47 protein-coding genes (2 of these 47 only partly in view) are annotated in these 57,671 nt (G+C 40.7%); 19 read left to right on the top strand and 28 right to left on the bottom strand.

Going from position 1 to position 57,671, the window contains the following annotated elements:
• Nucleotides 1-712: the 5' portion of an IS4 family transposase gene (locus tag AC3KVK_RS11475; RefSeq protein ID WP_518526909.1), read on the bottom strand. 617 nt of this gene lie to the left of the window's left edge; the window shows 712 of its 1,329 coding nt (coding positions 1-712); it begins with the start codon at nt 710-712; the stop codon falls past the left edge of the window.
• A gap of 142 nt (nt 713-854) precedes the next feature.
• Nucleotides 855-2,033: a succinyl-diaminopimelate desuccinylase gene (gene dapE / locus AC3KVK_RS11480; protein WP_490312892.1), complete on the bottom strand. Its 1,179-nt coding sequence runs from the start codon at nt 2,031-2,033 to the stop codon at nt 855-857.
• A 279-nt stretch (nt 2,034-2,312) separates the two neighbouring features.
• Here dapE and AC3KVK_RS11485 point away from each other — a divergent pair, with 279 nt between their 5' ends.
• Nucleotides 2,313-2,966, top strand: coding sequence for an OmpW/AlkL family protein (locus AC3KVK_RS11485; RefSeq protein ID WP_490312893.1), 654 nt, complete (start codon nt 2,313-2,315; stop codon nt 2,964-2,966).
• A 39-nt stretch (nt 2,967-3,005) separates the two neighbouring features.
• On the opposite strand, the gene AC3KVK_RS11490 is transcribed toward AC3KVK_RS11485, so the two are convergent.
• Nucleotides 3,006-3,542 carry a thioesterase family protein gene (locus AC3KVK_RS11490; protein WP_490312894.1) on the bottom strand — a complete coding sequence of 179 codons (537 nt, stop codon included), beginning with the start codon at nt 3,540-3,542 and terminating at the stop codon, nt 3,006-3,008.
• A 135-nt stretch (nt 3,543-3,677) separates the two neighbouring features.
• Between AC3KVK_RS11490 and AC3KVK_RS11495 the strand changes: the two genes are divergently transcribed.
• A complete protein-coding gene (locus tag AC3KVK_RS11495) occupies nt 3,678-4,163 on the top strand; it encodes a hypothetical protein (RefSeq protein ID WP_490312895.1) in 486 nt (161 codons plus the stop codon).
• Nucleotides 4,164-4,202: 39 nt separating this feature from the next.
• Here the strand turns inward: AC3KVK_RS11495 and tyrR are convergent, their stop codons facing one another.
• Nucleotides 4,203-5,759, bottom strand: a complete 1,557-nt coding sequence (tyrR, locus tag AC3KVK_RS11500; RefSeq protein ID WP_490312896.1) for a transcriptional regulator TyrR — start codon at nt 5,757-5,759, stop codon at nt 4,203-4,205.
• A gap of 282 nt (nt 5,760-6,041) precedes the next feature.
• Between tyrR and AC3KVK_RS11505 the strand changes: the two genes are divergently transcribed.
• From AC3KVK_RS11505 to AC3KVK_RS11515, 3 genes are read left to right on the top strand one after another with little or no spacing between them, the layout of a single operon-like run.
• Entirely contained in the window at nt 6,042-6,998 is a 957-nt protein-coding gene (locus AC3KVK_RS11505) for a UDP-glucuronic acid decarboxylase family protein (RefSeq protein WP_490312897.1), read from the top strand.
• 18 nt (nt 6,999-7,016) lie between these two features.
• Nucleotides 7,017-8,174, top strand: coding sequence for a glycosyltransferase family 2 protein (locus AC3KVK_RS11510; RefSeq protein ID WP_490312898.1), 1,158 nt, complete (start codon nt 7,017-7,019; stop codon nt 8,172-8,174).
• A 12-nt stretch (nt 8,175-8,186) separates the two neighbouring features.
• Complete coding sequence (locus AC3KVK_RS11515; RefSeq protein WP_490312899.1) at nt 8,187-8,972, top strand: family 16 glycosylhydrolase; 786 nt, start codon at nt 8,187-8,189, stop codon at nt 8,970-8,972.
• On the opposite strand, the gene AC3KVK_RS11520 is transcribed toward AC3KVK_RS11515, so the two are convergent.
• The 7 genes from AC3KVK_RS11520 to AC3KVK_RS11550 are packed head-to-tail and all read right to left on the bottom strand — an operon-like array spanning nt 8,956 to nt 16,949.
• On the bottom strand, nt 8,956-10,167 hold the full coding sequence (locus AC3KVK_RS11520; protein WP_490312900.1) for a glycosyltransferase family 4 protein: 1,212 nt from the start codon (nt 10,165-10,167) through the stop codon (nt 8,956-8,958). The two genes, AC3KVK_RS11515 and AC3KVK_RS11520, sit on opposite strands and share 17 nt — an antisense overlap.
• Nucleotides 10,168-10,192: 25 nt before the next feature.
• Entirely contained in the window at nt 10,193-10,684 is a 492-nt protein-coding gene (locus AC3KVK_RS11525; protein WP_490312901.1) for a hypothetical protein, read from the bottom strand.
• On the bottom strand, nt 10,681-12,219 hold the full coding sequence (locus tag AC3KVK_RS11530; RefSeq protein WP_490312902.1) for a lipopolysaccharide biosynthesis protein: 1,539 nt from the start codon (nt 12,217-12,219) through the stop codon (nt 10,681-10,683). Before AC3KVK_RS11530 ends, AC3KVK_RS11525 begins: the two co-directional genes overlap by 4 nt.
• Nucleotides 12,216-13,697, bottom strand: a complete 1,482-nt coding sequence (locus AC3KVK_RS11535; protein ID WP_490312903.1) for an O-antigen ligase family protein — start codon at nt 13,695-13,697, stop codon at nt 12,216-12,218. The genes AC3KVK_RS11530 and AC3KVK_RS11535 overlap by 4 nt, the downstream gene beginning before the upstream one ends.
• Nucleotides 13,698-13,713: 16 nt before the next feature.
• Nucleotides 13,714-14,523 (bottom strand): P-loop NTPase family protein, encoded by an 810-nt coding sequence (locus AC3KVK_RS11540; RefSeq protein ID WP_490312904.1) that lies wholly within the window; start codon nt 14,521-14,523, stop codon nt 13,714-13,716.
• Between the two features lie 27 nt (nt 14,524-14,550).
• Nucleotides 14,551-15,966, bottom strand: a complete 1,416-nt coding sequence (locus AC3KVK_RS11545) for a GumC family protein (RefSeq protein WP_490312905.1) — start codon at nt 15,964-15,966, stop codon at nt 14,551-14,553.
• A 2-nt stretch (nt 15,967-15,968) separates the two neighbouring features.
• Entirely contained in the window at nt 15,969-16,949 is a 981-nt protein-coding gene (locus AC3KVK_RS11550) for a polysaccharide biosynthesis/export family protein (RefSeq protein WP_490312906.1), read from the bottom strand.
• Nucleotides 16,950-17,336: 387 nt separating this feature from the next.
• On the opposite strand from AC3KVK_RS11550, the gene AC3KVK_RS11555 reads away from it, so the two are divergent.
• Nucleotides 17,337-18,272 (top strand): OmpA family protein, encoded by a 936-nt coding sequence (locus AC3KVK_RS11555; RefSeq protein WP_490312907.1) that lies wholly within the window; start codon nt 17,337-17,339, stop codon nt 18,270-18,272.
• 195 nt (nt 18,273-18,467) lie between these two features.
• Complete coding sequence (locus AC3KVK_RS11560; protein ID WP_490312908.1) at nt 18,468-20,096, top strand: hypothetical protein; 1,629 nt, start codon at nt 18,468-18,470, stop codon at nt 20,094-20,096.
• Nucleotide 20,097: 1 nt separating this feature from the next.
• Here AC3KVK_RS11560 and AC3KVK_RS11565 read toward each other — a convergent pair whose 3' ends face one another.
• The 5 genes from AC3KVK_RS11565 to AC3KVK_RS11585 all read right to left on the bottom strand — a co-directional run bounded on the left by AC3KVK_RS11565 (nt 20,098) and on the right by AC3KVK_RS11585 (nt 28,450).
• Nucleotides 20,098-20,862: a WecB/TagA/CpsF family glycosyltransferase gene (locus AC3KVK_RS11565; RefSeq protein WP_490312909.1), complete on the bottom strand. Its 765-nt coding sequence runs from the start codon at nt 20,860-20,862 to the stop codon at nt 20,098-20,100.
• Between the two features lie 11 nt (nt 20,863-20,873).
• Nucleotides 20,874-22,091 carry a glycosyltransferase family 4 protein gene (locus AC3KVK_RS11570; protein ID WP_490312910.1) on the bottom strand — a complete coding sequence of 406 codons (1,218 nt, stop codon included), beginning with the start codon at nt 22,089-22,091 and terminating at the stop codon, nt 20,874-20,876.
• Between the two features lies 1 nt (nt 22,092).
• Nucleotides 22,093-23,550, bottom strand: a complete 1,458-nt coding sequence (locus AC3KVK_RS11575; protein WP_490312911.1) for a sugar transferase — start codon at nt 23,548-23,550, stop codon at nt 22,093-22,095.
• Nucleotides 23,551-23,588: 38 nt separating this feature from the next.
• Entirely contained in the window at nt 23,589-25,397 is a 1,809-nt protein-coding gene (locus tag AC3KVK_RS11580) for an AAA family ATPase (protein WP_490312912.1), read from the bottom strand.
• A 119-nt stretch (nt 25,398-25,516) separates the two neighbouring features.
• Complete coding sequence (locus AC3KVK_RS11585) at nt 25,517-28,450, bottom strand: Ig-like domain-containing protein (protein ID WP_490312913.1); 2,934 nt, start codon at nt 28,448-28,450, stop codon at nt 25,517-25,519.
• A gap of 166 nt (nt 28,451-28,616) precedes the next feature.
• Here AC3KVK_RS11585 and AC3KVK_RS11590 point away from each other — a divergent pair, with 166 nt between their 5' ends.
• The gene (locus AC3KVK_RS11590; RefSeq protein WP_490312914.1) at nt 28,617-29,615 is read left to right on the top strand and encodes an acyltransferase family protein; all 999 of its coding nucleotides are present in this window, start codon (nt 28,617-28,619) and stop codon (nt 29,613-29,615) included.
• A gap of 3 nt (nt 29,616-29,618) precedes the next feature.
• Here AC3KVK_RS11590 and AC3KVK_RS11595 read toward each other — a convergent pair whose 3' ends face one another.
• Entirely contained in the window at nt 29,619-31,403 is a 1,785-nt protein-coding gene (locus AC3KVK_RS11595; protein ID WP_490312915.1) for an ABCB family ABC transporter ATP-binding protein/permease, read from the bottom strand.
• 145 nt (nt 31,404-31,548) lie between these two features.
• Between AC3KVK_RS11595 and AC3KVK_RS11600 the strand changes: the two genes are divergently transcribed.
• The 10 genes from AC3KVK_RS11600 (at nt 31,549) to AC3KVK_RS11645 (ending at nt 42,119) form a co-directional block, all read left to right on the top strand.
• Nucleotides 31,549-32,346: an ATP adenylyltransferase family protein gene (locus tag AC3KVK_RS11600; RefSeq protein WP_490312916.1), complete on the top strand. Its 798-nt coding sequence runs from the start codon at nt 31,549-31,551 to the stop codon at nt 32,344-32,346.
• Between the two features lie 273 nt (nt 32,347-32,619).
• Nucleotides 32,620-34,047: a peptide MFS transporter gene (locus AC3KVK_RS11605; protein ID WP_490312917.1), complete on the top strand. Its 1,428-nt coding sequence runs from the start codon at nt 32,620-32,622 to the stop codon at nt 34,045-34,047.
• Nucleotides 34,048-34,590: 543 nt separating this feature from the next.
• Nucleotides 34,591-35,637 carry a 4-hydroxyphenylpyruvate dioxygenase gene (hppD, locus tag AC3KVK_RS11610; protein WP_490312918.1) on the top strand — a complete coding sequence of 349 codons (1,047 nt, stop codon included), beginning with the start codon at nt 34,591-34,593 and terminating at the stop codon, nt 35,635-35,637.
• 138 nt (nt 35,638-35,775) lie between these two features.
• Entirely contained in the window at nt 35,776-37,089 is a 1,314-nt protein-coding gene (gene fahA / locus AC3KVK_RS11615) for a fumarylacetoacetase (RefSeq protein WP_490312919.1), read from the top strand.
• A gap of 128 nt (nt 37,090-37,217) precedes the next feature.
• Nucleotides 37,218-38,435: a M23 family metallopeptidase gene (locus AC3KVK_RS11620; RefSeq protein WP_490312920.1), complete on the top strand. Its 1,218-nt coding sequence runs from the start codon at nt 37,218-37,220 to the stop codon at nt 38,433-38,435.
• The gene (locus AC3KVK_RS11625) at nt 38,425-38,820 is read left to right on the top strand and encodes a bactofilin family protein (protein ID WP_490312921.1); all 396 of its coding nucleotides are present in this window, start codon (nt 38,425-38,427) and stop codon (nt 38,818-38,820) included. The genes AC3KVK_RS11620 and AC3KVK_RS11625 overlap by 11 nt, the downstream gene beginning before the upstream one ends.
• A gap of 42 nt (nt 38,821-38,862) precedes the next feature.
• Nucleotides 38,863-39,516, top strand: coding sequence for a peptidylprolyl isomerase (locus AC3KVK_RS11630; RefSeq protein WP_490312922.1), 654 nt, complete (start codon nt 38,863-38,865; stop codon nt 39,514-39,516).
• Between the two features lie 55 nt (nt 39,517-39,571).
• On the top strand, nt 39,572-40,756 hold the full coding sequence (locus tag AC3KVK_RS11635) for a multidrug effflux MFS transporter (RefSeq protein ID WP_490312923.1): 1,185 nt from the start codon (nt 39,572-39,574) through the stop codon (nt 40,754-40,756).
• 211 nt (nt 40,757-40,967) lie between these two features.
• The gene (locus AC3KVK_RS11640) at nt 40,968-41,597 is read left to right on the top strand and encodes a LysE family translocator (protein ID WP_490312924.1); all 630 of its coding nucleotides are present in this window, start codon (nt 40,968-40,970) and stop codon (nt 41,595-41,597) included.
• A 57-nt stretch (nt 41,598-41,654) separates the two neighbouring features.
• Entirely contained in the window at nt 41,655-42,119 is a 465-nt protein-coding gene (locus AC3KVK_RS11645) for a methylglyoxal synthase (protein WP_490312925.1), read from the top strand.
• A 28-nt stretch (nt 42,120-42,147) separates the two neighbouring features.
• Here the strand turns inward: AC3KVK_RS11645 and yegD are convergent, their stop codons facing one another.
• The 4 genes from yegD to AC3KVK_RS11665 form a co-directional block, all read right to left on the bottom strand.
• Complete coding sequence (yegD, locus tag AC3KVK_RS11650) at nt 42,148-43,512, bottom strand: molecular chaperone (RefSeq protein WP_490312926.1); 1,365 nt, start codon at nt 43,510-43,512, stop codon at nt 42,148-42,150.
• 89 nt (nt 43,513-43,601) lie between these two features.
• Entirely contained in the window at nt 43,602-44,450 is an 849-nt protein-coding gene (locus AC3KVK_RS11655; protein ID WP_490312927.1) for a DNA ligase, read from the bottom strand.
• 47 nt (nt 44,451-44,497) lie between these two features.
• On the bottom strand, nt 44,498-45,160 hold the full coding sequence (locus tag AC3KVK_RS11660) for an HAD family hydrolase (RefSeq protein WP_490312928.1): 663 nt from the start codon (nt 45,158-45,160) through the stop codon (nt 44,498-44,500).
• 52 nt (nt 45,161-45,212) lie between these two features.
• The gene (locus tag AC3KVK_RS11665; protein ID WP_490312929.1) at nt 45,213-45,515 is read right to left on the bottom strand and encodes a hypothetical protein; all 303 of its coding nucleotides are present in this window, start codon (nt 45,513-45,515) and stop codon (nt 45,213-45,215) included.
• Nucleotides 45,516-45,665: 150 nt separating this feature from the next.
• Between AC3KVK_RS11665 and AC3KVK_RS11670 the strand changes: the two genes are divergently transcribed.
• Nucleotides 45,666-46,571 (top strand): hypothetical protein, encoded by a 906-nt coding sequence (locus AC3KVK_RS11670; RefSeq protein WP_490312930.1) that lies wholly within the window; start codon nt 45,666-45,668, stop codon nt 46,569-46,571.
• Nucleotides 46,572-46,634: 63 nt separating this feature from the next.
• Here the strand turns inward: AC3KVK_RS11670 and AC3KVK_RS11675 are convergent, their stop codons facing one another.
• The 7 genes from AC3KVK_RS11675 to AC3KVK_RS11705 all read right to left on the bottom strand — a co-directional run.
• Entirely contained in the window at nt 46,635-48,932 is a 2,298-nt protein-coding gene (locus AC3KVK_RS11675) for a TonB-dependent receptor (protein WP_490312931.1), read from the bottom strand.
• A 526-nt stretch (nt 48,933-49,458) separates the two neighbouring features.
• Nucleotides 49,459-50,325, bottom strand: a complete 867-nt coding sequence (locus tag AC3KVK_RS11680; RefSeq protein ID WP_490312932.1) for a type 2 periplasmic-binding domain-containing protein — start codon at nt 50,323-50,325, stop codon at nt 49,459-49,461.
• 17 nt (nt 50,326-50,342) lie between these two features.
• A complete protein-coding gene (locus AC3KVK_RS11685) occupies nt 50,343-52,211 on the bottom strand; it encodes a methyl-accepting chemotaxis protein (protein WP_490312933.1) in 1,869 nt (622 codons plus the stop codon).
• A 116-nt stretch (nt 52,212-52,327) separates the two neighbouring features.
• Entirely contained in the window at nt 52,328-52,615 is a 288-nt protein-coding gene (locus AC3KVK_RS11690) for a hypothetical protein (RefSeq protein WP_490312934.1), read from the bottom strand.
• A gap of 107 nt (nt 52,616-52,722) precedes the next feature.
• On the bottom strand, nt 52,723-54,204 hold the full coding sequence (locus AC3KVK_RS11695) for a carboxypeptidase M32 (RefSeq protein ID WP_490312935.1): 1,482 nt from the start codon (nt 54,202-54,204) through the stop codon (nt 52,723-52,725).
• Between the two features lie 24 nt (nt 54,205-54,228).
• Nucleotides 54,229-55,548, bottom strand: a complete 1,320-nt coding sequence (locus tag AC3KVK_RS11700; protein ID WP_490312936.1) for a M20/M25/M40 family metallo-hydrolase — start codon at nt 55,546-55,548, stop codon at nt 54,229-54,231.
• 145 nt (nt 55,549-55,693) lie between these two features.
• Nucleotides 55,694-57,671: the 3' portion of a M3 family metallopeptidase gene (locus AC3KVK_RS11705; RefSeq protein ID WP_490312937.1), read on the bottom strand. 191 nt of this gene lie beyond the right edge of the window; only the last 1,978 of its 2,169 coding nucleotides appear in the window; its start codon lies off the right edge, out of view — the gene reads right to left on this strand; it ends in the stop codon at nt 55,694-55,696.

A 57,671-nucleotide genomic window follows, 5' to 3' on the forward strand; every position in this document is an offset into this window, starting at 1 on the left:
AATCTGACCGTGCGGGAATCAACCAGTGTCTTTCTTCACCAGCCTGGTGCCATCGGTTTAACAGGCCAAGCGAATAATACCCCTTATCGAACATCGTTACTGAGTGGTTTGGCGTTCTATCGATTAGGCGCTCTGCAAGCTTCATTTCATTGGTTTTATAATTATCAAATTCACTCGTAATAAGCTGATGGCTGGTAAGTTCCATATGACAAACCATTCGAATTTGTGGAAAGCCCGTGTCACCATATTGATTGTTGGCTGATGAAAAAGCCTCTCGGTTTTCTGGTGAGTCATGTGTTCGCCAAACAACGCCATCAACAGCCAATAAATTCAAGCCACACCACGTTTCAAACTCTTCCTCATGGTACATAGCTTTGGCAGCTTTATTAAATACTTGTTTAACCGATTCTTCACCTAACCGCTGACGCGCCTGAACCATCGCGCTAGGTGCAACTAACTGATTTTTTCCTGGTAGCATAATGTCTAATTTAGTTGCTATATTCCAGACAGATTCTTTACGAAACAATGCCATACCAATGACTGACCACAGCACAGCTTCTAATGGCAACCGACGCTTTCTAAGTGTAGCTATGCCTGCTTGTTGGAAGCCTTGCTCGATTATTTCTGGCGATAGTATTTCATTTAGTTTTTCAAATGTATGGTAGCGAGTGCTTTCTTCAAAAGTTGTATGCAGAGCTTGTTCTATATTCACAAAAAAATCCGTAATCAGTTACCTGATTACGGATTTTGCATGATCATTTTGATCGGTCAACCGATCTGTTACTTAACTGATCGGCATTAATCTATCGATGCCTTTTTTATTGTCTAATGTAAGCGCGAAGATTGATAGCTAGTTAAGCTTTACCAATAAACACTCGATGCAAAAACTGTTGATAGATATCGGTTAATTTCACCAGTTCATGAACTGCTACGCGTTCATTAACCTGATGGATAGAAAAGTTTCGTAACCCAAATTCAAAAACCTGTGTATCAGGATCAGTAAAAAATCGCCCATCAGATGTTCCTCCAGACGTGCTTAATGCCGGAAACAGCCCTGTTGACTGATTTACACATCCTTCAAGTACCGTTAAATAGTCAATCATGACATCATCTGAACGACCCGTGTAATAAGGTTCACATGGTCTTTGCCAAGTCAGTTGATAGTTTAAATTAAACGCTCCGATTGCTTGGTTAATCAACCAGTGGATCTCTTCACTTTGATAAGCATGGCTATAGCGTACATTAAAACTCAACTCAGCTACCGCAGGGACTAAATTATCCAGCGCATTTGGCACTGATAAGTCCGTGATCTGTAGTGACGTTTTCGATCCTTCAATATCTTTGCACCAAGTCAAATCGAGTAACCTCGTAATCAAGGGGCTCATCAAATGAATTGCATTACGTGTATTTTCTGGGTAAGCGACATGCCCAGCCTGTCCAAGTACAGTTAACTTACCCGATAATGCCCCTCGTCGCCCATTCTTAATGGTGTCACCAATCTGGTTAATACATGTTGGCTCACCCACTAAACAGGCATTGAGTTTAATTTTGCGCTTTTTGAGTTCTTCTACCAGCAACTTCGTGCCAAATTCCGCCTCCCCCTCTTCGTCAGAGGTCAATAACCAATAAAAGGTGCCACAGCACTGTTCAGGGCTGGCCAACAATAACTCCGTCGCATTCAGCATGGCGGCTATCGCACCTTTCATATCAGCCGCGCCACGACCATATATATGATTATCTATAATTTCACCAGAAAACGGATCGCACTGCCAGCCATTATTTTTAGCTGGCACCACGTCAATATGGCCACAAAAAGCGATATTCGGACCTGGCGAAAAACAATAACTCGCTAACAAATTTGTGACACCCTGGCTTTTGAATATTTCAACCTTAAACCCGACACGATTTAATTGCCTTGCCATCCATTGCAACGCCCCTGCTTCATCTGGGGTCACTGACTTAAATTGGATCAAACTCTGCAGATAAGCGGCAACCTCAATGGCTGTGTGTGTTTTTTGTTTCGCAAAGGCCATGCTCTTTCCAATAATTACTCGAACTAAACCCCATTTAAACCAACAAAGATGTCAAATACATGTCAGTTGAATAACGTTTTACTTAAATTTAACACCTCAAATTGTAAAAAAATGAAAGCCTAAAAGCTTAAAAACTTAATCTAAATCAAGCTTTTTTCACAAGTCCATTTAGACACTTTCAGAACTTGATCTAGGACAGGTTTTTAAAATTTTATCTCGCCATAATAACCCCATAGCAACAGCAAACAGACAAAAAGACTTAAAATCGGGAGATTGAAAATGAGCAATTTATTAAAAAGTGCATTATTAACAGCAGGTTTGATTACAGCACCTTTTGCAAACGCAAATTTAAGCGTTAACATTGGCGCAATTCACGTCAATCCAGATAGCAGCTCTTCAGCTATCAATGAAGCGCCTGCGCTTGGCTTAGGTGTAGACTCAAATACGCAGTTGGGTATCACTTTTGACTACGCACTGAATGACAATTGGGTCGTAGAATTAGTGGCTGCGACGCCATTTAGTCATGACATTACTGGGGAAGATGGCTTAGCTGGCGCCGGAATTGGTAAAACTAAACATTTACCGCCAACGCTTTTAGCGCAATACCATTTTGGCGATGCAAACGCAGCATTTCGTCCATTCATCGGCGCAGGCTTAAATTACACCATTTTCTTCGATGAGCAAGCCGGCGCAGACTTAAAAGCAACCCTTGGCACGAACGATGTAGAAATTAAATTAGATGATTCATTTGGTTTAGCAGCGCAAGCAGGCTTTAACTACAGCTTAAATGAATCATGGGGTGTGCATACAATGGTGTCATTAATTGATATCGATACTGATGCAACTGTGTATGCTGATGGTAAAAAAGCACTCACTTCAACGGTAAATATTGATCCTGTTGTATTCATGTTAGGCTTAAAATATAAATTCTAATCACTGACGAGTGATTAGAATAAACATAACAAACCCCATTTATTGGGGTTTGTTATTTTGCTTTTTCTGCTCCAGCATTTCTTTCCAATGAATGATTTCAGCCGGTAGAATCGGCGCAACACCGTCAAATTCGGCTACTTCAAGCATTTCTTCAATACTGACTAAACCGCTGCGTTTTTTAAACACCCCCCGTACATATGCAATGGCATGCAAACCACGGTCAGATTCAAAACGCTGTTCGATATAAAAATATTTATGATCCCAACCCACTAGTCGCGTATTAATTGTAAACTTCTGCATAGGTTTAATATCACGAATATACGTAATGGCCGTTGCGTTTACTATTGGAAACCATCTACGTTTCAACATTTTACCTAATAACCCAAATCGCTCTGTCATCCAAGTTCGAGCTATATCCATCAAGGCCAAATAACGCGAGTTTGTCAAATGCAGATTAATATCGCAATCGGTCGGTAACGCCGTAAATTGAAGACTGACTTCATCAAGCAAGGGTTGATATTGCTTATTTCGCTTAATCCGAAAAAATAAAATCAATAATCTAAAATATAAGTTCATTTAAGGTTCACAGGTCTTACCAGAAAAAGTTATTTTCAGTGCAAATGCTTTTTTTTACAAGTTATTCTGCTTTTTTGCACTCTAGCAAGAAGCACATATACTTTAAAATTCAATACTAAACAGAGTAACCTAATAATGAAACCGCTATTAATTCTAGTCTTAGCACTCCTAATTTATTGCCCTGCAAGCTTTGCTGACTTTGACTTGGAAGGGAAAGGCGAACTCATCTATCCCACTGGAATGGTTAAGCCGTTTGAATTTGGATTTGGTTGGGATGAAACACAAAAAAAAATTCGGATTGGAAAAAAGCAATATGACTTAAACGAACTGCCTGAATCCTACTCCATTGCTATCGCGATGAGTAAAGATGAAAAAAATGTTTGGGTGCAAGAGTTTGCAAAGGGCTATTTTGAGCAATTTAACTGGCAAATTGGCTCACATACAATTTCATTGCGTAAGCAGTCTTTTGCTCAAGCTGTAAAAGGGGATTATGTTTTAACAATTGACGGAACCGATTACTTTTTTGCATCGCGCACTGTCAGTTTGACAATCAAATTTACTCAAGACGGTATTGAGTCGGTAAGCGCTAGTGGCGTAACAAAAGATATGGGCAATAAATAACGCGACTGATATCACAATCGCGTTACTGTTTGTCTATTTTTAAACTTTGATGGTTTTACGGTTGATCCCGTACTCACGAAGTTTATTCGCAACCGCGGTATGACTTAACCCTAAACGTTTTGCCAACTGACGTGAACTTGGGTAAGCAGGATAAAGCTTACGTAATAAAGTCGATTCAAACCGTTTAACCGCTTGATCAAGTGAACCTTCAAAATCAGACTCTAAATACCCCAAATCATTAGTAAAGCTCGGCAATTGTAAGTGCTCAGCGCTGAGCTTTTCATCATCCAATAATGAGACTGCTCGATAGATTGCATTTTCGAGCTGACGCACATTACCAGGCCAAGGATATTGCTGTAAAAACTCAAGACAACCTTGCTCTAAGCTCGGTGCTGACTTGCCAACTTGATGCGCATATTTCTGTAAAAAATGCTCCGTTAATGGGCCAATGTCTGCACTGCGATCGCGTAAAGGCGCGATATCTAAATTCAGTACATTAATACGATAATAGAGATCCTCTCGGAATGAGCCCTCTTGCACCATACCGGGCAGATCTTTTTGCGTTGAAGCAATGATGCGCACATTTACTTTCACTTCATTTTCACTGCCAACACGACGGAACGTACCATCTTGTAAAAAACGCAGTAATTTTGTTTGTAACCGGGCAGACATTTCGCCCACTTCATCGAAAAAGACAGTCCCGCCATCGGCTTGCTCTAAAATTCCTCGGCTAGGTGTCGACCCATCGTCATAACCTGCAAAACCAAATAACTCAGTCTCTGCAACATCATCAGGTAAAGATGCACACGATAAAGCTAAAAAAGGTTTCATTGAACGATGAGACGCATAATGACAAGAACGTGCCAGTAATTCTTTTCCTGTCCCTGTTTCACCCGTCACTAAAATTGGCGCTTCGAGTTGCGCCATTTTTCGTGCTTCACGTACCACTCGGCGCATCGCTGTGCTTGAGGTCTGAATACTCGAAAAGCTTTCTTGCCCGTAACGGCGAAATGCGCTGACTTGCTGTCCTAAACGGCTTTGCGATTTAATATTAATCACAGCCCCCGCCAAAATCTGCTCACTTTGGCTTTCTGGAACTGAAATCGGCAGAATATCTGCGATAAAGTCCTCACCATCCACCTCAACTCGAGTCGTTTGACCTAGGACCTCTTTGCCTTCTAACCAGCGATTAAAGTTAAATCCTTTCAATAACGAATTAATGCTGACTCCAACAATATCTGCTTGTGATACATTTAAATCACGACAAGCGGCATCATTGCATAATCGCACCATTCCTTTTGCATCAATTGAAATTATCCCGTCAGGTAAGGCACTTAGTAATGTATTGAGCTCATTATGTTCTCGCTCCGAAGGCATAAATGCGGTTGTTCTTACATCCGTTACTCCTTCGATTAAACGAATGGAAGGCATAATTTTTTGAAATTGCTCAAATTCAATTGGCGGAAATGATACATACATCCGACAGTGTTTAGCATCAACTTCGATCCCTTTCAGGTCGACCTGATAACTCACTAAAATATTAAGAATTTCCTGCGCAATACCAATACGATCAGCACAATGGATCTCTAAGCGCATTAAAACCTCAAGTTAAGCAGTATTAGATGAGTGAATCATACTAGAAAGAAGCAGAAAAAGAATAGCGGTTTGTAAACAATATTGAACAAAAATCACATACCCTATAACTTTATGAGACCAAATACACCATTATGGTCAGGCAAGTTCTGCGCCCCTTGTTCATTAGAGTGAATTCAACTAGTAGTGAGCCAATATGAAATTTTATTTCCTGGGGTGTGACACGCTTTAATCCCCTGATAAAGCATGCAATAATCGGCGCAATAATAATAAGGGATAAGCAGTATGTTCAACCGAAAAAAAATATTAGTCACTGGTGGAGCCGGTTTTTTAGGTTCTCATTTATGTCGGAAGTTGTTAACACAAGGACATGAAGTTATTTGTGTCGATAATTTTTTTACTGGTAACAAAGATAATATCCTCGATTTACTCGATAACCCGCGTTTTGAGCTGATACGCCATGATGTGACTTTCCCATTATTTGTTGAAGTCGACGAAATTTACAATCTTGCTTGTCCTGCATCGCCGGTTCATTACCAACACGATCCCGTGCAAACAACGAAGACCAGCGTTCATGGCGCAATTAATATGCTAGGTTTAGCAAAACGAACAGGCGCTAAAATTTTCCAAGCATCGACTAGCGAAGTCTACGGTGATCCGATTGTTCACCCGCAAGTCGAATCTTACTGGGGAAATGTCAATCCTATCGGCGAGCGCTCTTGTTACGATGAAGGCAAACGCTGTGCAGAAACTCTCTTCTTCGATTATAGAAAACAGCACAACCTAAAAATTAAAGTCGCCCGTATTTTTAATACATACGGTCCAAATATGCACCCAAATGATGGCCGTGTTGTCTCTAACTTTATAATGCAAGCTTTACAAAACCAAGACATCACTTTGTACGGTAATGGTGAACAAACACGTTCTTTTTGTTATGTCGATGACTTAATCAACGCCTTTATTTCATTCATGGACACCGATGATTCCGTGACCGGCCCTATCAACCTTGGTAACCCCACTGAGTTCACAATTAAAGAACTGGCCGAAAAAGTGATACTACTGACAGGGTCAACATCTAAATTAACATTCCAACCACTGCCAAATGATGACCCTAAACAACGTAGACCTGATATTTCGTTAGCCAAAAAGCACTTAAATTGGCAACCTGCCATCGCCTTAGAGCAAGGATTAGAAAAGACAATTGGTTACTTTAGCGCGCTCATCAATGAATCAAACAATTAAACCTAAACAAGGTCTACAGTGCTCGAAACAACTTTAACTCTGCTAGCATGGGTGATTGCTTGTATCGCCCTTTTGCCAATTGGCTATACTTTTTTTCTCACGCTTGCTGGCTGTACGCAACGACCCAAGGCACCTGATGCCGCTGAAAAGCTAAAGCTAGCCATTATTATCCCGGCTCATGACGAAGCCTTATTGATTCAAGATACAATCAAGCATGCGCTCGCGCAGGATTACCCAGCGGAGCACTTTGGCGTGTTTGTAATTGCGGATAATTGCACTGACGATACAGCAGATTTAGCCTTGAAAGCTGGGGCACATGTCTGGGCTCGAAGCGATAATCCGGGCAAAGGTCAAGCGTTGGAATACGCGTTTGAGACCTTACTTAAAGGTGACTGGCAAGGTTTTTTAGTGATCGATGCTGATTCACATTTAAGCCCTAATGCACTAGCTGCTTTAAATAATGAATTTGCATCCGGTGCACCTGCATTACAGTTATTTGATACGATTAATAACCCAAATGAGAGTATGCGTACGCTCGCCATGCAGCTAGGCATGGCGTCATTTAATGGTTTGCGCCCATGTGGCCGAACAGCCCTTGGCTTTTCTGCTGGCTTATTTGGAAATGGCTTTGCCTTATCTCGTGAAACGATTGAAAACTGTCCATATAAAGCGCATTCGATTGTGGAAGATCTCGAATATCATATGCTGCTTTTAAAAAATCAGTACCGCGTAAAACTAGTTGAATATGCCCGTGCCGCTGCACAAATGCCTAAAACAGCCGATGCATCCTCTTCACAACGCCAACGCTGGGAGTTAGGTCGGATTGCGATGATCAAACACTATGCACGGGATTTATTCATTCAAACGCTAAAAGGGAATAAATGGGCATGTGAGGCCTTTATAGATATTATAATGCCGCCCGCAAGTTTAATGGTGATTTTAGCCGTTATCCCTTTAATCATAGGGGGGGGAGCTGTGCAGTGGTTTAGCGTGATACTCATTATGATGTTATTGATCCACTATTTTATTGCGAGTATTCGGTTTGGCAGTATGATTGGTTTTTGTAAGGTTGCATGTTATGTACCTTGGTACATAATTTGGAAAACTTGGCTAGTATTAAGGACAATCAGCAAAGGAAAAAACCTTCCTTGGGTCAGAACAACTCGTCACAAATAAGGGACATGATAAGTGAACGCTCGAAAACTGCTCTGTATCTTAACCAGCATTGCACCTATCAGTGTAATGGCAGATCCTCCAGCTTATGGACAGTGGAAGTATATTCCAGAAGTTTCTGATGAGTTTTCATCACAAAGTCTCGACACAGAAAAATGGCAAGACTATCACCCGCATTGGCCTGGTCGGCCGCCTGGAGTGTTTAAATCTGAGAACGTCAGCATTCGCAATAAACAACTTATTTTAGCTGTCAAAGACGAAAGTACGGCTGATCAAAAGGTTATCAGCACGTCCGTTATCAGGGCTCGAAATAAAATCAAATATGGCTATTTTGAAATTAAAGCCAAAGCGAATCGCTCTCGTGCCTCGAGCGCATTTTTTTTATACAACTGGGCACCGAATGCAACCTATGAAATTGATATTGTCGAAATTGGGGGCGCCTCAGATGGAAAGGAAAAAAACCATCATTCCAACGCCCATATCTATTACGGAGATCCAAGCTTAGAAAACAATAATAACCGAATTTCAGATTCACACACCTATGTAAATAACACACCTTTAGCAGACAACTACCACTTATATGCCGTCGATTGGGACGATAAAGAAATTCGTTGGTACTTTGATAATCAACTCATCAGGCGCAAACAAAATATTCATTGGCACACTCCCATGCAAATCAATATTGATACAGAAACGTTTCCAAGCTGGTTAGGTATGCCGCAAGCCGAAAATTTACCGGCTGAATTTATTGTTGAGTATATTCGAGTTTGGCAACGAACCGATATTAGTTACCAACCTTAGCTGTATTTAATTGATAAACTTGTTCTAATAAACACATTACATTGTGAGCATTATTTGCCCATGTAAATTGCTCATGCACCCTATTTCGCGCATTTTGGCCGAGTTCATGTCGTAATTGTGGTGATATTATGAGCGCTTTTAACTGTGCTTGAAATTGTTCATTCACACCTCGTTGATACACTAAACCTTCGCGATCTGGGCGCATAATATCCACAACGGCAGGAGTATAAACAGAGACCGTAGGCTTAGCCATTGCCATGTATTCAAATAGCTTTAATGGTGAGCAATAATCTTCCGTATTAGGCAGCGTCGCAATATCCATTTTATCAATATACTGCGGGACGGTCTCTTTTTCGACATAACCTGTGATCGTAACATGCTGAGCGATACTCGGCTCTTTTAAAGGTGCTAACAAATAACGAGATTCAGGCTTGGCAAAGCCCACTAACAACAAATGAACGTCATACCCCTCGTTTAAGAGTGCAATAAAAGCATCAATTAAAACATCTAAACCATGCCAAGGAGCAAAGCTGCCAACAAAACCAATCGTAACGGGTCCTTTATTTATCTGACCACCAAAGCCTAATGAGTGATTGCTCGGTTTGAACAATGTGACATCAACCCCATTCGCGATTGTTTGATGTGGTTTAGCAAGATCGTTTGCGACTGCATCCTCAATTATGGTATCTGTCACACCAAAGGCGCCATCAGCTAATGAAAAAGCATGCTGATTCGAGTATAGATGTTGAAAAAAGGATAAACGTCGATATCCAGAGCAAAGACTCTCAGTCGAAGGAGAGTTTAACTCCAGCACCACAGGGATGTTCATCCAACGACATGCCCAAACAATTGATAAAGTATTCGAACCGTAGCGGGTTAAAACAATCTCAGGCTGCTCTTTTTTTAGTAAACGAATTTCAACGAACATCCGACGAATATTGATGAGTAAATCTTTCAAATCTCGAAGGTAAAACTGAGATAAGCTTAACTTCAACTTATCCATTAAGGTCGGCGTAAAAGAATCTTCATCTTCAGGCAAGATTTGTTCTGGGCAAATAACTTTAAACTCGATCCCTCGCTCTGCACACAACAAACCAAAATGGTGATTAAAAGCTTGCGTGTGGGTATTGGAACCATCGCTTTTGAATTTTTGATAATGAATGTACAGGCATTTACTAAATATTGAGGAGTTCATTAATTATTCTCTAAGCAACGATGATTTAATCGATTGGATGAATTGAATTTTTGTTGTAAACCTGAATCAACTTAGCGCGAGTCAGCATGCCCTTGTAATTATGGAGGTTAACTAGCACACGCGTCCAGCCTTGGGGCTGTATTTCAACTTTACTTAAATAGATAGTTTGATCAACTACAATGTTATTCACATCATCTCTGATACCCGACTGAACTTGAATATCAACCCAAGTTTTGTTCACTAAAATACTGCGATCATCATAAATATATAGTACCAAACCATTCGGTGGCTCTTGTTCCCAGCTATGAATAAATAACGTATTGGCCAGCATGTTTTCAGTATCATTAAACCCTCTAGGCCAGTAGATATACTTAGGATCATACTCGGCAGCTAAATTCTCAAATGGCGTCGGTGTATAATTATCTGGAAAGACCCTTAAATACTCTTGCCGTGTTGTAGCTTGTGCATTAAACATAATCAACACCCCCACATACATCAGCACTATTTGAATTTTCATACTTTGTCTCTTAATAGCCGATGAGCACTATACTTAGATATAAAATTAACCATAACTGAAGGTAAACGATGACTAAAGCGTTGTAATACCTGACTGGGCATCGAGCCAACAATTGATGCTGGTAACCATAAAATAGCAACAAGATAAACCAATGCACATTGAACAATAAACATCACTAAAAACAACTCAGCAGCACCACTAAAAAAATGTTCAATCAACGAATTAAATAACACGCCAAAGAAAATTATAACCATAGCAAGAAGAAACCCTGGTTTTTGTGCTTTAAAAAATAAACGCCATTCACAATCAACAAGCTTTAAGACCAATTGATTCAGTGATACATATAAATATAACGAGGCGACCACCACCACCCATGCAATTGCTTCGACACCAAAAGAAACCAAAGAAACACACCCCAATAACAACACGACTAAATAAATACACTGTTGTTTTAACTCTTTATAAACCAGCCCTACTGCTTGAATTACTGAGCCAGCCAAGTTAAATACTGTTTTAAATAGGCCTGCAATACACAAAATTTGAAAAGTGATAATAATGCTTTGCCAATTGTCACCAAATAATCCAACTATCAACCACTTAGCACCAATGAAAAAACCAGCCAAAATCGGAAAAATCACTAACGATGTCAGCTCAACCACAGCTAAGTAATTTCGTTTTAACAATGGCTTATTCGTTTGTATTTGTGCATAAGATGAAAACATCACACTCGATATTGAAGTAGCTAATTTCGTTATTGGCAATGTCATCAATTGACTGGCTCGGCTGTACAAACCAAGCGAATTAGGACCTAGGTACTTACCAATAAACAAGGTGTCAACATTCGCAGCTAAATAATTAACCGCACCATTTAAACTCTGTCCGGTCCCAAAATACATAAGCTTTTTAGCGGTTGTGATATCAAAACTGAAGCTAAGCACCGCCCGATTTGCGACTACCAGCAATACAGCCATTATCACACTTTGAGCAAGCGCCCCATACACTAACGACATCACCCCTAATTCATACAAGATGCAGGTGATCGTTATTAGAACATAACCAAAAATATACCCAGTAAAATCAACTATAAAAATAGACTTGAAATCGAGTCGCCTAATTAACAACCCTCGATAAACCGCACTAAAAGCACTGAGCCATAATGTGATAGATAAAATGTAAATCATCTTTTCAAGGGCTGGTTGCGCAAAATACAGCGCGACAAGGGGAGCACTTAAACAGACCGCGGCAGTCACCACACTTCCTATTAACACAGACAACGCTTGAGCCACTGAGGTATCTTGAGCTGTGAGCTGCTTACGTTGAATAATCGCAGGCCCCATCCCTAGCGTGCCCAGTAAATCCCCAAACCCAATAACAAATAATGCCAAGGCCATCAAACCAAAATCTGCAGGCGGGAGAAAGCGTGCTAACAGCGCAATCACAAATATCGACGAGAAGGTTTGAAACAATACTCTCAGGCTATTCCAACTAAGGCCCCTGACCGTATCATCAGTGTGGGACTTATCACTTATCATCATTGGCCTTCACGTTGATTATGGCGTTTATCAGTATTTTTAAATGTAAGGCCAACAAGCATGCCTAATATTGCCCAAATAGCATTGTTCATATAGGGATCATCTAGATTCGCAAGATTATGAATAAGCCAAGTTAAAATCCCGGTTGATAAACCGAGCAAAATTGCCTCATTAATACCCGTTTGTCGATAAAAGGCCTGTAAAGCACGATACAAAATAAAACCAACTAAAGATACGAAAACAATCAGTGCTGGCAGGCCCGACTCGGCCGCCATCAACAAATATGTATTATGAACAGGATATGGATAATACTTAGAGACGTATTCATTGGTATTATCATAATCTTGCATACGAGCGGCATACACATTTAGACCGACACCGAGTACAGGGTTGTCAACTATCATATTTTCTGCAATTTGCATCAAGGGGATCCGTAAATCTGCGGTACCGTAATCCTCGCCAAACACGCGTGTTCTAAATGTTTCAGACGCACTAAGTAAGATAGTGGCTGCAGTGACAGACACTAGTACAATACTTAATACTATTTTGATGATATTAACGCCTCGTTTATGCATCAACAGAGAAAGCGCAAACGTCATTGAGCAAGCTAATGCAATCCAGCCCCCTCGCGAAGAGGTCCAAAGCTCAGCCAAAATAGCCAAGAATAAACTAATCATAAAAAAAACACGCCACTGTGTTTTTTTCTCACGCAAAAGCATAAATACAGCAACTGGAATGAATAAATTTAAAAACATCGCAAGGTTATTCGGATGCGACAAAGAGCCCGCGACTCGCTCAACCTCTTGATTACCAATTAATGAAACAATCGCGATTTGTTTACCGATTAATTCCTGAGTGAAAATAGCCCCAACAAACTTTTGCTCTAAAACAATCACTCCTTGTATTAGTAAAATCAAACCAAAAATTCGCCCTAACACTTTCAATGTTTCTTCATCTTTATAATTATTCATAAAATAGATGAAAATAATAAAAGCCTTAACAATCCAAAAAAGTGCACTGATACTAAAAAAGGGGAAAGGTGAAATAAGTGATGACAGTAAGTTAAAGAAAAAGATCAAAATAAAGAACCAAATAAACACGTTGGGCATTTTTATATTAACAGCGTCTATCTTATTTCGATTTGATAACCAGATAAAAAACAGTGGGTAAAAAAAGATATCAAATAACGTCACTGTCAGGCCATTGGCCGACACATAAAATGGCGCATAATCCCGATAAAAAAAGTTAATATCGAAGAAAATTGGCAAGCTCAAAAAAGCACCGACAAGTAGGGTCAGTTTGAGTTTGTTGGAAAAGACAGTAAGAAAGAGTAAAGAAGTCACCCCAATTGTTAGCCCAAGGATAACCAAGGTCCAACGAGCTGACACATTACTCATAGAAATAACAAAAAAAGCGCCCACAAATGAGCTGAATAAAATAACGAGTAATAAATCTAATCGTAACTTAGGCCAATTCAGCATAATATCACAATGAAACCTATATAAATTTCATTAAGAATTTAGGGATCGGGAATGTCCTAAAATTCAAAATGGCTCCCAATATTGTCGCACCACAATCCTCTAGATCACTGATCAGAGCATTCAATGCAGGCAACCTAGTTTCGCCCGATTTAGTCACTAAAATAACACCATCTGATAAATGGAACAGCGATAAGAAACTCGGTACACGACTAAGCGGAGGCATATCAAAAACAACCCAGCGGTAATTATTTTTCACAATAAGCAATAAACCCGCAATAGTATTGAGCACGCCAGAAGACTGAATCTCTTTTTCATTAATATGAAAGGTTAAGTGAGTAAACGAATAATACGGTAGACCACGAATAAACTGCTCGGCAGAGACTTCTTTATTCATCACTTTGCAAAAATCTGGTGACGTCGCTTTTTTAGTCAACTTGATTGATAAAAAAATACACGCTTGCTCAATGTCGTATGAAGAGAGTAACCGAGTCGCATAATAACCAATTGTCGTCGAGCCTACTTTGTTATTAACGCCCACAAACATTAATGTTTGAGATTCTTCGTTAGCACTCGAAATAAGTCCTGATGTCACACGATTTAAAGAGCGTATCCATTGCGTATTTTCGATCGGCTTAAGGTTATCATTTGGTAACACAGATTTAAGTTTTTCTTCACCTTCATCATGGACTGGGGTCGAATCTGAAGAGTTCGCTTTTAACGGCTCCAAAACCCGTTCAGAAAGACTGACTTCTGGTTGTGTTGACTTATTATCGAGTTTACCAAGCTGAGGGTACAGTTTGTTTACAGTTTCGAATACATTAGCCATTTCAATTACTCTGCTCTGTTAATCTAATCATGACGACATATCATCCAAAGAGCCCAGATAACGAATATTGGTTTTTGAAATAATGTCATTAGGCATGACCACACGTTGATCCAACGAATATGCAGCAATACACAGGCCCATGGACAGAAAAAATGCAAGCACAATCGCCATTAGCATAATTTTTGTTTTTTGTGGAAACCAGGGTACAAGCGGTTTCACTGGACGAGTTGCAATTGATACATTGGCAAATAAAGCCTGATCTTTTTCTAAGTTAATCCGCGCTTCTTCTCGCTTTGTACTGTAAAGTGTATAGTTATTTTTAGCTAATACATGCTCCAATTGAAGCCTTTCAAGGTTTATGGATGAGGCGGTCAAACGGCCCAATTCAGCTTGTGCTTCTTCGACTTTAAGGTCTAACTCTTTGTTTTCAGCAAGTCGACCTTGCAGCTTAGTTTCTAACTCATCAATAATTTGTTTCATCTGCATATGAATTTGCTTATGCATATTTTTATACTGACTTTCAGCGTCTATAACCGCTTTAGAATCGGGTAAATAATCACTCATCGCGCGTTGCTTATTAATAATTAGCTGAGCAATGGCCTTAGACATTTCAATTAAAGCTGGAAAGCTATCGAGAATCTCTCTTGGGATACCCACCCATTTATCATCGCCACGAATATTTTTTTTCGTTTTTGAAATTAAAATGATTCGCTCACGTAAAGAGCTCGCCTCCATTGCGACTTCAGCTTTACGGTATTCCAAGTTACGAATCAATTGCAGTAAATTTTCTTTTTGTAGCGTCGGATTGGCCACATTCACACGCTGACTTTCATCGGCTAAATCGTTGGTTAACTGTTTAAAACGCGTCTGAAAAGTACTCGTTTGCTTATCAAAAAAATCAAGGCTCGATTTAGATGTTTGATTCACGTTGATGTGATAAGAAATGTAAGTATCAATAATGGTATTTAATTGACTCACAATTTCATCCGGGTTACCACCTCGCAATTTCAACTGAATAATATTAGAGAGTGAAAGGGGCTCAGCTTTAAAAGCACCTGAAAGCTTAAACACCGCTTTTTGAAGCGCTAGCTCATCTTCATGACTCGCTAAATCATGCGCGAGCACCACATTGGTCATGACAGGTTCAGACTTTAACAGTTCTATAACCGTGTTAATCATCTGGGAGTCAACGCGATTTTCATAGTTTACACGAGAGACATCTTTATCGAACACCACGGGTGTTTCGATTTGAGGCTTAATTACTAATTTTGCATTGACTTCATAAATGGGTGGATACAGCAAAACAACCGCAAGCGCGGTTAAAACCACAGCACAAAAGCTTACAATGAACAGTGTTTTTTTAATAAAGAAAATACTAACAATATCTCTTATTGTTTGATTTTGTTCTTTTTGTTGTAATTTATTTGATGCTATCGGTTCCATTATTAATCACCACTATGAATAAAGTTGACCGACTCAGAAATACTATAAAACACCCCTAAATCAGCAGGTATCATCCGTCTTACCGTCTCACCTAAAATTGCAGCCCGACCTAATCGACTCGTAGGGACATAAATAATATCGGCTTGACGCAACAGTGTGTCAGTTCCTAGATTTCCAGTGTCGAATATATTCTCAATATCAATTATTCTACCCACAGCATTATTACGTTCATCACGAGTAATAAGTAAGGTGTCAGATGTGACTGCATTGGGTCTAAACCCTTTAGCCATTGCGACTGCTTGCGTCACCGTTGTCGGCCCCTGAAGTTGATAATAGCCAGGCTCGTTAACCGCTCCCATGATATAAACGCGATTTCCCACAGCATTAATTAAGGTAACGGAAGTGAACATTCCAGGAACAATTTTTTGATATTCCTGGTTGATATTTGCTTGAATATCTTCAACAGCCATTCCTGCAACCCGCAGAGGATCTAATAGCGGAATCGCAATACGTCCATCAGGCTGCACCAGCGCTAAACGACTTTGTCCTCTAGTTGCTGTTTTAATTGCCTCTTTCAATTCGCGGATACTCTCACCATATCGAATTAAGGCCACTGTGCACTTAGGGTTACGTAAAATAGGTTCATATTCTTGAGTAATTCTTTCAGCAAGCTCCATAGGCGTTAAACCAAACGCATCAACGTCACCAATGTGCGGAACGGTGACACGGCCATCAGGTCTAACATTGAGAGAGCGGTCAAATTGTGGATAGTGAGGGAATTCAACTCGAATTTGATCACCAACAGCGATGCGATATACATCTTGTTTTCTGACATCGATATGGTACGAAACTTCAATTTGGTCACCTGCAGATATCATATAATCATGACTGAGGTAAAGAACTTTATCGTCGTATATTTGCCTATTATTATCGATACTCGCAGGACCATGAGGCGAAGTACAAGAAATTAAAAAAACTAACATGAACGCTATAAATAACAATTTATGCATTTAGACGTGATTCTCCGACTGATAACAAGTTCCTGAATTAGCACTGAGTTATTGTAAGTTTAAAACTAATCAGTATAGGGTAGCTATATTATAATCTAATGTAACCTAATTACTGATATTATAACAATAATGTATTAGATTTGAAGCCTATATAAATATTTGAACCCCAAATAAAGCACATACTATCGTTTTATTTATCAGGAAACGACGGTTTACTTGATTCCTTTCAATTATTACATTGTATTACAATACGCTTTCATCATTTACGAAATGCATAAATGTTGTCGGATAACTATTCAAAACAACAAATTATGATATGATTTAACCCTCATCTTTCTCTTCGAGCTAAACGTATAATCAATGATAAATTTACTCAAAAACGTGACCTTATTGACTCTATTAGTATTAGCTGGTTGTTCCAGTGTCGATGATAACCACCATCATACCCACCACTACGAACCTGAAGGTTTGTACCAAGAAGATTACTCTAGTTTTTATTATTATCTTTATGAAGGGTATTTAGGTTTAGCTAAACAAGAAGATAATGAAAATGATGTTGATGATTTCGAACTTTTTTCAGAGAAAGCGCAACGTGTTAAAGATGGGCGTATTGTAGACCCTCAGCATCTTAATATGCGACGAATTCCTGAAAAACACATTCATGAGCTAAGAGAAGCCAGACAACAGCTTCTGACAGCATTTTATCAAGGCAGCAAGGAAAAACAGCCAAAAGAATCAGCTTATGCTCAAGTGATGTTTGATTGTTGGATGCAAGAACAAGAAGAAAATTTTCAACAACATGACATTGATGTGTGCAAAAAGCAGTTTTATGACGCACTGACTTTACTTTCACCGCCTATGCCAGCTCCTGAGGTTATCGCAAGCACTCCTCTTCCAGAAAAAAACTGTGCATGTGATGAGCCACCCGCTGTAGATCCAGAGAAAAAGCACGCTCCTGTTGCTCCTCCTGTTTTTATTATCTACTTTGACTTTGACAAAGATAATTTGACAGCAAAGGCTATCGCGACCATCAATGAAATCAAACAAGCCGATAAAACTTGGCAACCTCATCGAATTATATTGTCAGGCCATACTGATTTAGCTGGATTAAATACCTACAATGAAGACCTTTCGAGTCGCCGTGTCGACAACGTCAAAAATGGTTTGATCCTCTCAGGCATTCCCGATAACAAAATTGAGTTTAATTGGCTCGGAGAACGCCACCCTGCAATAAAAACCAAAGATGGTCAACGAAAAGCCGAAAATAGGCGGGTTGAAGTCCACCTTGAACTATAAAACGCGATGAGTGACTTTTTACTCGGGCAAGGTTCTGCCTTTCCTATTACACACAAAGAAAACAATGTTTTCACCCATTTTTCCGAGCTTTTTACCTATACAAAAAGCAATATAAACGTAAGTATTTCAAGGAATGAGTGCTCCAGTATTTGGGCTCCTTATCAAGACCCTAACACCGGGGCTCAGATATTTATTTTGGGCAGACCTTGCTTAGAAAATCCCCAGATTTTAAATCAGGTAAAAGATGAAGATAAAAAAGCTTGCCTTACTCGACACTTGCTACACCTTTGGCAAAATAACCCAAGTGACTTCCATAAGAGCTTAAATGGCTATTTTGCGGTGATCGTTCACTCTAAGCAGCAAATCCACGTATTCACCGACAAATTAGGCGTTTACCCTGTTTTCAAATCAACTCAGTCACCAACGTTAAAACTTGCTTCTCACCCTGATAATCTGGCTAGCTGGTTACGTGATGAAGAAATGGCTATAAGCCTAAATATGCAGACAATCGCCGAGACGCTGGCTACAGGCAGCAGTTTCAGCCAAGCATCGTTTTATAACGAAATTGATGCGCTAAAGCCTGCTTCACATTATGTGTTTGATATCAAGCAAAACACTTACACTCAATCAAGCAATTATTATTGGTCAATAGAGCAAAAGAAGCTTCAACAACCTCGAAGTAAATGGTCACAAGATATCGCAAAAGCGATCTCAAATGCCATGGCTAAACGCACTCATCAATTCAGTAAAAATAACGCCTTGTTATTAAGTGGTGGTGCTGATTCACGCGCGATTTTATTTGGTCACCCTCACCCAAGCCAACTTAATACCATTACCTTTTGCGATACTTACAATGCAGAGGCAAATACTGCAAACAAGCTTGCAACCATCGCTCAGTCATCTCATCAGACTTGGTTTAGAGACTATGAGCATTACGGGCATGCTTTCATCGAATCCGTCAGATCTACGGGCGGAATGTGGTCTATCAAGGATGCGCATTACCTAAGTTTCAATGACAAATTAATCAATAATCACTGGGATACGATTTTTACAGGTTGTTATGCAGACTATCTACTCAAAGGCTTGGGGATAAACAAACAACAAACTCTGTTTTTTGGTAAATCGGTTCCTTTGTATGTCAGTGCACCAATCAAAAGTCAGTATTATCAACCTCATTTTACTCTGAATACACATTGGCAACATCATTTAAGTACTTCACTTAACCAATATTATGAGTTTTCTGGGACTACTGTCGATAAACTCGAAAATAAACGCATCAGCCCATTGTATAAAGAAGCGGATGCGATGGGACGACTTTACTTAATGCGCTGCACAGCCTGGGAGCCAATATTTTGTGATAATGAAATCATCGATATTTATTGCACTATGCCAGCAGAGATCAAACTTGATTATCGAACTTTTGCGGATGCCGTACAAAGTATAGTGCCCAGAAAAGCAAAAAAAGTGATCAACAACAACCATGGCGGCCGTCTGAACGCGTCAGAGTTAAGCATTAAATCCCGCTACCTTCTGCGTCGAATTAAAGGTAAGATTTTACGCACCTTAAACCCCAAAAATACGACTATAGCTACACAGGCTTCTTGGCCAAATTTTGTCGCTTACATACAGCATAGCGCTGAGTTTAAGCAACATTGGCAATCAATCTCACCACAAGCCCAAACACTCATTAAGTCCATCTTATCACTTGATCCTTGGGAAAAAAGCCTAGCTCAATGGGATGATGACAATAACGATTTAATTCTGAGAGCCTTAACCATTGGCCTCTGGCTCGATATCACAGCTAACATTCATCGCTATCAATAAACTAGGGGGATACACCCAACAATTTTGCTTTTAATATCCGATACAAAAAAAGTGGATTGCCTAAAACATATCTGCGCCAAGTTTTCTTTGGTTCAACAAACAGTCTGTAGAGCCACTCTAAGCCGTTATCAGTCATCCATTTAGGTCCTCTAGCAATATTGCCGGTATAAACTCGATGAAACGCTCCTGTAGCTATCTTAACTGGCGCATTGAGTAACATTGCATTTTCTGCAATCCATTTTTCCTGAATTGGCATGCTCATTCCCACTAATACAATAGAAGCTTCTGAGCGATTAATCATTTCAACTACTTTGCAGTTTTCTTCGCCTGTTCGCGCAAAAAAACCATGATGAAACCCTGCTAACAAGCACTTTGGGTGGCGTTCTTTTAGCTTTTTCTCAAAGGCAAGTCCTTGCTCTTGTTCATCGCCAAGTAAAAAGATTGACCAGTTTTTCTGGGCACACAATACAAACAAATCATCGAGCCAATCCATCGGAGTCATTCGCTGACCCACTTCAAGTCCCAATAACTTTGCGCCTATTTTTACTCCCATACCATCGACAAAGACCAGATCACCAGAATTTAAGACCTGTTTAAATTCTGAGTCTCGGTAAGTTAAATTCATCGCATGGATATTGAGGTTATAGATATTAATCGGTTCATTATGCATGATCTGATTTGAAATGACCTCGAATAGCTCAGGCTGATTGATAACATGATAATTTATAGATAAAAGCGATTGAGTCTCGTAGGGCTTAAGCAGCATACGCTTCCTTATTAGTGGCTTAACTTGATGAGCAAATCTGCAAATTTGTGGGTGTTGTTCAATAAATTAAAATGAGTCTGAATGTGAGATTGAGCGTATAAGCTTTGTATTTTTGCTTTCTGCGGCTGTTCAATCAGGTTTTGCATTGCTTCGCAAACTGATTGAATACAATTGGGCGCAGTTAGTTGCCCTGCTTTTCCAAACGCTAATAGTTCAGGAATACCGCAAATATTAGGCGCTATTACCGGCAGCCCCGCATTCATCGCTTCCATCAATACAAGCGGCATGCCTTCTGTAATACTGGTCATGACAAAGATATCAACCGAGGAATAACTCGCCAAGACTTCATGATGATATTTCGCACCAAGCAATATGACTCTCTGCTCTAAACCAAGTTCTGTAATTAAGCGTGTTAAAGAGTCTCGCTTTGGGCCTTCGCCAATGATTTCACAACGTATATTAATACCTTGGTTTACCAAAACCGCACAAGCGTGGATTAAGATATGTTGAGCCTTATGTTCTGATAAACGACCGACGTTTATGATTTTGATTTGCTGAGGATGATCATTCTCTTCTTTTCTTTCTTGAACGCCTAACTCATGACTCGCAACCCCTAGCGGTATAACTTGAGCCGAAGCAAGATTAATACTTGGAAAAGTCGTTGCAATAAAATCAAGATTATATTGAGAAATAGAGATGACTTGTTCAGCTTGGCTAAGCTTAAGCTCAAGATCGGCCACAGCATCGAAGGTTAAATCAGCACCATGCAAGGTAAGGGAGTAAGGTGTTTTTTGCACCCACTGCAGCCACATGGCGATGGCAGTGGCGCCATAAGTAAAGTGGCTGTGAACCCATTTCACCTTTGGGTAAAGCCGTCTGACTAATAATGCACCAGTAAAATGAGCCAAGGAAACCGTGCTTTTTTCTTCTAATTGAACAATCCGCATCAAACATTTTAGATACAGCAACGGTGCTGTCACAAAAAACATAAAATGGGTTGATAAAATAAAAGGAATTGAAACATTCGATAAGTAAGTCACTCTATCAAGTGACGCTCGCATATGTGGGTGAACATCAGATAATGCAGGCTTATTATTTGAGACAATCGCAAATTCAAAACCTTTATCAGTAAGTGCTTGGTACTGATCAAAAATAAAGGTTTCACTTAAAATTGGATATACGGAGTTGAGAAAAACCACCTCTGCATTGTGAGTTGAAAAGGCAGCCAAACTAAGAAGCCCCTTTTCCTTTTAAAACCGCAGGAACAGTCTTTAACAAAATTTTCAAATCGAGCCAATGACTCCAATGATCAATATAGTCACTATCAAGCTTCATCCACTCATCAAACGACAAGTCATTGCGACCATCAACTTGCCAACTACCGGTAATGCCCGGTAACACACTTAGCCGCCTTAAGTGCTCTACGTTGGTAAACCGCTTGTAATCAGCATGAGGCAATGGTCTAGGTCCGACTAGACTCATATCACCTTTTAAAACATTAATTAGTTGTGGTAACTCATCAATGCTCGATTTCCGTAAAAAACGCCCAAGAGCTGTAATCCTAGGGTCATTTTTCATTTTAAACGCAGCCCCATCAAGCTCATTACTTGTTTCTCTTAACGCATCTTGTAATGAATCGGCATTTTTCACCATCGTTCTGAACTTGATTAATCTAAACGTACGACCGTTGTACCCGTACCTTTCCTGAACAAAAAAAGCCCCTCCGCGAGACTCAAGATTAATCAATAAAATACACACGGCAAATAATGGTGTGAGCAATATAAGTCCTAAAACAGCGACGGTTAAATCTACAATCCGCTTAAATAAAAATGCACTGCCTAACTGGTATCCAGAGCGAACGATAAGTTCGGGTGAGACATCATCAGACGATACACCAATATTTTCTAAACTAATTTGCGTCATTTCTGTATTTTTAAACAAAGAATGCACCACAGAAGCAATAGGAAAGCGTAACATAATCCCCTGAGCATGCGCTCTTAATATGACATTATGTAAAGTATCATTTTTCACTGAGGTGTCTGTAAATACCACCAATTCATCAATAACCTTATTTTTAAGCAGGCTTTCAAAATCATCAAAACAACCAATCGTTTGAGGATCTACATAGACATCCTGCCGTTGTGCACTTAAGTGGCCAACAATATTGCACTCTTCATTTTTAAGCTGCTCAGCATAGGCTTTTGCATAATCACAATTACCTAAAAACAACACATTGCGAATATTAGAATCACCTAAATGGAATCGCTTTAAAACAGACCAAACTATAAATCGGAATAAAATAGTCATTAAGGTGCTAACAGGCCAAAAAATCAGGAGTAAATACCAGCCAGAAAAAATGGAAATATCAAACAAATTACCTAATGCCAACAGCGTGACTGTAATAATTCCATGCACTTTGGAAATAGTAAACGCGTCACTGGCAAAATCACTTTTTAAAAATTTTGCTTCATATAATGAGAATTGCTCAAATAAGAAGAGATAAAAGCCAAGCAAGATCACAACAATTACAAAATTGAAAACCGTTAAACGAAGACTCATAAACTCGAACAGGCTAAAATGACCATTAAAGTGACTGTTTATAGTACTTAGAATCAGTAACGATGTGATGAAAGACAATACATCAAAAAACTTAAAATTTTGATAAATGAAACGATTAGAGCAAGTCATAAACTACTACCTTACATATGACATACAAACGAAACAACTTAAAAAATACGTCGAAAATCCGTAAATTCTAAATTCATTATCGCATCCTGCGCTTCGTCAAACGATTTATACGGTCCTAAATAAACTCGAGATACATAACGATAATCCCACTTTTCACTTTGAAATACGGTTTGAAACCCGATTTGATTTAAATAATCGGCCTGCTGCTTAGCTAAACTTTGCTTGGTAAACGAGCCAAAAAAAGCATAGACCTCTCCAGATTTAGATTTTGTGAGTAAATTTATTTCTGAAATTTTTGGTAAGTTCAGTACAACCTGAGAGTTAATATCATTAAACGAGGTAATATTAGGGTTAGTTTGGCGGACAATGTCTTCAATCGATGCATTCCAGCTACCATAATGCCCTTTAATCACTTGGCTAATTGCTTGGCCTGATGGTTTCGTTACTCGTGTAACTCCTTTCATATTGTCCCTAAATGGAAAAGCAATTAAATGCTCTGCATCCCATACAGAGCGACTAGTCTCAGTATTTTGTGACCTCGCATTTACCTCTGTTATGTTTACAGGTGTGGATGACAACTGCTCAGCATTTGTGTTTGTTTGCTTTGGTGCAACTCGAGATGTTTCGTAGCTGCGATCAAAGTTATTTTGCTCTGAAGTAAATTGCTTAACTTGATAACGAGGATCAGAATTATCAACAGGGATCACTCTTTTTGCTCTTGGTTCATCATCGTACGCAGCAGGTTGCGACATATGAGGGGCTGACTTTGTTGTCGGTTGCTCTTTATTCGCTTGATTAACAACTGATAGCGCATTAAATACTACAAAAGAAAACCATAACAGCAAGAGCAACGCTAATACACCCAACACTTTAAAAAATAAGCTCTTGTTTAATTGGTACTGACGAGGTTGCTGCACTTCTTTAGTTGGCAATGAAATATCTGGAAATGCATCCTCATCTTGTTCAACCTCAAAAGATTGCTCCACTTCAGCACTCACTTGCTCGTCTTCTGCCTGAGTGTTGAAGGCTCCCAGTTGGTTAAGTGGTAAATCTACAATTGCCTTAGTCACCATATCACTATCAATAGTGCGCTTTTCATTCATAAAACCATAAAAAAGACTCGCATCACAAATTTGATTGATGAGTCTTGGGCTACCTTTAGATAAATCGGCAATTTTATGAATGGCTTGTTCATTAAATAAATGTGGATTTCCGCCAGCTGTATCGAGGCGAAATTCAATGTATTGACGCACAAAGTGGGGATCTAAGTAGTTGAGTGTTTTTGCTATTGCGACTCTTTGTAACAAAGCTTGGTTCGGCCCTCGATTTAAATGCTTAATCAATTCAGGCTGCCCAACTAACACTACGTTGACTAATTTATGACTGTCATGCTCTAAGTTAGATAAAATTCGCACCTTTTCAAACGAATCGTCGCTTAGCATCTGCGCTTCATCAAGCAATAAAACAAATCTAAATTCGGCAGTTTGCTTCGCGATAAGCTTTTGCTTTATTAAAGTCAAAATTTGATTGGCACCTAAACCATCGATAGGTTCGATCATTAGGCAATTTGCTATAAAGTTAAATAACTCATCACTGCCGAGCTTTGGGTTGACTATCTCGATAATTTTATTGTTTTTATCTTCAGATAATAAATCTTTAAGTACTTTAAGTGCCTGTGTTTTCCCTGCACCGATTTCCCCAGTCAGCATCAGCACACCTTTGTTTTGCTTAATGCCATACATAAACGAAGCGAGCACATCACGATGCCGATCACTTGGAAAAAAGAACTTAGCGTTTAAGGTATTTTCAAAAGGCTCACTTTTAAAATGATAAAAGTCATTATACATTCTTACAAAAACTCCAAGCTCATTAAATAATAATTGCTTTTATTGCAATGCTTTAAGTCTACTTGAAAAAAAAACATATATCAGCAATTAGCACTACTTTTTTATTACTTCGTATTACATTACTTCTTAATCAGAATATTATCAATTTTGATCACATTCTGATGTTGTGCCTCTGTATTTGCTCGTATAAACGCCCATTCAAGGACAAATGGTTCATTCTCATTCGCTCTATCACTGGACTTGAAAGTATATTCAAAGCGTTTGAACTGAGTACCATTCTCTTCTTTATCATTGTATAGCGGGCTGCTTTGATATTGCTTATTTATAAAAAACCCAAATTCATCACCAGCCCCTTTACTCAATTGATAATCAAACTCTATTGAAATCGCCTCGCGAAGCACCATAGTTAAAACACTTGTTTGACCTTTAGCCAAGTCTGGCGCAGATTGCACAATAAAGCGACCTTGCGACTCAGAATAATCTTGCTCTACAACGGTCCAACTGCCACTCATCGATGCTGAAAACTCACCATTTTCAAAATCAATGAGCTTTTCACTTGAAGGGTTATATTCAGTCATCGCAATGGTTGCTCCTTCGGAGTTAATTGCAATAAATTGATTAAACGTATCATCTTGAGTAAAAATATCTGACACTTGAATCACACATTCGGTTTGAATATCAGAGAACACCTTAAGAACAATTTTCGATGAATCAAAAACCGACTCACCAAAAGTATCTTCTAGCGTTTCAGCAATACGGCAAATTGCACCTTCAGATTGATTGACCACTTTCCAGCTAAATAAATTCGGACTCACTGAGCTTTGCGCGATTAATGTAGTCACGCCATTATCATTCAATTTATAGTTAGGAGTGAAGACTTCAATATTTGAACTATTGAGCACTAATTCATAACTTACATTTTCAATGGGAGAAGAGCCCGCAACGACATTATTTGCATCTTTAATCAATAACGTATCAGAGCCTAAGTTTTGAGCGGTTAACACCATTCGGCGATTACTCGGTTGAACTTGTGAAAAAGGCGGAGTGATCGTCGGAAAAGCACTTGATTGAAGATCCCAACTGTAATTAGGTGATTTTGATGTCCAACTTGTTGTTGCTTCTAAATCAACACTCTCACCCACTGGTACATTTAAATAGCCTTTGCTCACGGTACCTTTCATGCTCGAGCCACTGAGGTTTATTTCAGCTGGCGTTGTTTTCGTAAATGGCGTAGCGTCATACTTACCAATAATATATGGCACATTTTCAGTATCATCTAAATAACTAATTTTTAGCTCCCACTCTCCTGAGCGCTTGGGCGTGACATACTCTAGTTGATAAATCGAGCCGATTTGAGTACTTAATCGTTGGTTTTGCAGTTTAATTGCTTCCTCAATCAACGATAAGTCACCTTTAGTAGTAATGACTTGTCCAGTTGTGGCTATTTTGGTTAATTCCACAGGGACTGGGTTTGTATCACTCACTTGTCCGGTGAAAATTGCGACGACTTCCTTATTGCCTCGTTGGTCAATAACGTCTTGTAATGACGCACTGCCAGATTCATGATTTCCGTCCGTAATCAATACCATGAATCCTTGCACAATACCTGTAGATGAAGATTCATCTTGCCACAATTCAAGCCCTTTAATTGTGCCACCATATAAATCGGTTGAGTTATTATCGCTTCGAGATTGACGATTCAGCTGCGTCAGCTCATCTAATCTTTGCTTAATAAGTGCTAAGCTCTTAGTCGCAGCAATATATACATCCGCATTTTGATCAAAAATAACCAAACTAACTGTCTGCGAAGGCAATAATTTAGATGACAACTCACCTGTTTGAGTATCCTGTGTGTATATCATGCCGCGGATAGTTTCAATCAACTCCAAAAAGTCGCTATCTGAAATACTGGCACTAATATCAAGCGCAAAAACGATTGGTTGGGTTAACTCAACATCTTTTATCGGCGTGATTTTGGCAAATGACTCACTGCGAAGCCCTACGTTGACACCGTTTTCTTCAACTAAGAAGTTATTCTTCCAACTGTCATCATTTGCCTGTGCCAAGCCTTCAATAGGTTTATCTTGACCATCAAATACCTTAAAAATAGACACAATCTTAGAGGGTTCAATAGCAAAGGCGTTGACTGATTCCACACGATTTGATTCAATTTCATCAATGTAAATTTTAAGCTGGGCTGTTTTATCAAGCGCTGTTGCCGTAATTGTCACTTCACCTACGGTAAGCGGATTCAACAAGCCGTTTTGTGTTACCGTTGCCCGCGTTGTGTCCGAACTCACCCACTTAACACCTTCTAAAAGTTTATCTGTCGTACCATTAGTAAAAGAAGCCAAAAACGAGAGTTGCACATAGTCTCCTAGTGCAAAATAACTTGGTTGAGCCGATAAAATAGACACGGCTTGAACCCCAGGTTGGATAGATAACATCACCGAGGCTGAGTATTCTTGGTAGACTGCGTTAATTTCAACTTCACCTTCACTTAAAAAGGTGATTTCACCCAAAGTATTGATGGACGCTACCGCCTGATTCGAACTCCCCCAATTAACTGGTTCGTCTAAAATGCGGAACGAATCATCTTTATAAAAGCCAACAATAGATAATTGGATATTTTGCTGTCCAACTAAAAACGTTTTACTCGCAGTATTTATGCCTATCGATACGAGTTCTTCATCTGGCTTAGGACCTGATTGAATGGTAAAACTGTAGCTTGAGGTTTTCTCTTGAAAAACGGCTGAGATTATTACCGTTCCCTCTTTGACTGCTGTCAATTGACCCGTCTCTGAGATGGTTGCAATTTGCTTATCAGAGCTTGACCAAGTGGCTTGACTGGTTACATCCTGTACAGCCCCTCCACCATAGCTGGCCGTTAAGACCAACTGAACTGCTGAGTCACCGACTGATATAACCTGAGTAGGCGAAGAGATAATAATTGTTTCTGGCGAGGGTGTTACTGATTCTTCTTTCGGAGGACTGCCACAGCCCGTTATCATCACAAAAAAAGTGGTTACGAATAACAATCGAAGAAAATACATATCATCCCAAGGTCTATTATTTTAATAATCATTTCATTTTACCGACAAAATGCACAAAAAAAAGGTTTCTTTTACCACCTTGAAATAAATCAACTGCGTCGCTAACCTCGCTTTTAGGCAAAAGGTCGAATAGAATCATTAAACTGCTTAAAATCAATGGATAAAGATGGAAAATAGAACGGACTGGATTGATTACTGCAAAGCAATTGGTATTATTTTAGTCGTCTATGGCCACGTTGTCAGAGGGCTAATAAACGCAGGCCTTCATGACAACTTTATCGTGCATCACTATATAGACTCCGTTATATATTCATTCCACATGCCCTTATTTTTTTTCCTTTCTGGGTTGTTTTTTTTACAGACATTTCAAAAGAATGGTGCTGTGGGGCTGCTAAATAAAAAAATTGACACATTATTTTATCTATATGTCTTTTGGTCGTTATTACAAGGCTGTATCGAAGTTGTTCTGAGTCAGTTCACCAATAATGCCATTTCATTGCATGAAGTGTTCAATTTAATGAGTGAGCCTAGAATGCAGTTTTGGTTTTTATATGCTCTGATTATGCTTTTTATCCTGAGCACTTTAATTTATACCGTTTTGCCAAAAGTACCGATATATATTCTTATTGGCTTTAGCGCTTTACTTTACATTTATGCTTCAGCCCTACCACAGGGGTTAAATAGCTACTTAATCTATCAAAACCTTATTTTCTTTACGCTCGGGATTGGGGTCTATCAAATAAAAAACCTGCAAATACATTTTCATGCACCAACATTTACCGGCTTGTTAGTGGCCTTTATTATTTCGCAATATCTCTTTCATCTCGACCACACCTATCAAGATCGCGGCTTTTATTCATTATTAATTGCCATTATTGCCATTTCGTTAACCGTGCAAAGCGCGCTATTCTTAATACGATTTGAATTCAATTGGCTAAAACTGATCGGTACTTATTCGCTGGGCATTTATCTCATTCATATTTTGACCGGCAGCGGTATCCGGGTTGTCTTAACGAAATTATTCGAAATGAATAACTTTTATCTGCATTTAATTTGCGGACTCATATTTGGTTTGTTACTGCCAATGCTTGTTCAGCATGGGGTCGAAAAATACCGCCTACGCTACCTTTTTTCAGCCCCAATCAGTAAGCTCTGGCGAGCTTAACCACTATTGGTTCGATTGAGCGCGCCATAATGCTGCATACGAACCATTTTGTGCCAATAACTGTGTATGAGTTCCATATTCTTTCAGCTGACCTTGCTCAAGAAATAAAATCGCATCAGCATCTATTATGGTTGATAGACGGTGTGCAATTACTAAGGTTGTGCGACCTTTAGACACCGACTGCAACGTCGCCATTATTGCCGCTTCATTATGACTATCAAGTGAAGACGTCGCTTCATCAAAAATGAATATTGCAGAATTTTTTAGTAGCGTACGCGCAATCGCGACGCGTTGCTTTTCTCCGCCAGACAGTTTTAACCCTCGTTCACCCACTTCTGTATTGACACCATCAGGTAAGCTGGCAATAAAACGACCTAATTGCGCATCTTCTATCGCTTGTAATACTTGCTCATTGCTAGCACTCAGGTTGCCGTAACGCACATTTTCTAAAATACTGGTGTTAAATAACACTGTATCTTGCGGCACAATGCCGATTTGTTGGCGCACGGAGTCAAAGGTTAAGGAGTCAGTTGCTTGACCATCGATTAAAATGCGCCCCTGATTTAAGTTATAAAAACAATAAAGCAATTTAGTGATGGTTGACTTACCCGCACCACTAGGGCCGACAATCGCTACTTTTTTCCCACCAGGGACCACGAAACTAAGATTGTTTAAAATTTCTCGCCCGCTTTTATATGAAAAACAAACATTGTCAAAACGCACTTCTGCTTGGCTAATTAACAGTGGCTGCGCATCCTGTGCTTGTTTAACTGGGGATGTTTGCGCTAATAATGAAAACATATTTTCAATGTTGGTCAATGACCCCTTAATTTCACGGTACACAAAGCCAAGAAAGTTGAGCGGCATAAACACTTGCATCATAAAGGCGTTCACCAGCACAAAATCACCGATTGTCATCACGCCTTGTTGCACATCAAGCGCTGCAAATGCCAACATGGTCGTCATAGACAAAGCAATGATCAACGCCTGACCGCCATTGAGTGTAAATAAAGATAAGCGATTATTTCGTCTTGCTGTTTCCCAATCCGATAACGCCTGATCATACGCGTGTTCTTCATGGCGCTCGTTATTAAAATATTTAACCGTTTCAAAGTTTAATAAGCTATCCAGCGCTCGAGAGTTCGACAAATTATCCGCTTGATTTGCATCCCTAATAAACTTCAAACGCCAATTAGTGACCTTGACGGTAAATAAAACATACGCGAATACTGCAAGTGCAATCACCAGCGCATACTTCGCGCCATAGTTGTACGATAAAATCCCAATAACAAAGGCCAGCTCTATCAATGTAGGGCCGATGTTAAAAACGAAAAAACGCATCACAAAACTGATACCCGAGACGCCACGCTCTATATCGCGGGCTAGACCACCCGTTTTACGAGATAAATGGAACTCTAAATCAAGGTGGTGGATATGAGAAAAGACTTGTAAGCCAATCCGGCGCATTGCACGTTCTGTAACTCGGCCAAACAGCATATCCCGTAATTCAGAAAAAACCACATTGGCAAAACGTACCAATCCATACGCCGCAACCAATGCAAGCGGCGCACTCAATAACGCAATTTGCTGGCTGTGTTCGCCATTAAGTGCGTCAACCGTATATTTAAGAATAAAAGGCAACAAGACACTGGCTAACTTTGCACTGAGTAAACAAACAAATGCAAAAATTATTCGTTGTTTATATTCAAGTAGGTATGGCCACACTTTTTTAAACACACTGATATTAAAACTATCATTTTCTTTTGGAGTACTAAAACCTCGGCGCATATCAACCCTATTAAACCAACGCAACAACTTCTGAACTTCAAAGGCAGTGTAACCTGTTTATTGAAATTTGCATGACAACATTTTAATTGCGCACATTATCAAGTATTTTGACTACAGAGACAGCATAACACGTAGAGGTAGGGTGATGATTTGGCAAAAAGCAGGCAAAGTAATTGAAGAAGCGAGACTATCAGGCGCTTTGCATCCAATCAGTGCCACCTCAATTGCGCATCAAGAACAGGGGATTGTATTTACCTATCACCTCCGTAACCAGCAGGCTAAAAACAAGCCTCATCAACACACGCAAAAAAGTAATCCATTTTTGCCACACGAACCAGCGATGTTTGTCGATCACTTAGGGCGAGACCATAAAGTTCTCTTAAACAAATTTCCGGTCCTTTCACCTCACCTTTTAATCTGCAGCAACACCTTTATCGCACAAAATAAAGCACTAACGGAATCTGATTTAATCGCTTGGCATCGGCTTGTAACCGACAGTTGCAGCCCACAAGCGAATCCCCACAGACAGCGAATTGGCTTTTTTAATTCAGAACCCACAGCAGGCGCAAGCCAACCTCATCGCCACATGCAAGTAATTGAACAAAAAACCTCAATCACACCGTTTTTTTACGCGTTTGAACAACGTTTCCCCAATACAACAGCTCTTTTAAATTACACCTGTCCTGCTGAGCTGTATCAAAACTACCTAGACGGGTTAGCGTCTTTAGCATTATTGCGCTCCGATCAGGAAACTTATGCGCATAACATCATATTGACTGAGCAGCATATTTGGCTAATCCCACGTTCTGAGGTGCAATATTTAGGAATTTATGCCAACGGCTTAAACTTTACAGGCCACTTTTTATTAAAAGATCATTCTCAACTTGATTGGCTAATGACGCAAGATCCCTTTGATATTCTTGCAAAGTTAATCAAAGTATAATCATTCAGATACGCTCAGCGCAGTCAAAAAACGCTCCCCCTGCATCTAATGCTTTTCCTCAATGAGCTGTCTATGTATACTGCCTGGATGCTTTTTGTCTGGCCGACCCGATTTTTATGCAGTTTTATTACATACTATTTGCATAAAAATGGGAGGCTTTGACGTAAAGTCACACACATGGCCACCCGTTCACGTTGCGTTCAACAGAACACCCAACGAAACATAACAATATTAATAACGGCCGCAACGATAGTATTAATTAGGAAGTTAACAATGAGTTCAATTCCAAAAACAGGCGACTTTTTAGGTCACCCTAAAGGGTTATTCCTGTTATTCGGTACCGAAATGTGGGAGCGTTTTGGTTATTACGGTATGCGTGCCATTTTGGTACTTTATCTAGTTGCTATTACTCAGGAAGGAGGCTTTGGCTGGAGCAATGCCGATGCATTAAGCCTGTATGGTACATTTACCATGGCGGTGTATATCACACCACTATTAGGCGGTTGGTTAGCCGATAACATCATCGGACAACGTAAAGCCATTATTATTGGTGGTCTTTTAATGGCTGCGGGCCACTTTACTATGGGTGTCCCGCACGCAATGCTTGGCGGCCAAGAAGAAAACGTCTTTTATCTTGGTTTAGCACTTTTATGTCTAGGTAATGGTTTATTCAAACCAAACATTTCCACCATGGTCGGCGACTTATACCAAGAAGGCGATCAACGCCGTGACGGTGCGTTCACTATCTTCTACATGGGTATCAATATTGGTGGGGCACTTGGTCCACTTGTCGCCGGTTATGTTGCGTCATCAATGGGTTGGCAATATGGTTTCATCGCCGCAGGTATCGGTATGGTGATTTCAGTTGTAATGCAAATGGTATTAAGTAACAAATACTTAGGTGATATTGGCGTCCTTCCTGCAGCGAAACTTGCCCAGCAACAATCTACTTCAGGCACAAAAGAACCTCTTACCAAAGTTGAAATGGATCGCATTAAAGTGATTTTCACTATGAGTGTGTTTAGTATCATTTTCTGGATGGGTTTTGAGCAAGCCGGTGGTTTGATGAACTTATTTGCGAATGATTACACAAACCGCGTGTTAATGGGTTTTGAAATTCCAGCATCATGGTTCCAATCACTTAACTCGTTATTCATCATCATTTTTGCCCCTATGGTCGCCGTTGTATGGTTGAAGCTTGATAAACGCGAGCCTAATTCGCCAATTAAATTTGCAATTGCGTTAGTATTTTTAGCACTTGGCTTCTTAACTATGGTCTTAGCGCTTGCTACACAAGGTCAAGGTGAGCACTTACAAATTAGCATGATGTGGTTAGTCTTGTTCTATCTGTTCCACACTTTAGGTGAGCTATGCTTGTCGCCAATTGGTTTATCTATGGTAAGTAAATTAGCACCACTGCGTTTAGCCTCATTATTAATGGGTATTTGGTTCCTATGTACAGCTATCGCGAATAAGATTGCCGGTTTTGTTGGTTCTTACTTAGGTGAAGGTGAAGAAGCGCTTGGCAATGCCATGGGTATCTTCATAGGCTTAGGTGCCACTGCATTAATCTCTGCTGTTGCAATGTACTTACTCAGCGACCGTTTAGTGATTTGGATGCACGGTGCTGAAGGCGCACAAGAAATCAAAACTGAAGAACATATTTTAGCTGAAGAGCTTGAAGTAACAGCTTCTCGTTAATTTAGCTAGTTAGACTAAAAAGGCTTGTTATCCTTCGATAACAAGCCTTTTTTAATCTCGTTTTTTTACTCAGCCTTCCCTCACCGAAGTGACACTCATTCCATAAATTACGTGTTCAGTTAATAAAAAACTCTTTTTGTATTTAAAAGTTTACAGTTGAAATATAAATTTTGCGCCCTGCATATCTCTCTAAGTACTTACGATACCCAATTATTTCGATCATAACACCTTCTAAAGAAATCCTATATAAACGATTAAAATCAATCGATTAAAATCAAAATTTCAAGTTTTATATTTCATTTCGATATTAAATCACCTAAACAAATGACTTTATTAGTGAGCGTTTGTCCGTCATTTCTATCGATACTCCCTTACGACTTTAGAGCAAGCTTTGCGGCGCAAGAAAAATGTCCTATTAAATTTACAAATGGCCTGTTTGCTAAATCACACGCCCCTCTTCCACTTATTCTCGGAATGATTAATTATCCGCTCAACAGCAAGTAACACAGCGCAAGTTTCTGCGCATTTTACGGAGTACTTAACATGAGTGAAGTAATTAACCCTTTAGGCCTAGTGGGCATCGAGTTTACAGAATACGCAACACCTGATGCAGATTACATGGAAAAGGTATTTACTGATTTTGGTTTTTCTAAATTAAAAACCTATAAAGGTAAAGACATCGTTTATTTCAATCAGAATGATATTCACTTTCTACTCAACAATGAGCGTGAAGGCTTTTCAGCTGAGTTTGCAAAAAGCCATGGTCCAGCTATTTGTTCGATGGGTTGGCGCGTAGAAGATGCGCAAAAAGCATTTGAAGTCGCAGTAGAGCGCGGTGCAAAACCAGCCACTGATTCAGCCAATAAAGATTTACCTTACCCTGCTATTTACGGGATTGGTGACAGCTTAATCTATTTCATCGATGTATTTGGCGACAAAGGCTCTATCTTTGAAAATGACTTCGAAGATTTAGCTGAGCAAAATATTGTTGCTGATAAAGGCTTCCTGCGCATCGATCACCTAACAAACAATGTTTATAAAGGCACGATGGAAACGTGGGCAAACTTTTATAAAAATGTCTTTGGTTTTACTGAAGTGCGTTACTTCGATATCAAAGGCGCTAAAACAGCGCTGCTTTCTTATGCACTTAAATCACCCTGTGGGACCTTCTCTATTCCAATTAATGAAGGTAAAGATAACAATAATAACCAAATCGATGAGTACTTAAACGAGTACAATGGTCCAGGTGTACAACACTTAGCATTCTTAACAAATGACTTAGTGAGCTCACTCGATAAACTCGATAAGTCGACCATTGCCACGCTGGATATTATTCCTGAGTATTACGAAACTATTTTTGACCGTGTGCCTTGGGTTAAAGAAGATAAAGAGAAAATCAAACAACACCAAATTTTGGTTGATAGCCAAAGTGAAGATTGCTACTTACTGCAAATTTTCTCGAAAAACTTGTTTGGTCCAATTTTTATCGAAATGATCCAACGTGTTGATGACGGTGGCTTTGGTGAAGGTAACTTCCAAGCATTATTCGAATCAATCGAACGTGATCAAGAGCGTCGTGGCGTTCTTTAATTAACCATTGGTTAATTCACTCACATTAAGCAGCGGCATTTTTGCCCTGCTTTTTCTGTATTAGACTTTAAAAAATTTTAATCGGCACCATGTGTACTATCAGACTCGCCGATTGTGCATCGCACCCAAGGAAATACAATGAATTTAATAAATGAAACACACGATATTAACTTAACTAGCTGGGTTGAATCAGCCAACCAAGCCAATATCGACTTCCCAATCCAAAACTTACCATTTGCCGTTTTTCGCCGTAAAAACAGCAATGAAGAATTTCGTGGTGGTGTCGCCATTGGCGATCAAGTTCTTGACTTGAATGTTGTTGCTACCGCTAATATTTTCAGTGGGTTAGCACAAGAAGCGGTTGTTGCTGCAAACGCTCCAGCCCTCAATGAATTTATGGGCATGGGTCAAGAGTATTGGTCAGCGTTACGTTTAGCCTTATCTCAGGCGCTTCGCTCAGGTAGTGAGCATCAAACTGCACTTACTAAGGCGCTGGTACCACAGGCTGAGATCGAGTTTAGCATGCCGTGTCATATCGGTGATTACACTGATTTTTACACCTCGATTTACCATGCAACCGCTGTGGGCCGATTATTTCGCCCAGATAACCCATTACTTCCTAACTACAAATGGGTGCCAATTGGCTACCATGGCCGTGCGTCTTCAATTGATGTCTCAGGTCAAGTATTTCATCGCCCGAACGGTCAAACTAAAGCGCCAGACGCTGAAGTCCCTTCATTTGGCCCATGTAAACGTCTTGATTACGAGCTAGAGCTCGGTATTTATTTAGGTAAAGGCAATGCGCTGGGTGATGCGATTAGCATTAGCAATGCGGAGAACCATGTTTTTGGGTTCTGTGTCTTTAATGATTGGTCAGCTCGCGATTTACAAGCATGGGAATACCAGCCTCTAGGGCCATTTTTAGCGAAAAACTTTGCCTCTACAGTATCACCGTGGATTGTAACAACAGAAGCACTCGCGCCCTACCGTACTAGCTGGACACGAGATGAAAACGATCCACAACCTATGGATTATCTAGAATCTGCTCACAACCGTGAAGCCGGCGCATTCGATATCCAAATGGACGTGTTACTGGAATCTGAAAAAATGCGTGCCGATGGTACACCAGCATGCAAATTGTCTGAATCAAGCTTTAAGCACTCTTATTGGACAGTGGCTCAAATGGTCACACACCACACAGTTAACGGCTGTAACTTCTTACCTGGTGATATGCTAGGCTCTGGCACTCAGTCAGGCCCAGATCATGAAGAAGCCGGTTCGATGCTTGAGTTATCGCGTGGCGGTAAAGAAAGCATCACCCTTGATAACGGCGAAACTCGTACTTTCCTCAACGATGGTGACAAAGTGATCATGCGTGGTTGGTGTGAAAAAGAAGGCTTCAACCGTATTGGCTTAGGTTTTGTTGAAGGTACTATCCTTCCTGCTAAGTAAAACCACAGCACTTATTTTAAGGGCCCTGCGGGGCTCTTAATCTTTTTCATAAGCTCCTAAAAATTAACAAAAAGTAGATTTTTTGCTAAATTTTGGTATTGTTGAGCAAAAAATAGAACCTTTCTGTAATGCTAAAAATCATAACTAACTGTTATAACTGGCTATTCCCAGCTAGGCAGTTTTTCATTCGCCAAAATGGCGAGGTGAAATTTGTCACCTTTTCCAGCTTTTTACAATTTTTGCTTGTGCTTTTATTGGGCATAGCGATTGCGTGGGCTGCGTTTACCAGCAATCAGTTTTTTAGCCTGCAAAAAACCGTCTCTGAAAAAAACACCGCTATCGCAGAAGTTGAAGCGCAACTGGCTTCGTTAAACTTATCTTATCAACAAAAACAAGCAGACTTAGAGGCTCGACTCGCCCTTTTGGACCAACAACAAGGTTTAATGAGTAATTTGATTGAATCGATGCCAGGAACACTCGAGCCCAGTTCAGTCGAACCGCAAAATGCGTTAACGCCTCTTGCGGACACACCCATTACTGATAGCGCCTTTAATGAACAATTACCTGAAGATGACTCACAGTTTATCCCAGATCAAGAAGTAAATACGGCCACACCTGAGACAACCACCGAGAAACCTCAAGATAAACAAACGAATCATGTATTAGATAAAATGCAGCAAACCGATGAGCAACTGGTTCGGGTTGATTCTCATTTGATGCATGGCTTCGATACCATTTTAAATAAAGTGCTATTGAGAAAACACACCTTACAAGCAGCCATGGATAAGTCTGGGTTGTCCTTTCGTATCACAGAGCCGACCACCCCAAGCGCACAAGGTGGCCCGTTATACGATGTCGCGAGTCATCAGTTGTCTGATGTGCAGCAACAAGTGATCACTGAGTTGCTAGAACTAAAAGAGTTAGAAGCGATGTTATCTGCGGTGCCCAATCAGCTACCAGCAAAAGATTTTTACATTTCAAGTGGTTTTGGTATTCGAAAAGATCCCATGACAGGTCGTGCAGCCATGCATAAAGGCATTGATTTAGCGGGTTGGCACAAAACTAAAATTTATAGCCCTGCCGATGGCGTTGTAAAACGTGCAGGTAATAATGGTGGTTATGGTCGGTTTATTGAAATTGAACACGCGAATGGATTTATTACGCGATATGGCCATTTGGCGAAAATTAAAGTAAAAAAAGGCCAAACGATTAAACGCGATGATGTAATTGCACTGATGGGTAGCACCGGACGCAGCACCAGTACGCACTTACACTACGAAGTATTACATAATAATAAACACGTAAATCCACTTAAGTTAACTAAGGCGTTTGCACATGTTCTCTAAAAAACTAATCCCTTCACTCATTTCTGCAGATGTCTCATTAGAAGGTGAAATCAAAAGCGCGGGCGCAATTCAACTCGATGGTACAATCAATGGGCAAATTGCCGTCCATCACCTAACGATAGGTGAACATGGGCAAGTGATTGGCACGATCACCGCAGAAGAAGTCGTCATTAAAGGACGTGTCACAGGCTCAGTCACTGCAACCAATGTAATTTTAGAAAAATCGGCACAAGTACAAGGCGATATTTTCCACGGCACATTATCCATAGCAACGGGCGCACAAGTGGATGGCACAGTAAAAAAGTTAGAGACAGAAAACGTCACTGATTTAAGCCAACCAAAAATAGAAAAACGTACAAGCCCAAAATCTCAGGCGGCCAATTAACGGTCTTGTCTCTATAATTACCTTAATCTTAAAAGTACTTTTATGATCCAGACATTATTAAAAACCACTGTTGCAGCCTGTTTAGCTTTGTCTTTGTCAGGCTGTTTTGGCCCTGATCAAGCAATACAGCAAGCAAACACATTTATTGAAAAACAAAATATTGATACACAAAAAAAAGATTGGAACACAACTTTACCAGAGCCGCCAAAGCTTACTTTTAGCGAAGGAAAGCGCTATTTTTGGGATTTATCAACTAATCATGGCGATCTTAGCATTGAACTGTTTCATAACAATGCTCCCATGCATGTCAGCAGCACCATTTATCTGACCGAATTAGGCTTTTATGATGGCCTGATTTTTCATCGCATTATTCCCGACTTTATGGCGCAAGGCGGTGATCCATTGGGCTCAGGCCGTGGCAACCCGGGTTATAAATATGCTGGCGAATTCGATGGCACACACTCACATGATAAAGCGGGTGTGTTAAGTATGGCCAATTCAGGACCCGGTACTGATGGCAGCCAATTTTTTATTACCTTTAAGCCCACGCCTTTTTTAGATGGTCGTCACACTATTTTTGGTCAAGTCACACAAGGCTTGGATGATACACTCAGCACATTTGCCACGCTTGGCAGCCGCTCTGGCAAAACCAGCACTGAAGTGGTCATCAACAAAGCGACGATCCGAGTCGAATAGTTATTTCAATTTGAGGTAAGACCTCATACAATGCGCCGCTAACTGAGGAGTCCTTATGCAACGCGGCGCAAATTTTCCAACTAGCACTATTTTTACTCTTATTTTACTGGTTATTTTTTGCCCTTTAGCTATTGATATTTACTTACCCGCCTTCCCTGTTATTGCAGAACAATTAAACGTGCCACTTACTCATATCCAGCAAACAATCAGTCTATTTTTAATGGCGGTTGGTTTAGGGCAATTAATCGCAGGTCCTTTAGCTGATAAATATGGCCGAAAGCCACTTGCTTTGACTGGGATGCTAATTTATGGGTTCAGTGCCTGTGCTGCAGCCTATGCAGAGACTTACACGCAGCTACTGGCCGCACGAATTTTTCAAGGGCTTGGCGCGTGTGCGACCTTTGTGTGTGCGTTTGCAATGGTTAGAGATAAATTCGATGCCAATAAAGGCGCGCAAGTCATGTCCTACCTCAACGGGGTGATTTGTTTTATTCCTGCTCTTGCTCCGATCCTTGGTGCTTGGTTAACCCATCAATTTGGCTGGCGAGCGAACTTTGCTTTTTTAACCGGCTTTGCCTGTGTTGCGGGAGTGGTTATGTTTATATTTGCCAAAGAAACCCGCCCCCATGACACAATTTACCAAGGTCAGTTATTTAATTTTTCTCGCTTCATCCCTATTATCAGACACCGTGTTTTTGTTTTTCATGCATTGATAAGCCTACTCGCGATGGCCATTATTATTGCATTTGTAAGCTCAGCACCTGGCTGGATGATGACGCACTTAGGATTGAGCAGCAAAGAATTTACCATTTGGTTTACCATCAATGCGGTGTTATCCATCCTTGCGAGTTTTAGCGCCCCCTACTTTATAAAGCGCTCAACCAGAAAAGCACTCTTGCAAGGCTTGTCTATTTTAGTTATAAGTGGTCTCTTAATGGCTGCCATGTTGCCATTTGATACGCCGTGGGCATTCATGCTACCCATTTTTGTCGCATCGATTGGTTTTTCGCTCACCTTAGGCTCCGCAGTGGGCAAAGCGCTCGAGCCTTTTCCTAAACAAGCAGGTACAGCTTCAGCACTGATAGGATTAATGCAGATGAGCGGTGCTGGCTTACTGGTTAGCCTCAGCTTGCAATTGCAATTAGAGGCTCCTGCACTAGTTTTATTCCATATCGCTCTTATCACACCTTTATTGGCTCTGTTATTAAGAGATAGAGCCTGCGTATTGCACCCTGTTTAGCTGTATTAAACCCTATTCAATTTTGGTCAAACGTTTAAAGCATTTTATCTTTTGTTGATAACATGCCAAAGACAGTATTAATTTATCCATCCAGCGATGAAAAAATGCCTAGTCTGCTGCTGGATGGTTTGCCGACCTGCGAGATTGTGGCTTCTCTGATTGTTTACAAACTGTTAAACTGCCGCTTTTTATTATCAAGTATAAAATATCCATGATTAGCATCGAATCCTTACTTTCCTTTTTAAGCATCAGTTTTTTATTGGCCGTTTCACCCGGCCCATCCAATGCGTTTTTGATGGCACAAACGTTTACAAAAGGAAAGCAAGCTGGAATGCAAACGGCCTATGGTTTTTCGATTGCAGGAGTGATCCATACTATTTTTGCGGTTTTGGGATTGTCGGCGATTCTTAAAACGTCTCCTACTGCCTATCAAATAGTTCAATGGTGTGGCGCGGCTTACCTCGTCTATTTGGGTATATTGGCCATTAAAGACAGCTTGCACTCTTCTCAATGTGACGATAAGCCACACGTTTCGACTAAGAAAGAAAAAAACGTCCTATTTCAAGCCATGATGACTGAAGTGCTCAACCCCAAAGTCGCGTTGTTTTTTATCGCATTTTTACCGCAGTTTGTTGACACTAGTTTAAGCTTGTCAGCTACATGGCAACTAGCTATTTTTGGCTTGTTATACCCTATTTTTGCGTTTCCAATCGACACTCTGTACGTCCATTTTGGAGATAAGATTGCAGGCTATTTTCGCCACCATCCCAGTGCGCAACAATGGCTAGACAGAATCACCGGAATTATTTTTATCACACTGGCTGTCAATCTATTACTTTAAATTTGTGTTTACTCTTTTTCATAAATTCTTCATATTACATTCGAATGAGGAGAAAACATGAAAATGATTCAGCGGGCCTTACCGGCTAAAAAACACATTGCACTAGTGGCCCATGATGGGCGTAAACAAGCCTTAAAATCTTGGTGTGAAAAACACTTAGATATATTAAAACAACATTCATTGTTTGGCACCGGCACAACGGGTCATCTAATCGAGCAAGCAACCCAACTACCGGTTCATAAATTGCTAAGTGGCCCAATGGGGGGCGATCAACAGCTCGGCGCACTCATTGCTGAGCACGAAATCCATCTACTGATTTTCTTTTGGGATCCACTTGCGTCACAGCCCCATGACCCAGATGTTAAAGCCTTACTCAGACTGGCGGCTGTGTGGAATATTCCTGTAGCCTGTAACGAATCAAGTGCAGATATGATATTAAGCTCATCCTTAATGAATACCACCATGGTGCGTGATATGCCTGATTATCAAGGATACTTGAATGAGCGACTAGGCCAACAATAGCCTAGTCCGTCAGATGAAACACCGCAGATTATGCAAAAAGCTGATAGGCACGTTTTGTTAAACCAGCTGTCACACTGCCAAAGTGATCGCCATTAACCATTTCGATATCACCTAGAGCTTGTTGCAGCGCCGCTTTTAATAAAGGCGACTGAGCACTCCCTCCAGTTAAATAGATTAAGTCAGGAGTGGTATTTGCATCTGCTATGGCACTTTTAGCCAATGCTACCACCTGAGCAATCGCGTCATCAATTGCTATCGCTAATTGTACTTGCGTCAGAGTCTGAGTGAGATTAGCCGCAAAGTCATGTAAATCAACCTGACAACTTTCATGTGCTGACAGTGCTATTTTGGCTTGCTCTGCAGCTCGAACTAATTGATGACCTTGTTTATTTTGTTGCAAATCGAGTAAACGCTCAAAAAGTTGAGGCTGAGCCACCTCTTTCGCTAACAACTTTAAATGCCGATAATTTTTCTCGCTGTAGAATTCACTTTGCAAGATTACATCGTTAATTTTACACGCTTGCCAAAATGGCTGGTTTGGGATTTCAATGCCTGATTTTAATTGCGTTTTGGCACCAAACAAAGGCATCAAACCATGGTATGCGAGATTGATATCTAAGTCATTCCCACCGACACGCTTACCACTGTGGGCTAAAAAGTCACCTTGGCGCTGTGTGTTACTGCGAAAACTGGGGCCCATTTGCACAAACGAGCAATCGGTTGTGCCTCCTCCAACATCAATCACCAGTACTTTTTGATCTTTTGTCAAGTGGGTTTCAAAGTCTATGCCCGCTGCTAATGGTTCATATAAAAACTCGATATGTCTAAATCCGGCTTTTTTAGCCGCATTAGTCAAAATAGCCAGCGCTTGTTGATTCGATTGCTCTGCACCAATAGCTTGGAAGTTGACAGGCCTGCCGATCACCGCATCTGTTATCGTGTCTTGCAAGTGCAGCTCTGCCCGCTGTTTAATTGCCATCATCATCACTGTGGCAATATCTTCAAAAAAATCAAGCTGATTTGGTTTAAGCCCGACCGCGCCAAAAAATGACTTAGGGGATTTAATGTAGTGCCCTTCTTCCGGATTGGCGACATACTGTTCAATGGCTTCACGGCCAATATGCACACAGCACTCATCTTCGTTTAAATCAAATTCACTTTTTGCAAACCCGACACGATTAAGTAATGCCTGACGACTGTGTTGAAACTGTGAGCGTAACTCTGGCTCTGTGATCGATTGGTTGACTTGGTGCACAATAAAGCTTGGATGAAGAGTGTAGAGACTCGAGGGTAAATACGAACTTTGCCCTTCTAAAGGGACCAACTGGCAGCTGTTATTTTGCCAGACACCAACAGCACAATTGGCACTTCCATAATCAAATCCAACAAACATAACCGCCTCATTATTTACAAAAGGCGCGAAAATAACACAATGAGCAAGAAACACAAGTCAGCAAGCTCATTGGCTGTGGGTCATAACTGTTATTGATACTGCTTACTGCGCGTCCGTAAATAACTGGCAAATCGTGGCACCCCGTTTTTAGTCACCCCATGATATCGAAAGGTCACTTCATCACCAATTTTAGGAGGGTTTTTGCGATCAATATCACTAAAGCCTGTACCAATCTTAAATTCAATTCCCTGACGAGTTCGAACGAGTAATGCGCCGAGTTGCTGATGATATTTACCTTTACCCGGCAAGTGGGCAATTACATGCGCCTCTGCATCCATATATGGCTTGAGTTTGATCAGATTATCATTACGCCCAGCGATGAAAGTACCTGACTTTCGCTGCAACATCAGTCCTTCGGCTCCTTGAGCCGTCAGCTTTTTGAGTAGTTGTTGCAATTGGTGATTCGAGGTCAACTCACGTTGTTCTACAGCAACGATAAAAGGCTGGTTTATTTGCTCAATGGCGGTTAAATATTGCTCATAACGCTCTGAGAATGGCCGATTTAAATCTGGCGCATCGAAAATCATATACGAGATTTTTCGCCAATCGGTATCATTAGGTCTGCGATCTCTGACAGTTTGACTAATAAATTCAAAATCATTGCGTTTTGACCATAGTTCACCATCTAACCACATATTGGGTAAGTGTTCAGTAAACCATGCAGGGGCTGAAATATGATTTCCTCGGCGTGTTTTAAGGTGTTGGCCATCCCAGATAGCACGAATACCATCATACTTTTCACTGATGAAATATTCAGTGACATCAGTGCTTGTTTGGTATGTTTTTGCTAATTGTACCTGCGGAACATTCGCCTGACAGACACTGCTAAACAGTGTCAAAATAAAATAAAAAGCACACATTCTATTGTATATAAACATATCGATTCCTTTCGATTGAGCTGTCATAAAATCAGTATAGTGATGGGTTAAGTATTCGCCAACATCGGGACGATTAACTGCCAAGCCTGCATTAAGTTTTCGGCTTGATAGTCAGCTAAGCTTAAATCTTGCAATTGACTATGCGCATTAGGTACTGCAATCGCTATTAGATTCGCACCTTTAGCTGAAGTCAGTCCGGTACAAGTATCTTCAATTGCTACGCCTTTTGCTCCTAATTTATTTAAGTGTTTTAAACCTAACAAATAAGGCTCCGCATCCGGTTTGGGCTTTACTACATCATCTTTGGTGACAATGACTTCAAAATAATCTAATAACCCATGCCCTGTTAAAATAGGCATGACCTCAGCTCTTGCAGAGCCGGTCACGAGTGCTACACTGAGCGCGCTATTTTTGGCGAGCTGCAAAACTTCTTTTGCAAAAGGTAATAAAGGAGGAAGATGGGTTTCAACATACTCTGCAAAAAAAACGTTTTTTTGTTCAGCTAAGTGCTTTGCTGTTATGTTTAAATCATGCTCGGCAATGATGTAATCAGCGGCTTGTAAGGTTGGCTTGCCAGAGAATTGATGACAAAACTCAGCTTCATCGTACCGTATATGATATGGCGCTAAAATATGCTGCCAACACTCAAAATGTAACGCCTCTGAATCGACCAAAGTTCCGTCACAATCAAATAATATTGCTTCTAACATTTCAACTTCCTATTTGTCATAAACGAATAAAAAAAGCGCCGAAGCGCTTATTTTATGACTCGGTTAATCCTGCCGGCGGCTCTGCGTAAGCATCTTCACCTGTTTCAATATCAACCAGCTCATACCCGCGCGCTTTACGAACAACTTTTAAGATTGGTTTTTCAAACGCGCTTTGCTGTCTGAGTGTGTCTTCTTTTAACTCTTCAAGAGTACGGCCAAAAGGCGCAACACTCGTCTCTGACCAATTCACGGCTCGCCCGTTGATGTTATACTCAACTTCATGGATCTGAAAAAGTGTTTCTTCGTTACCTTGTCCTTCGCATTTAATTACGCGAAAATTCCAAAATGCTGACATCACCCACTCCTAAAAATAATTTGCGCCAACTCTACCAAGTTAACCAATTAATTTCATTCTTTTATTGCGTTTAACTCTAAGACTAAAGCCTAACAGCTCAACTTCATTTGCGATGTTACTTTTACGTTAAACAACTTAAAAATAACAACAATGAAACTATTTTTTCTAGCAATTTGCTTTTTTCATGGACTCTCTGCCTTTGCAATCTCAATTCCTGTATTAGTTGCTGATGATGTGCTGCAATTCTATAAACGTGTTAAAGCCCAGTACAACCTTGAACAACTCAACGATTTTTCAACCTTGCCGCAAGGCCGTGACTTAATTGATTTAATTATTCTTGAACGAGCCCTAAAACTAGGAGGGTGTGGATGTACATTGGAGTTTAATAACAGTGGACTCTATGGACGAAATTTACAGCTCGTTAAAAGTGGTCAGTTTGTTATGACCGCAGATAGCGTGTGGCAGCAAGATACGCGCAATGAACAAGATAGCCTCTTAATCAGTAAACCAATCATTAAAAAAGGGCAATATGATGTCGGGCTTTATACCAGCGTACTAAACAGCAAAGCATTAAACATCTACTCACCTGAGCAAATTACTCACCTCACCGCTGCATCAAATCGTTATTGGAGCGCTGATTGGGCGACTTTGCATCAGCTTGCACCAAAAAAGTTTGCTCATGTTGATTCCTGGTACACTATGGTTAAGGTCATTCATCACCAAATGGCCGACTTTACTTTGCTACACTTCAGAAACAGTCAAGATTTGTCGATTAAATTAGATAATGCCATCCTAAAACCCATTCCAAATGTAAAAGCCATTTTATGGGACAGTCGACATTTTGCGTTATCGAAAAAACACCCGTTATCTCAACACGTATTTGAAGCGCTCAACATCGGACTTTTAGAACTAGAGCGCCAAGGATTAATCAACAAAGCTTACCAAGATATTGGGATCAGCTCACCTAAAACCAAAAACTGGACGGTGCTCAACCCCTTGCCACCGATTACCAATCAAGATCTCCTCAATTCACTTAGACATAAACCAATAGATTAACCTATCAAACTACAAAAAAAGCCGCATAAAATGCGGCTTTTGTAAATTATTAGCTAAGTAAAATTAGAAGAATTTAATTTTGAATTCTGCACCCACAAAGCGCTCTTCGTTGACCATACCGGTGTTATTGTTGAAATCTACACCACCAATAATGACTTGCTCATCTGTCAGGTTGCGAACAAATGCTGATACTTCATATTCATTATCGCCTGAGTCCCATGCATAACCTGCACGAACACCGCCTTCAAATAATGCTTCACCGGTAAACTCTTTTGCACGATATAAGAAGAAATCGATTTCAGAGCGATACGACCAATCTGTATAGGCAAAGAATTCACCGTTTTCTAACTCTTTGGTATAACGTAATGTGAAATTAGCAATCCACTCTGGCGCATGCGGTAAACTGTTACCATCAATTACAGCTAAACCTGCATCATTAAGTGAGCTAGTAACAGTACATTGACCACACACAGCGACTGCTAAGCCTGGGCTATCTAACTCAGTGTTATTGTAGCTAAGATTCACTGTGGCTAATAAATCATCTGTTAAGACCCATTCAGTATCTAGCTCAAAACCATAACCCGTTGTTTTATCAGCATTGATTAAACGATTAAAGTTTGAACCACCGCCTACCGCGGTTAGCTGCTGATCATCCATTTGGAAGTAAAATACCGTTGCATTCACACGGCCACGGCCATCTAATACATCTGATTTTACGCCGGCTTCGATTGAATTAATTGTTTCTGACTTAGCGACTGTGACTTCATCACCAAACAAAATACGACCTTGAATACTTGGCGCACGGAAACCATTGGCAATACGCGCAAAGAAGTTAATATCGCGGCTGTATTTATATGCGGCACTCAAATCCCAACTAACATGACTATCGCTTGGATTAGCTGTGCCCATTAAATAATCTGGTGAACCATTCCATGGTGTTGGGTTACTGAAACGTTCAGCAACAAAGTCCTTTTCATCATCAGAGTAGCGTAAACCCGCAGTGATTTTTAACTCATCGGTTAAGGTGTAATCTGCAGAGCCAAATACAGCCCATGCATTAGTTTTTTGATTTTGTATCGCATAACCATTTTGCGCACCGTTCGCTAGCGTATCAAAGCTGAAGCTTTCGATGGTTAAGTCTTCATCAAAATAAAACGCACCCACTTGGTAGTTAAAATCACCACTAAAATTACTCGATAGACGAATTTCTTGGGTAATTTGATCGTGCTCAGGAATAGCATCAGCACTTTCTGCAGGGAATGCTATGACCCCAGGACCTTGGAAACCAGGCAAGAACGCAGCACCATAACCGCCATCAACATCTGCACGAGAATAAATCTCAGCGCTATCCCAAGCTGAAATAGACGTTAAAGTGTGTGCGTCAAAATCATATTCGACTTTTAAACTTACGCCTTCAGATTCAACTTGTTGGGTCGCACGCGTGGCTGCATCTTGGTAAACCACATCATTTTTAAACCCTTTACGGATATTATTGGTGCCTTTATCCATTAAGTTGGCATTAAACACAATTGGCTTACCATCTAAATCACGCACGTGATAATTTAACAAAGCAGTTAGATCGTCTTTTTCATATAAGAATTGTAAACGCGCCGCTTTTTCTGTGTAGCCACCTAGCACATCTTTTTCGAGGTTGCATTGATCAATTGGATCGCCAAAGTTAGGCACACAATTGTCGATGTAATCATCTTTATCTTGCACTAACATCGAAAAGCGGGCAGATACCGTATCAGTTAAACCACCACCTACAGCGCCCTCAAAATCAACCGCACCACGGCTACCATAAGAAATTGCACCGTAACCATCAAATTCTTGTGACGGTTTAACCGAGTCAAACTTCACTAAACCTGCAGGTGTATTACGACCAAACAGGGTACCCTGTGGGCCACGTAACACTTCGATGCGCGCAATATCAAAAACAGGGAAACCTTTTAAAATCGGGTTTTCTTGTACCACTTCATCAACCACTAGAGAAACAGGTTGAGATGCATTTAGATCAAAATCAGTATTGCCTAAACCACGAACATAAAAACGCGGGAAAGTGCGCCCAAAAGACGATTCAACCGTTAAACTAGGGATTTTGGCATTCATAAAACGAATGTCCATACCGGCTGAACTATATGCATCAAGGCCATCACCTTGTAATGCAGAAACCGACACAGGCACTTCTTGTGCATTTTCAACACGTTTACGTGCAGTAATTTGAATCACTTCAAGCTGAGAGTTTGTCGCTTTATCTTCACCCGATTCTTCTGCAGCTATTGCATTAACAGATAAACCTGCGGCAGAAAACAAAGCAGCCTTAATAAAAACTGCAAGCGTAGATTGTTTCATTGCTTTCATGTCTGAATAAACCTTTAGATCACTCTTATGTTCAACGGTAATATGTAGCGCCATATTACTTTGGCGGTATAAGGTTCAATTTTACGCGACGTTTGACGCGCGGACCTTAAGGTCAAGAGTGTGATGTACCTTAAGACTGAACTTTATGGCGGTAGAGTATAACATCTAATTACATTATTTTTGCAAGATAATCCTATAAACCTGAACTTTAACATCGGGTTAACCGTATTTTAAAGTCAAATTAGGCACATAATAGGAATATAGAGCAAAATTAACCCACCAAAATTTAGCTACATGCTGATTTTATTCGTTATTTTTCAAAATCCCCTTAGCCAAGGACATTTGACCTTAAGATTAGACGAGATCACACCACTTACCAAAGAATGTAATTTCAGCATTACATAAACTTTTTAGTCAGTAGAATGCGTAAGCCTTGAATGGCTCAGCCAACCTAGACACCTCTCTCTTACAAATTCCAAACGGTTTCAAGTCTGCGCAAATCTAAATGTAGGCGAAAAAAGTTGAGCTAATCAGCTTCGATCACCGGCCAATCTTTTACAAGAGGATTTAAAAATCCCGCATCTAAGTATGCTTTTTCTATCTGGCCCCGATCTTTTAAAATTGCGAGGCCTTTTTGTAACGCTGCAAATGTTTGTTGCCCTAAAGGATGCTTTTTTGACACCAAAAAATGACGGCTATCATTAAGAGCCACTTTAACATTGGGTACTGCAACCAAGTGGTATCCCTCACCTTTGTATTCAAAAGGAAAAGAAGTATTGAATGGTACCAGCATGGCATCAACCCAGCCTCGACTGACCATCTTGGCCATCGAGATCCAATCACTTTCATGTAGTAACGACTTAGGTTTGAGCGTTTGTAATGTTTGCCAGTCAACAGGCCAGTCATGGCTAGATACGATACTGATATCATGTAAATGTAATTGTTGAGCAACTTTATTCGCCGTTGAATTGCCTTTTTTTGTAAATAAACCAGCCATATATTGGCCTTTTTGAATTACGGGCTCCGAAATGTATACATCTTCACTCATTGTGCTGGCTTGCGACAACCAAACTGAGTCAAAGCTCATTAGTAGCAGCCCTTTTTCAAGCAGTAAGATATTACGAGCATCGTAATTACCGAGCTTAAATTCAAAGTCAAGCTCCAGTCCCCCCAAAAGAAGGGCTTGTTGAATTAAAATGAATTCAACCACATCTCGTTGAACAGTTTCGTGCTTAAAGTTTGTTATCGATGCGATTGGTCTACCTTGTATGATCGCTTGAGCATAATAGTAAATATCACTTTCAATGGTGATTTCAACTTTTGACTGACTCTGGGAATGGGCCATTTCCCCCCAGTACATAAGTAACGCAGCTAAGATTAAACGAAAATGCATCAGCACACTCCTCAAAACTACACTTTAAACTGCTCTAGCATTTGCTCTTGCGTTGCAATGTTTTGAACCTGATTTTTCATAGTCGCATCAACATTTTCAGCTTCATCAGCGACACGGTTTGAGATATCCTTAATTGCACATGCATTTCGATTCACCTCTTCAACCACAATCCGTTGCTCTTCAATGGAAGATGCAATCTGACTATTTAGGTTAACAATATGAGCAATGGAATCCCTAATTTCATTCAATGCTTGGGTTGCATGAGCAGCTTGCTCAACGGTTTGGCTGGCAGAGTGCTTGCTTTGAGTCATCTCTGCGACAGCGGCCGTGGCATTTTTTTGTAACTGATCAATCATACTTTTTATTTCAGTGGTTGCAGTTTGTGTTCGCGAAGCAAGTGTTCTGACTTCATCAGCAACCACAGCAAAGCCTCTACCTGATTCCCCCGCTCGGGCAGCTTCAATCGCCGCATTCAAAGCCAATAAATTAGTTTGTTCTGCAATCGCATTAATGACAGATAAGATGTTTTCGATTCCGCTCGTCGACACTTCAAGTTCTGCGACCACCGCAACAGCTTGATCAATTTGGGTTGACAATAAATCAACGGCCGATGTGGTGTCATTGACGACTGATTGCCCCTGCTGCGCAGAACGATCTGTTTGCTCAACGGCTTGAGCCGCCTCTTGGGCTGTATTAGAAATAACGACTGAGGTGGCTGCCATTTCATTGGTCGCCGTCGCTAAGGACTCCAATGCAGCGAGTTGCTGGTGTATCGCTTCATTAGCTGAATTTGCACCTTGAGAAGTTTGACTGGCATCAGCGAGGATTTTGTGACCTAACTCTTGAATATCATTAATCAACTTTTGCAGCATATGAGTAAACTGATTAAAGCTATTCGCCAGATCCGCAAATTCAGGCTCATTACTGACAGCCAAACGAGCAGTTAAATCTGCATTACCCGAAGCAACATTTTTCATCGCTATATTGATCAAATTCAAAGGTGCCATCAAGATATGGACAAAATAAGCGAGCCCCCCAACCCCAATAATTAACGACATAATCGAGTAAATAATTGCATCGTGTTTCATTTCGCTGACGGCTGAATATACTTTGTCTTTATCAAGTGCAATTCCCACCCACCAATCAACACCCTCAACGCGCTTAAACTGAACTAAGCGCACTTTATCCTCGATCATCACTTCTTGAATCGTTTGCAAGACTTCTGTCTGACCTAAAAATCTGTTTGACGGCTGTCCATTAAGCACTGCATTCGGGTGAGAAATAATTTGCCCATCGCCACTTAACATAAATGCATAACCCGCATCAAAAAGGTTAACCGAATTAATCATATCGCTGAGAGCTGCCAAACTGACATCAAAAAATATGGCGCCACTAAAACGACCACTTAACATCACAGGAGTGCCTATGGAGACTAAAATTTCTTTACTCACAGCATCGGCATAAGGGGCGGTAACAATAATGTCTTGAGCATTTTTTGCATCTTGATACCAAGGACGTTTACGGGGGTCCCAACTGGTTCCAGGATCCCAACTTGGGTCACTGGCCACATACTTCCCGGTGCTTTGTTGCCCATAGCCAATCAATATAAAATTTTTAGTTAAGGTTGGCGCCGCCAAAATGGGCGCTGCATTGGCTAAATCAGGGGTGTTTTCTATCAGGCTTGTCGTCAGTGCTGCTAATTGTGTTTTCCCCTGCATCTGCGCTGCGACTGTATTACTGATCCCTTGGAGTATTTCATTCACACTCTGAGCCACTTGGCTTTCGAGCTTAGCCTTAACAATCCAATATTGATTAACGGTAATAAAGCTCAAAGCCAGTAATAAAACCAGCGATGACGCTAAGACAATTTTATACTTGAATTTCACTGTGGACCCTTAAACTCAGTGTGTTTATTTAAGGGTATGTGATATCTAAAGAGTTGCAAAAAAATAACCGACCCATCTCTTACAAATCAGCGCTCTTTTTATATAAAAAGACAGTGTTAAATTATCGTTTTAAATCGGTTTTCTTTTCTACGGTCACGCTGAGTACGTGATTCAACCCAACGTCCACGAGCCACTGTTTGTTGACGCCTATCTTGGCTTTTACGACGATCTTCAATGCCATAATAACGGCCACTAAGTTGTACTCGTCTTGGCGTGTCTTGAGTGCTACTGAGGGGGTCACGGGCGTGGCGATGTTGTTCAGACTGCTCTTTTTGTTGCTTTTTAGCTGCAGTGCCTACTTCATTAACTAAATATGGGGTCACTAATCGTGCGAGATAATCCATTGTCGCTCTACTTCTTGATCTGCTTTCAACTATTAAATGGTGTTTAAGATATCGGCAGCACATGCAAACACTGCATGCTTGAATGTGCTGTATTAAAATTTTTCAAGTTATAAGTAGCGACTTTGCAAATGCTGTTTAAAGTATTCCACATTTAAAGCTTCACCCGTGGCGGATTCGACTAACTCAGAGGACGTCAGAATTGAACCTTTTTGCCAAATATTGTCATGGAGCCACGTAAAAATAGGTGCTAAATCACCCGAATTGATGCACGCACTGACATTGACTTCATTTTGCATGGCCTTGCGAAATTGAGCGGCATACATGGCACCCAAAGTGTAACTAGGAAAGTAACCAAACGACCCATCAGTCCAATGAATATCTTGCATACAGCCATCTTTGAAATTACCAGTCGTATCCACATTAAGGTAAGTTTGCATCTTGTGTTGCCATAACTCTGGAATGTCTCGATAACTAATTGTTTGATTCATCAAGTCCCTCTCTATTTCATAGCGCAACATTACATGAGCCGGGTAGGTCACTTCATCAGCATCAACCCGAATAAAACCAGGTTGTACCCGCGTATATAATTTCAGTAAATTATCCTCGCTGAGCATCCCCTTATCGATGTGCGAAAAATGCTGCTGAATGCTAGGAGCTAGAGCTGAAATAAATTCTGCACTGCGCCCAAGTTGCATTTCAAAGAATAGACTTTGTGACTCGTGGATCCCCATCGAACGTGCAAACCCTGCAGGTTGGCCAGCTAAAGATTTGGGAAGCCCTTGCTCATAACGTGCATGCCCCGTTTCGTGGATAATGCCCATTAAAGATTGCACAAAGTCAGTTTCATCATAGCGTGTTGTGATCCTGACATCGCTTGGCGTTCCCCCACAAAATGGGTGAGAACTGCTATCTAAGCGGCCTTGATTAAAGTCAAATCCTAATAAACCCATCACTCGTTGACCAAGCGCTTGCTGTTGATCGACGGCAAATAACCCACGGGGTTGAACAAATTTCTCGCCTTGCTGTTTGGCGATAATTTGTTGAGTGAGCGGTGCCAACCACGTTTTCATTTCACCAAATAAGTTATCGAGCTGCGCAGAATCGACTCCAGGTTCATACAAATCAAGCATCGAATCATAAGCACTGCAATTGTTTGCTTGTGCACGGATTTGCGCTTCTTGTTGTGAGAGTGAAACCACTTCGGAAAAATTCGCGCTAAACCCTTGCCAATCATTATTAGTCCGCTGGGTCCGCCACGCATGTTCGCACTTAGATCCTGCCAACGATTTTGCCTCGACTAAGTCTTTGGGGATCACGGTTGCTTGCTGCCAACTTCGCGTCATTTCTCGTAAGTTTGCCGCTTGCGTTGCACTTAACGCTTCATCTTTTGCTTCATTCAACCAATCTCCCAATTGTGGGGCGGTGCGCAATTGATGGATATGCAACGCCAATTCGGCCATTGCCTCTGCTCTGGCTTGATTACCACCCGAAGGCATCATAGTTGCTTGATCCCAACCACAAATCGCCGCTAAATGGTTAAATCGATCAAGTTTTGCAAAGTGCGTGGTTAGTTTTTGATAATAAGTCATAAATACTCACTTAGGGATTCGTAATTAAGGGTGTGGCCTGATAAACCTTGCTAATAACAAAGTGGTTTTTTCGATATTTTTTTGCAATGTTGTTAAGTCTGCAACCTCATTTTGAGTATGAGCACCTCGGCCCATCAGTCCCAAGCCATCAAGAGCCATGTCAACATGGTTAGCTGCAAATGAAATATCAGCTGCCCCCGCTTTACGCGGATCCGCAGCGACAACCGCACCATAGCCTAAATCAACACTCGCTTGATGGTAACGCGACAGTAAATCTAAATTTCCTTTACTAAGCGTCATGGGTGGATAACCCGTTTCAAACTCAATAGATGCTTGGCTATGTGGTAAGTTGTTGCCCACTATCTCTGTCATCTTTTGTTTCGCGTTCTCTAGTTGTTGTAATGAAAATGCTCTTAAATCACCTTTCACAACCACCTCTTTAGCAATTACATTACTTTTTCCAAACGCCTGACCCGATGAACTTTCACCGTGCTCAGTCACTCGTGTCCCTCCTACAATAAGGCCAGGGTTGAAGCTGAGATTCTCTTGATTTGCTAAGCCTGTTCGGAGGCTTTCTAAGATACGAGCGGCTTCAAAAATCGCGCCACTCCCAACATCAGGTGTAAAAATTTGCGATGAGTGTGCCGGCTGTGCACGTACTCTTAATGTCCAGCCAGTGTAACCCCTCCGCGCTGCCATGGCAGTGCCAATATTATTATCACCATTTTCAAACCCTAACGCTATATCAGCCCAAATCGCCGCATCAACAATGGCTTTTTTTGACAACAATAATGGGTCGCCACTACTTTCTTCATCTCCAGTCAGCAGTATTTTAATACTGAGCTTATCTAAGAGCGCGAGCCTTTTTAACATCCGCATACTGGTAATTATGATGGCATTGCCACCTTTCATGTCAGCGACTCCCGGACCCTTAGCGGTGTTATCGTCGATGAGTTGGTAAGTTTGAAATTTATCCTCTTGACTAAATACTGTGTCTAAATGGCCAATCATCACTATTTTTGGTGCCAAAGGATCAACACTTATTTTTGAAGCCAGTAAATGCCCGGCCCGATTAAAATGGCTCCCATCAAGCCACTGCGTGGTGAACCCAAGTGCTGATAATTGCTGATCGGCCAATGCTGCAACGGCTTTGACTCCTGCAAAATTCATACTTCCACTATTAATGTTGACTGATTGCTCAAGCTCTTTGAGCGTTTGCGGGATTAACTGCGCGGAATGTTGTTTAATCGTTTGCTCAAGAGTTAATGACGCTGCATGTAATGAGTCGCTCATCACTACAACGTGACATAATAAGAGCCAAATTGTCCCTTTTAGTATCTGCATAATAATCGACGATCCTATTGATTGATGTTCACTACTATCAAATAAATCCCCTCATCATGCAATTGCAACTTACTCGTTAAACAAAAAAGGCCTCTAATAAGAGGCCTTTGTGGTTGGGGATACTATACTTTTTGGCTTGTTCTCACTATTTAGGAACAGGAAAACCACGGTCTCGCATTAATGCACTCACATCCGCGTCTTTACCTCTAAATAGACGATAAGCTTGCGCTGGATCGACCGCATTGCGAACACTAAATAAATGCTCAACTAATTTATCGGCTAAGGCGTCGTCATAAAACCCACCTGGGCTGCTCGCAAATGCTTCAGCCGCATCCGAGGTCAGTACTTCGGCCCATAAATAACCATAATACCCTGCAGAATACCCTTCACCTGAAAATATATGACCAAAGTGCGTACTGCGGTGACGCATCACGACTTCTTTGGGCATCCCCAAACGCGCAAGTTCTGCTTGCTCAAACTTGGCCGGATCGATTTTATCTGGATCAGTGGTATGGTAAAGCATGTCCATTAAGGCTGAGCCTAAATATTCCGTGGTGCTAAAGCCCTGATTAAATGTGGCTGAACGTTTAATTTTATCCACCAGCGACTTAGGCATAGGTTCACCCGTTTGTGCATGAACTAAATACTGGTTAATCACCTCGTCTGTGGTTAACCAGCGCTCTAATAGCTGCGACTGAAATTCAGTGTAATCTCTCACGCCTGAATTTGAAGTCGGGTAAGCCACATTAGCAGATAAGAAATGTAAAGCATGGCCAAACTCATGGAAAAAGGTTTCCGCATCTGACCAAGATACTAAGGTCGGCTTACCTTCAGGGGCTTTAACAAAGTTAGAGTTATTCGATGACAGTACAGTTTTAGGACCATCAAAAGAAGTATAACTGCGATAGGTGGTGGCCCACGCCCCTGAACGCTTTCCTTTTCGACCATATGGGTCTAAGTACCATAAACCAATGTGCGCACCGGTCGTTTTATCCGTCACATCCCATACTTTCACATCTTCATGAAAGACAGGCACCGTACCTTGTGCCACTGGCGTAAAGTTAAAGTTAAATAGTCGACCAGCCACATAGAACATCGCTTCACGCAAGTTATCTAACTGTAAGTACTGTTTAACTTCATTTGAATCAAGATCATATTTTGCTTTTCTGACTTGCTCGGCATAAAAGCGGTAATCCCAAGGTTCAATGGTAATATTGGCCCCTTGCTGATCGGCAATCGCTTGCATATCGGCGACTTCTTCTTTCACGCGTGCAATAGCCGCAGGCCATACTTTATTCATTAAAGCCATGGCATTTTCAGGCGTTTTTGCCATGCGATCTTCAAGACGCCATTGCGCGTAATTATCGTAGCCGAGTAACTCTACGCGCTCATCACGTAAAGTTAGAATTTGTTTAATCGTGGCGTTGTTATCAAATTCATCACCATTGCCGCCGCGGTTGTAGTAGTTTTTCCACACTTGCTCACGCAGCGCACGCTCTGTCGAATACGTTAAAAAAGGGTCCATGGATGAACGCGAATTAGTAATGGCATACTGCCCTTCTTTTCCTCGTTCTTTTGCTGCAGCCGCTGCAGCGTCAATTTGTGATTGCGACAACCCTCCTAACTGATCTTGGTTTAAGAAGACCACATAGTTTTCTTCATCTGCTAACACATTACTAGCAAATTTTGTATGGAGCTCTGCTAATTGCTGATTAATGTCAGCGTAACGGGCCTTATCTTCTGCATTAAGCGTCGCGCCATTTCGGGCAAAGCGGTTATAAGTCAGCCAAGTCACACGCTGCTGTTCAGCTGTCAGTGTATTTAGCTCATCTGACTCATAAACGGCTTTAACACGCGTAAACAGCGCTTCATTTTGCGTTATTTTTGAGCTAAATGCCGATAATTTTGGCGCCATTTCTTTTTGAATAGCACGAAACTCTGGACTTGATTGATTCGAACGCCAAATTCCATAATAAGTGAACACGCGGCTTAAATCTTGACCCGCTCGCTCTAACGCGACAATAGTATTCTCAAATGTTGCTGGTGCAGTTTGTGATGTAATGGCATCTATTTCTGACAAATTGGCTGCCATGGCCTGCTCTATGGCCGGTTTAATATCGGCT

This window comes from Pseudoalteromonas sp. J2K-J979 (genome assembly GCF_058169715.2).

What these genes read in the sequence shown, in the direction of transcription:
- AC3KVK_RS11635 (WP_490312923.1), top strand. Translation starts at nt 39,572, where the DNA reads ATGCAACGCGGCGCAAATTTTCCAACTAGCACTATTTTTACTCTTATT.
- AC3KVK_RS11585 (WP_490312913.1), bottom strand. Translation starts at nt 28,450, where the DNA reads ATGTATTTTCTTCGATTGTTATTCGTAACCACTTTTTTTGTGATGATA.
- AC3KVK_RS11530 (WP_490312902.1), bottom strand. Translation starts at nt 12,219, where the DNA reads ATGATGATAAGTGATAAGTCCCACACTGATGATACGGTCAGGGGCCTT.
- AC3KVK_RS11580 (WP_490312912.1), bottom strand. Translation starts at nt 25,397, where the DNA reads ATGTATAATGACTTTTATCATTTTAAAAGTGAGCCTTTTGAAAATACC.
- AC3KVK_RS11630 (WP_490312922.1), top strand. Translation starts at nt 38,863, where the DNA reads ATGATCCAGACATTATTAAAAACCACTGTTGCAGCCTGTTTAGCTTTG.
- AC3KVK_RS11600 (WP_490312916.1), top strand. Translation starts at nt 31,549, where the DNA reads ATGATTTGGCAAAAAGCAGGCAAAGTAATTGAAGAAGCGAGACTATCA.
- AC3KVK_RS11535 (WP_490312903.1), bottom strand. Translation starts at nt 13,697, where the DNA reads ATGCTGAATTGGCCTAAGTTACGATTAGATTTATTACTCGTTATTTTA.
- hppD (WP_490312918.1), top strand. Translation starts at nt 34,591, where the DNA reads ATGAGTGAAGTAATTAACCCTTTAGGCCTAGTGGGCATCGAGTTTACA.
- AC3KVK_RS11670 (WP_490312930.1), top strand. Translation starts at nt 45,666, where the DNA reads ATGAAACTATTTTTTCTAGCAATTTGCTTTTTTCATGGACTCTCTGCC.
- AC3KVK_RS11645 (WP_490312925.1), top strand. Translation starts at nt 41,655, where the DNA reads ATGAAAATGATTCAGCGGGCCTTACCGGCTAAAAAACACATTGCACTA.
- AC3KVK_RS11625 (WP_490312921.1), top strand. Translation starts at nt 38,425, where the DNA reads ATGTTCTCTAAAAAACTAATCCCTTCACTCATTTCTGCAGATGTCTCA.
- AC3KVK_RS11525 (WP_490312901.1), bottom strand. Translation starts at nt 10,684, where the DNA reads ATGAAAATTCAAATAGTGCTGATGTATGTGGGGGTGTTGATTATGTTT.
- AC3KVK_RS11655 (WP_490312927.1), bottom strand. Translation starts at nt 44,450, where the DNA reads ATGTTTATATACAATAGAATGTGTGCTTTTTATTTTATTTTGACACTG.
- AC3KVK_RS11505 (WP_490312897.1), top strand. Translation starts at nt 6,042, where the DNA reads ATGTTCAACCGAAAAAAAATATTAGTCACTGGTGGAGCCGGTTTTTTA.
- AC3KVK_RS11620 (WP_490312920.1), top strand. Translation starts at nt 37,218, where the DNA reads ATGCTAAAAATCATAACTAACTGTTATAACTGGCTATTCCCAGCTAGG.
- AC3KVK_RS11520 (WP_490312900.1), bottom strand. Translation starts at nt 10,167, where the DNA reads ATGAACTCCTCAATATTTAGTAAATGCCTGTACATTCATTATCAAAAA.
- AC3KVK_RS11495 (WP_490312895.1), top strand. Translation starts at nt 3,678, where the DNA reads ATGAAACCGCTATTAATTCTAGTCTTAGCACTCCTAATTTATTGCCCT.
- AC3KVK_RS11485 (WP_490312893.1), top strand. Translation starts at nt 2,313, where the DNA reads ATGAGCAATTTATTAAAAAGTGCATTATTAACAGCAGGTTTGATTACA.
- yegD (WP_490312926.1), bottom strand. Translation starts at nt 43,512, where the DNA reads ATGTTTGTTGGATTTGATTATGGAAGTGCCAATTGTGCTGTTGGTGTC.
- dapE (WP_490312892.1), bottom strand. Translation starts at nt 2,033, where the DNA reads ATGGCCTTTGCGAAACAAAAAACACACACAGCCATTGAGGTTGCCGCT.
- AC3KVK_RS11700 (WP_490312936.1), bottom strand. Translation starts at nt 55,548, where the DNA reads ATGCAGATACTAAAAGGGACAATTTGGCTCTTATTATGTCACGTTGTA.
- AC3KVK_RS11545 (WP_490312905.1), bottom strand. Translation starts at nt 15,966, where the DNA reads ATGGAACCGATAGCATCAAATAAATTACAACAAAAAGAACAAAATCAA.
- AC3KVK_RS11540 (WP_490312904.1), bottom strand. Translation starts at nt 14,523, where the DNA reads ATGGCTAATGTATTCGAAACTGTAAACAAACTGTACCCTCAGCTTGGT.
- AC3KVK_RS11490 (WP_490312894.1), bottom strand. Translation starts at nt 3,542, where the DNA reads ATGAACTTATATTTTAGATTATTGATTTTATTTTTTCGGATTAAGCGA.
- AC3KVK_RS11550 (WP_490312906.1), bottom strand. Translation starts at nt 16,949, where the DNA reads ATGTTAGTTTTTTTAATTTCTTGTACTTCGCCTCATGGTCCTGCGAGT.
- AC3KVK_RS11555 (WP_490312907.1), top strand. Translation starts at nt 17,337, where the DNA reads ATGATAAATTTACTCAAAAACGTGACCTTATTGACTCTATTAGTATTA.
- AC3KVK_RS11565 (WP_490312909.1), bottom strand. Translation starts at nt 20,862, where the DNA reads ATGCTGCTTAAGCCCTACGAGACTCAATCGCTTTTATCTATAAATTAT.
- AC3KVK_RS11640 (WP_490312924.1), top strand. Translation starts at nt 40,968, where the DNA reads ATGATTAGCATCGAATCCTTACTTTCCTTTTTAAGCATCAGTTTTTTA.
- AC3KVK_RS11690 (WP_490312934.1), bottom strand. Translation starts at nt 52,615, where the DNA reads ATGGATTATCTCGCACGATTAGTGACCCCATATTTAGTTAATGAAGTA.
- AC3KVK_RS11695 (WP_490312935.1), bottom strand. Translation starts at nt 54,204, where the DNA reads ATGACTTATTATCAAAAACTAACCACGCACTTTGCAAAACTTGATCGA.
- AC3KVK_RS11675 (WP_490312931.1), bottom strand. Translation starts at nt 48,932, where the DNA reads ATGAAAGCAATGAAACAATCTACGCTTGCAGTTTTTATTAAGGCTGCT.
- fahA (WP_490312919.1), top strand. Translation starts at nt 35,776, where the DNA reads ATGAATTTAATAAATGAAACACACGATATTAACTTAACTAGCTGGGTT.
- AC3KVK_RS11660 (WP_490312928.1), bottom strand. Translation starts at nt 45,160, where the DNA reads ATGTTAGAAGCAATATTATTTGATTGTGACGGAACTTTGGTCGATTCA.
- AC3KVK_RS11595 (WP_490312915.1), bottom strand. Translation starts at nt 31,403, where the DNA reads ATGCGCCGAGGTTTTAGTACTCCAAAAGAAAATGATAGTTTTAATATC.
- AC3KVK_RS11590 (WP_490312914.1), top strand. Translation starts at nt 28,617, where the DNA reads ATGGAAAATAGAACGGACTGGATTGATTACTGCAAAGCAATTGGTATT.
- AC3KVK_RS11605 (WP_490312917.1), top strand. Translation starts at nt 32,620, where the DNA reads ATGAGTTCAATTCCAAAAACAGGCGACTTTTTAGGTCACCCTAAAGGG.
- AC3KVK_RS11680 (WP_490312932.1), bottom strand. Translation starts at nt 50,325, where the DNA reads ATGCATTTTCGTTTAATCTTAGCTGCGTTACTTATGTACTGGGGGGAA.
- AC3KVK_RS11665 (WP_490312929.1), bottom strand. Translation starts at nt 45,515, where the DNA reads ATGTCAGCATTTTGGAATTTTCGCGTAATTAAATGCGAAGGACAAGGT.
- AC3KVK_RS11575 (WP_490312911.1), bottom strand. Translation starts at nt 23,550, where the DNA reads ATGACTTGCTCTAATCGTTTCATTTATCAAAATTTTAAGTTTTTTGAT.
- tyrR (WP_490312896.1), bottom strand. Translation starts at nt 5,759, where the DNA reads ATGCGCTTAGAGATCCATTGTGCTGATCGTATTGGTATTGCGCAGGAA.